The sequence below is a fragment of the Pelomonas sp. KK5 genome, assembly GCF_001984095.1.
Lineage (GTDB): Bacteria > Pseudomonadota > Gammaproteobacteria > Burkholderiales > Burkholderiaceae_C > KK5.
This window is the reverse complement of record NZ_LYVQ01000002.1, coordinates 1-53,168: the sequence shown is the minus strand read 5'-3', so window position 1 is coordinate 53,168 and position 53,168 is coordinate 1. Positions and strand designations below refer to the sequence as shown.

The 53,168-nt window shown below is 69.0% G+C and carries 56 protein-coding genes and 1 pseudogene (1 of these 57 running past the window's edge); 35 read left to right on the top strand and 22 right to left on the bottom strand.

What is annotated here, in order from left to right:
* Together B0W88_RS00640 and B0W88_RS00635 are read right to left on the bottom strand one after the other, a co-directional pair.
* Positions 1 to 551, bottom strand: the 5' portion of a protein-coding gene (locus B0W88_RS00640; RefSeq protein ID WP_083748468.1) for a GNAT family N-acetyltransferase. It extends 19 nt beyond the left edge of the window; the window shows 551 of its 570 coding nt (coding positions 1-551); it begins with the start codon at positions 549 to 551; the stop codon falls past the left edge of the window.
* A 43-nt stretch (positions 552 to 594) separates the two neighbouring features.
* On the bottom strand, positions 595 to 945 hold the full coding sequence (locus tag B0W88_RS00635) for a nucleotide pyrophosphohydrolase (protein ID WP_233151580.1): 351 nt from the start codon (positions 943 to 945) through the stop codon (positions 595 to 597).
* A 461-nt stretch (positions 946 to 1,406) separates the two neighbouring features.
* Between B0W88_RS00635 and B0W88_RS00630 the strand changes: the two genes are divergently transcribed.
* The 4 genes from B0W88_RS00630 (at position 1,407) to B0W88_RS00615 (ending at position 5,447) form a co-directional block, all read left to right on the top strand.
* Positions 1,407 to 2,531 carry an SGNH/GDSL hydrolase family protein gene (locus B0W88_RS00630; protein WP_077032698.1) on the top strand — a complete coding sequence of 375 codons (1,125 nt, stop codon included), beginning with the start codon at positions 1,407 to 1,409 and terminating at the stop codon, positions 2,529 to 2,531.
* 29 nt (positions 2,532 to 2,560) lie between these two features.
* On the top strand, positions 2,561 to 3,229 hold the full coding sequence (locus tag B0W88_RS00625) for an OmpW family protein (RefSeq protein ID WP_077032697.1): 669 nt from the start codon (positions 2,561 to 2,563) through the stop codon (positions 3,227 to 3,229).
* 129 nt (positions 3,230 to 3,358) lie between these two features.
* Entirely contained in the window at positions 3,359 to 4,687 is a 1,329-nt protein-coding gene (locus B0W88_RS00620; RefSeq protein WP_077032696.1) for a dicarboxylate/amino acid:cation symporter, read from the top strand.
* A 34-nt stretch (positions 4,688 to 4,721) separates the two neighbouring features.
* Positions 4,722 to 5,447 carry a thioredoxin family protein gene (locus B0W88_RS00615; protein ID WP_158080767.1) on the top strand — a complete coding sequence of 242 codons (726 nt, stop codon included), beginning with the start codon at positions 4,722 to 4,724 and terminating at the stop codon, positions 5,445 to 5,447.
* Positions 5,448 to 5,455: 8 nt separating this feature from the next.
* On the opposite strand, the gene queE is transcribed toward B0W88_RS00615, so the two are convergent.
* On the bottom strand, positions 5,456 to 6,091 hold the full coding sequence (gene queE / locus B0W88_RS00610) for a 7-carboxy-7-deazaguanine synthase (protein WP_077032694.1): 636 nt from the start codon (positions 6,089 to 6,091) through the stop codon (positions 5,456 to 5,458).
* Positions 6,088 to 7,200 (bottom strand): 6-carboxytetrahydropterin synthase, encoded by a 1,113-nt coding sequence (locus tag B0W88_RS00605; protein ID WP_077032693.1) that lies wholly within the window; start codon positions 7,198 to 7,200, stop codon positions 6,088 to 6,090. The genes queE and B0W88_RS00605 overlap by 4 nt, the downstream gene beginning before the upstream one ends.
* A 295-nt stretch (positions 7,201 to 7,495) precedes the next feature.
* Here B0W88_RS00605 and B0W88_RS00600 point away from each other — a divergent pair, with 295 nt between their 5' ends.
* On the top strand, positions 7,496 to 8,074 hold the full coding sequence (locus B0W88_RS00600) for an MOSC domain-containing protein (protein WP_077032692.1): 579 nt from the start codon (positions 7,496 to 7,498) through the stop codon (positions 8,072 to 8,074).
* Here the strand turns inward: B0W88_RS00600 and B0W88_RS00595 are convergent.
* Positions 8,071 to 9,147, bottom strand: a complete 1,077-nt coding sequence (locus B0W88_RS00595; protein ID WP_077032691.1) for an alkene reductase — start codon at positions 9,145 to 9,147, stop codon at positions 8,071 to 8,073. The two genes, B0W88_RS00600 and B0W88_RS00595, sit on opposite strands and share 4 nt — an antisense overlap.
* 91 nt (positions 9,148 to 9,238) lie before the next feature.
* Here B0W88_RS00595 and B0W88_RS00590 point away from each other — a divergent pair, with 91 nt between their 5' ends.
* Positions 9,239 to 10,390 carry a hypothetical protein gene (locus tag B0W88_RS00590; protein ID WP_077032690.1) on the top strand — a complete coding sequence of 384 codons (1,152 nt, stop codon included), beginning with the start codon at positions 9,239 to 9,241 and terminating at the stop codon, positions 10,388 to 10,390.
* Between the two features lie 26 nt (positions 10,391 to 10,416).
* On the top strand, positions 10,417 to 11,292 hold the full coding sequence (locus tag B0W88_RS00585) for a 23S rRNA (adenine(2030)-N(6))-methyltransferase RlmJ (RefSeq protein ID WP_077032730.1): 876 nt from the start codon (positions 10,417 to 10,419) through the stop codon (positions 11,290 to 11,292).
* A gap of 130 nt (positions 11,293 to 11,422) precedes the next feature.
* Here B0W88_RS00585 and B0W88_RS00580 read toward each other — a convergent pair whose 3' ends face one another.
* Positions 11,423 to 12,064 (bottom strand): NAD(P)-dependent oxidoreductase, encoded by a 642-nt coding sequence (locus B0W88_RS00580; RefSeq protein WP_077032729.1) that lies wholly within the window; start codon positions 12,062 to 12,064, stop codon positions 11,423 to 11,425.
* A 103-nt stretch (positions 12,065 to 12,167) separates the two neighbouring features.
* Between B0W88_RS00580 and B0W88_RS00575 the strand changes: the two genes are divergently transcribed.
* On the top strand, positions 12,168 to 13,064 hold the full coding sequence (locus B0W88_RS00575) for a LysR family transcriptional regulator (protein WP_077032689.1): 897 nt from the start codon (positions 12,168 to 12,170) through the stop codon (positions 13,062 to 13,064).
* A 17-nt stretch (positions 13,065 to 13,081) separates the two neighbouring features.
* Positions 13,082 to 13,762 (top strand): CAAX prenyl protease-related protein, encoded by a 681-nt coding sequence (locus tag B0W88_RS00570; RefSeq protein WP_077032688.1) that lies wholly within the window; start codon positions 13,082 to 13,084, stop codon positions 13,760 to 13,762.
* A gap of 259 nt (positions 13,763 to 14,021) precedes the next feature.
* Here B0W88_RS00570 and B0W88_RS00565 read toward each other — a convergent pair whose 3' ends face one another.
* Entirely contained in the window at positions 14,022 to 14,756 is a 735-nt protein-coding gene (locus B0W88_RS00565) for a helix-turn-helix transcriptional regulator (protein ID WP_077032687.1), read from the bottom strand.
* Between the two features lie 124 nt (positions 14,757 to 14,880).
* Here B0W88_RS00565 and B0W88_RS00560 point away from each other — a divergent pair, with 124 nt between their 5' ends.
* The 5 genes from B0W88_RS00560 to B0W88_RS00540 are packed head-to-tail and all read left to right on the top strand — an operon-like array spanning position 14,881 to position 19,229.
* A complete protein-coding gene (locus B0W88_RS00560; protein WP_077032686.1) occupies positions 14,881 to 15,303 on the top strand; it encodes a YiaA/YiaB family inner membrane protein in 423 nt (140 codons plus the stop codon).
* An 18-nt stretch (positions 15,304 to 15,321) separates the two neighbouring features.
* Entirely contained in the window at positions 15,322 to 15,723 is a 402-nt protein-coding gene (locus tag B0W88_RS00555) for a hypothetical protein (protein ID WP_077032685.1), read from the top strand.
* Positions 15,724 to 15,745: 22 nt separating this feature from the next.
* Positions 15,746 to 16,510: a sterol desaturase family protein gene (locus tag B0W88_RS00550; RefSeq protein WP_077032684.1), complete on the top strand. Its 765-nt coding sequence runs from the start codon at positions 15,746 to 15,748 to the stop codon at positions 16,508 to 16,510.
* Complete coding sequence (locus tag B0W88_RS00545; protein ID WP_077032683.1) at positions 16,507 to 17,295, top strand: DUF2145 domain-containing protein; 789 nt, start codon at positions 16,507 to 16,509, stop codon at positions 17,293 to 17,295. The genes B0W88_RS00550 and B0W88_RS00545 overlap by 4 nt, the downstream gene beginning before the upstream one ends.
* Before the next feature lie 32 nt (positions 17,296 to 17,327).
* Positions 17,328 to 19,229: an MFS transporter gene (locus B0W88_RS00540; protein ID WP_077032682.1), complete on the top strand. Its 1,902-nt coding sequence runs from the start codon at positions 17,328 to 17,330 to the stop codon at positions 19,227 to 19,229.
* Positions 19,230 to 19,327: 98 nt separating this feature from the next.
* On the opposite strand, the gene tgt is transcribed toward B0W88_RS00540, so the two are convergent.
* Positions 19,328 to 20,458, bottom strand: a complete 1,131-nt coding sequence (gene tgt / locus B0W88_RS00535) for a tRNA guanosine(34) transglycosylase Tgt (protein ID WP_077032728.1) — start codon at positions 20,456 to 20,458, stop codon at positions 19,328 to 19,330.
* A gap of 87 nt (positions 20,459 to 20,545) precedes the next feature.
* Here tgt and B0W88_RS00530 point away from each other — a divergent pair, with 87 nt between their 5' ends.
* Positions 20,546 to 21,169, top strand: coding sequence for a response regulator transcription factor (locus B0W88_RS00530; RefSeq protein ID WP_077032681.1), 624 nt, complete (start codon positions 20,546 to 20,548; stop codon positions 21,167 to 21,169).
* Here the strand turns inward: B0W88_RS00530 and B0W88_RS00525 are convergent.
* A complete protein-coding gene (locus tag B0W88_RS00525) occupies positions 21,138 to 22,985 on the bottom strand; it encodes a HAMP domain-containing sensor histidine kinase (RefSeq protein WP_077032680.1) in 1,848 nt (615 codons plus the stop codon). The genes B0W88_RS00530 and B0W88_RS00525 overlap by 32 nt on opposite strands.
* Positions 22,986 to 23,065: 80 nt before the next feature.
* Between B0W88_RS00525 and B0W88_RS00520 the strand changes: the two genes are divergently transcribed.
* On the top strand, positions 23,066 to 23,665 hold the full coding sequence (locus B0W88_RS00520; protein ID WP_077032679.1) for a YigZ family protein: 600 nt from the start codon (positions 23,066 to 23,068) through the stop codon (positions 23,663 to 23,665).
* On the opposite strand, the gene B0W88_RS00515 is transcribed toward B0W88_RS00520, so the two are convergent.
* The 3 genes from B0W88_RS00515 to B0W88_RS00505 form a co-directional block, all read right to left on the bottom strand.
* Positions 23,652 to 25,280, bottom strand: coding sequence for a DUF2235 domain-containing protein (locus B0W88_RS00515; protein WP_077032678.1), 1,629 nt, complete (start codon positions 25,278 to 25,280; stop codon positions 23,652 to 23,654). The genes B0W88_RS00520 and B0W88_RS00515 overlap by 14 nt on opposite strands.
* Before the next feature lie 24 nt (positions 25,281 to 25,304).
* On the bottom strand, positions 25,305 to 26,360 hold the full coding sequence (gene queA, locus B0W88_RS00510) for a tRNA preQ1(34) S-adenosylmethionine ribosyltransferase-isomerase QueA (RefSeq protein WP_077032677.1): 1,056 nt from the start codon (positions 26,358 to 26,360) through the stop codon (positions 25,305 to 25,307).
* A gap of 61 nt (positions 26,361 to 26,421) precedes the next feature.
* Positions 26,422 to 28,770 (bottom strand): YCF48-related protein, encoded by a 2,349-nt coding sequence (locus tag B0W88_RS00505; RefSeq protein WP_083748466.1) that lies wholly within the window; start codon positions 28,768 to 28,770, stop codon positions 26,422 to 26,424.
* A 149-nt stretch (positions 28,771 to 28,919) separates the two neighbouring features.
* Between B0W88_RS00505 and recG the strand changes: the two genes are divergently transcribed.
* Both recG and B0W88_RS00495 read left to right on the top strand, forming a co-directional pair.
* A complete protein-coding gene (recG, locus tag B0W88_RS00500) occupies positions 28,920 to 30,974 on the top strand; it encodes an ATP-dependent DNA helicase RecG (RefSeq protein WP_077032675.1) in 2,055 nt (684 codons plus the stop codon).
* An 86-nt stretch (positions 30,975 to 31,060) separates the two neighbouring features.
* Complete coding sequence (locus B0W88_RS00495) at positions 31,061 to 31,510, top strand: FKBP-type peptidyl-prolyl cis-trans isomerase (protein WP_233151579.1); 450 nt, start codon at positions 31,061 to 31,063, stop codon at positions 31,508 to 31,510.
* A gap of 13 nt (positions 31,511 to 31,523) precedes the next feature.
* Here the strand turns inward: B0W88_RS00495 and B0W88_RS00490 are convergent, their stop codons facing one another.
* The 4 genes from B0W88_RS00490 to panB all read right to left on the bottom strand — a co-directional run bounded on the left by B0W88_RS00490 (position 31,524) and on the right by panB (position 34,869).
* Positions 31,524 to 32,195, bottom strand: a complete 672-nt coding sequence (locus B0W88_RS00490; protein WP_077032674.1) for a peptidylprolyl isomerase — start codon at positions 32,193 to 32,195, stop codon at positions 31,524 to 31,526.
* An 86-nt stretch (positions 32,196 to 32,281) separates the two neighbouring features.
* Positions 32,282 to 33,070 carry a peptidylprolyl isomerase gene (locus tag B0W88_RS00485; RefSeq protein WP_077032673.1) on the bottom strand — a complete coding sequence of 263 codons (789 nt, stop codon included), beginning with the start codon at positions 33,068 to 33,070 and terminating at the stop codon, positions 32,282 to 32,284.
* A 109-nt stretch (positions 33,071 to 33,179) separates the two neighbouring features.
* Positions 33,180 to 34,016, bottom strand: a complete 837-nt coding sequence (panC, locus tag B0W88_RS00480; RefSeq protein WP_077032726.1) for a pantoate--beta-alanine ligase — start codon at positions 34,014 to 34,016, stop codon at positions 33,180 to 33,182.
* A 22-nt stretch (positions 34,017 to 34,038) separates the two neighbouring features.
* Entirely contained in the window at positions 34,039 to 34,869 is an 831-nt protein-coding gene (gene panB / locus B0W88_RS00475; protein ID WP_077032672.1) for a 3-methyl-2-oxobutanoate hydroxymethyltransferase, read from the bottom strand.
* 94 nt (positions 34,870 to 34,963) lie between these two features.
* Between panB and B0W88_RS00470 the strand changes: the two genes are divergently transcribed.
* Genes B0W88_RS00470 through B0W88_RS00455 form a run of 4 tightly spaced genes read left to right on the top strand, consistent with a single transcriptional unit; the run spans position 34,964 to position 37,701 of the window.
* Complete coding sequence (locus tag B0W88_RS00470; RefSeq protein WP_077032671.1) at positions 34,964 to 35,890, top strand: hydrogen peroxide-inducible genes activator; 927 nt, start codon at positions 34,964 to 34,966, stop codon at positions 35,888 to 35,890.
* 39 nt (positions 35,891 to 35,929) lie between these two features.
* Entirely contained in the window at positions 35,930 to 36,436 is a 507-nt protein-coding gene (locus B0W88_RS00465) for a Dps family protein (protein ID WP_077032725.1), read from the top strand.
* A 4-nt stretch (positions 36,437 to 36,440) separates the two neighbouring features.
* A complete protein-coding gene (locus B0W88_RS00460) occupies positions 36,441 to 37,076 on the top strand; it encodes an FABP family protein (protein ID WP_077032670.1) in 636 nt (211 codons plus the stop codon).
* Between the two features lie 4 nt (positions 37,077 to 37,080).
* Entirely contained in the window at positions 37,081 to 37,701 is a 621-nt protein-coding gene (locus B0W88_RS00455) for an AraC family transcriptional regulator (protein WP_077032669.1), read from the top strand.
* Between the two features lie 4 nt (positions 37,702 to 37,705).
* Here the strand turns inward: B0W88_RS00455 and B0W88_RS00450 are convergent, their stop codons facing one another.
* Positions 37,706 to 39,169 carry a PLP-dependent aminotransferase family protein gene (locus B0W88_RS00450; RefSeq protein ID WP_233151577.1) on the bottom strand — a complete coding sequence of 488 codons (1,464 nt, stop codon included), beginning with the start codon at positions 39,167 to 39,169 and terminating at the stop codon, positions 37,706 to 37,708.
* 151 nt (positions 39,170 to 39,320) lie between these two features.
* On the opposite strand from B0W88_RS00450, the gene B0W88_RS00445 reads away from it, so the two are divergent.
* From B0W88_RS00445 to B0W88_RS00390, 12 genes are all read left to right on the top strand, one after another.
* The gene (locus tag B0W88_RS00445) at positions 39,321 to 39,578 is read left to right on the top strand and encodes a DUF2917 domain-containing protein (protein ID WP_077032668.1); all 258 of its coding nucleotides are present in this window, start codon (positions 39,321 to 39,323) and stop codon (positions 39,576 to 39,578) included.
* A 19-nt stretch (positions 39,579 to 39,597) separates the two neighbouring features.
* Entirely contained in the window at positions 39,598 to 41,238 is a 1,641-nt protein-coding gene (locus B0W88_RS00440) for a peptide chain release factor 3 (RefSeq protein ID WP_077032667.1), read from the top strand.
* 28 nt (positions 41,239 to 41,266) lie between these two features.
* The gene (locus B0W88_RS00435; RefSeq protein WP_077032666.1) at positions 41,267 to 41,797 is read left to right on the top strand and encodes a GNAT family N-acetyltransferase; all 531 of its coding nucleotides are present in this window, start codon (positions 41,267 to 41,269) and stop codon (positions 41,795 to 41,797) included.
* Positions 41,798 to 41,832: 35 nt separating this feature from the next.
* Positions 41,833 to 42,024: a hypothetical protein gene (locus tag B0W88_RS00430; RefSeq protein ID WP_077032665.1), complete on the top strand. Its 192-nt coding sequence runs from the start codon at positions 41,833 to 41,835 to the stop codon at positions 42,022 to 42,024.
* A gap of 88 nt (positions 42,025 to 42,112) precedes the next feature.
* A complete protein-coding gene (locus B0W88_RS00425; protein WP_077032664.1) occupies positions 42,113 to 42,883 on the top strand; it encodes an ABC transporter ATP-binding protein in 771 nt (256 codons plus the stop codon).
* A gap of 1 nt (position 42,884) precedes the next feature.
* The gene (locus B0W88_RS00420; protein ID WP_077032663.1) at positions 42,885 to 43,595 is read left to right on the top strand and encodes an ABC transporter ATP-binding protein; all 711 of its coding nucleotides are present in this window, start codon (positions 42,885 to 42,887) and stop codon (positions 43,593 to 43,595) included.
* Between the two features lie 37 nt (positions 43,596 to 43,632).
* Positions 43,633 to 44,847 carry an ABC transporter substrate-binding protein gene (locus B0W88_RS00415; RefSeq protein WP_083748465.1) on the top strand — a complete coding sequence of 405 codons (1,215 nt, stop codon included), beginning with the start codon at positions 43,633 to 43,635 and terminating at the stop codon, positions 44,845 to 44,847.
* Between the two features lie 4 nt (positions 44,848 to 44,851).
* The gene (locus tag B0W88_RS00410) at positions 44,852 to 45,739 is read left to right on the top strand and encodes a branched-chain amino acid ABC transporter permease (RefSeq protein WP_077032662.1); all 888 of its coding nucleotides are present in this window, start codon (positions 44,852 to 44,854) and stop codon (positions 45,737 to 45,739) included.
* Entirely contained in the window at positions 45,739 to 46,728 is a 990-nt protein-coding gene (locus B0W88_RS00405) for a branched-chain amino acid ABC transporter permease (protein ID WP_077032661.1), read from the top strand. The genes B0W88_RS00410 and B0W88_RS00405 overlap by 1 nt, the downstream gene beginning before the upstream one ends.
* A 36-nt stretch (positions 46,729 to 46,764) precedes the next feature.
* On the top strand, positions 46,765 to 47,676 hold the full coding sequence (gene ubiA, locus B0W88_RS00400; RefSeq protein WP_077032660.1) for a 4-hydroxybenzoate octaprenyltransferase: 912 nt from the start codon (positions 46,765 to 46,767) through the stop codon (positions 47,674 to 47,676).
* A gap of 395 nt (positions 47,677 to 48,071) precedes the next feature.
* On the top strand, positions 48,072 to 48,695 hold the full coding sequence (locus B0W88_RS00395) for a helix-turn-helix transcriptional regulator (RefSeq protein ID WP_077032659.1): 624 nt from the start codon (positions 48,072 to 48,074) through the stop codon (positions 48,693 to 48,695).
* Between the two features lie 143 nt (positions 48,696 to 48,838).
* Positions 48,839 to 49,504, top strand: a complete 666-nt coding sequence (locus tag B0W88_RS00390) for a Crp/Fnr family transcriptional regulator (protein ID WP_083748464.1) — start codon at positions 48,839 to 48,841, stop codon at positions 49,502 to 49,504.
* A gap of 7 nt (positions 49,505 to 49,511) precedes the next feature.
* On the opposite strand, the gene B0W88_RS00385 is transcribed toward B0W88_RS00390, so the two are convergent.
* Complete coding sequence (locus B0W88_RS00385) at positions 49,512 to 50,432, bottom strand: M48 family metallopeptidase (protein ID WP_077032721.1); 921 nt, start codon at positions 50,430 to 50,432, stop codon at positions 49,512 to 49,514.
* 32 nt (positions 50,433 to 50,464) lie between these two features.
* On the opposite strand from B0W88_RS00385, the gene B0W88_RS00380 reads away from it, so the two are divergent.
* Positions 50,465 to 50,965 (top strand): flavin reductase family protein, encoded by a 501-nt coding sequence (locus tag B0W88_RS00380; protein WP_369973831.1) that lies wholly within the window; start codon positions 50,465 to 50,467, stop codon positions 50,963 to 50,965.
* On the opposite strand, the gene B0W88_RS00375 is transcribed toward B0W88_RS00380, so the two are convergent.
* From B0W88_RS00375 to B0W88_RS00360, 4 genes and pseudogenes are all read right to left on the bottom strand, one after another.
* On the bottom strand, positions 50,962 to 51,915 hold the full coding sequence (locus B0W88_RS00375; protein ID WP_077032719.1) for a phosphatidate cytidylyltransferase: 954 nt from the start codon (positions 51,913 to 51,915) through the stop codon (positions 50,962 to 50,964). The genes B0W88_RS00380 and B0W88_RS00375 overlap by 4 nt on opposite strands.
* Before the next feature lie 2 nt (positions 51,916 to 51,917).
* Positions 51,918 to 52,580, bottom strand: a complete 663-nt coding sequence (locus B0W88_RS00370; protein ID WP_077032658.1) for a 1-acyl-sn-glycerol-3-phosphate acyltransferase — start codon at positions 52,578 to 52,580, stop codon at positions 51,918 to 51,920.
* Positions 52,577 to 52,972 carry a hypothetical protein gene (locus B0W88_RS00365; RefSeq protein WP_077032657.1) on the bottom strand — a complete coding sequence of 132 codons (396 nt, stop codon included), beginning with the start codon at positions 52,970 to 52,972 and terminating at the stop codon, positions 52,577 to 52,579. Before B0W88_RS00365 ends, B0W88_RS00370 begins: the two co-directional genes overlap by 4 nt.
* Positions 52,965 to 53,168, bottom strand: a pseudogene (locus B0W88_RS00360) (dual specificity protein phosphatase family protein); the annotation flags it as partial. The gene B0W88_RS00365 and the pseudogene B0W88_RS00360, both read right to left, overlap by 8 nt.

Sequence of the window (53,168 nt, the reverse complement as noted above, 5' to 3'; positions counted from 1 at the left end):
AGCCGCAGTTCCTCCAGCCGCGTACCGCCGACCTCGGTGGTCTTGGCGCTGCCCAGTTCGCGCTTGAAGCCGGCCTTCTCGAAGAAGCTCAGGCCGCGGTCGTTGCGCAGGTAGGTCCACAGCGTGACCTTGGTGCAGCCCTCTTCCTGCAGCCCGTCGCGGGCGGCGTCCCACAGGGCCAGGCCCACGCCCTTGTCCCAGTGCACCGGGTTGGCGTACAGCGCCCAGATCTCGCCGGTGGTGGAGGGCGTGCCCTTGTCGCGCGAACGGTCGAAGCCGACGAAGCCCATCAGCTGGTTGTCGATGTGGGCCACGAACACCTGGGGCTCGCACAGGTCGATCGCCTCGCGCCAGAAAGCCTGGCGCTTCTGCACCGACAGCGCGTCAAGCGTCGCATCGGGCAGCAGGCCCTTGTAGGCATCCTGCCAGGCCGCGACATGGATCTCGGCGATGCCTTTGGCATCGCGCAACGTGGCGGGGCGAACCTGAATACTCATACGCGGAAACGAACTCGATCTGTCAAAACGAAAGGGCAGGATTTTCCCTGGCATTCGCCCAAGGCGGTGCCCTTGACAGCACGATTTTTTCGAGTCTCTACCCGTGCCGGCGGCCGGCGGGGTACTTCAGCGCATTCATCGCCAGCTTGCGTTCCACGGCGGCAGGCACGTCGACGCCGGCCCGGTCGGCGATCTGCATCAGGTACAGCAGCACGTCCGCGATCTCCTCGCCCAGGTGCTGGTGCCGCGGCGCATCGTCGGCAATCGCCAGCGACTGCTCCGGCGTCATCCACTGGAAGATCTCCACCAGCTCGCCCGCTTCCACCACCATCGCCATGGCCAGGTTCTTGGGCGTCAGGAAGGGCTGCCAGTCCCGCTCGGTGGCGAAGTCGCGCAGCCGCTGCTGCAGTTGTGCGATATCCAGAGTGGTGGGCGAATTCGGGTCCATCACGGCAAGTGTGGCACGCCCCCTGCCCCGGCCTGCCCGGCTTTCTTCTTATTCAATGCATTTCAATTTTATAAATTGGTAGTACTTGTAGGAGCCCGGGCCTCGCTGTGGACAAGCGGACTTTCTTCAAGCCCGACAGTCACTTGCGCCTCGCCAAAGCCTGTGGGCGCGACCCCGGATTGGATGCGGATGGCCAGACAACAAGTACCGTCCCGCCGCTCGCGCTGTGGACAAGCACCTGCTTGCTCCTTTCTTTTCCACAAGCTTGTCCAGCCGCGGCTGACTTGTCACGGCGGTGACACGTTCCGTCGCCGAGCCGCTACAAACAAGTGCAAACTAGCGGCCCTTGTGCTGCTTCGCGGGGCGAAAACGCAGACACTCGCACCATTAGCGATCGCTAGGGTTCGGGACCTCGATCGAATATTCCCTCACCCGACAGCACCCTCTCTAGGAGACATCCGATGCGTCATTTCAAATCCACGCTGCTCGCGCTGGCGACCAGCCTGGCCCTCGTCGCCTGCGGCGGCGGCAGCTCGGCCGACACCACGCCGCGCGCCCAGGTCGGCTCGGTCAAGGTCTTCGGTGACAGCCTGGCCGACTCCGGCACCTACGGCTACAAGTTCACCCTGCAGGCCAGCGACAGCCAGATCTACCCCGAGCGCATCGCCGCCGCCTACGGCAAGACCCTGTGCCCGTACTACAAGGCCACCGGCGCCAACAGCTTCGTGCTGAACCCGACCGCCGGCTGCACCAACTACGCGATCGGCGGCGGTCGCGTCAACTTCGCCAGCAATCCGGGCGACTTCCGTGACGTGACCGTGCAGCTCGCCGCGGCTGGCGCCACCGGCTTCGCCGCCACCGACCTGGCCATCATCGACGGCGGCGGCAACGACGCGGCCGACCTGATCAGCGCCTTCCTGGTCGCGGGCACCGCCACCGACCCGACTGCTGCCAACATCCGCGGCCTGCTGGCCTCGCTGGGCGTCACCCCCGCCAGCCTGGACACCGCCGGCCTGAGCACCGCCGGTGGCGCCTACATGACCAAGCTGGCCGATCGCCTCGCTGCCTCGGTCACCACCAACGTGCTGGGCAAGGGCGCGACCCAGGTCGTGATCCTGAACCTGCCGGCCATCACCAAGACGCCCAAGTTCCAGATGGTCCTGGCCAGCATCAAGGCTGCCAAGGGCGCGGACGTGGCGACCCAGCTGGAAGCGCTGTTCAACCAGTGGATCGGCGCCTACAACACCGAGCTGGCCGCCAAGTTCGCCAGCGAGCCCAAGGTCGTCGTCGTCGACTTCTACACCTCCTTCCTCGATGAAGTCGCCAGCCCGGCCCAGTTCGGCCTGACCAACGCCACGACGCCGGCCTGCCCGGCCGTCGGCGTGGGCTCGGACGGCCTGCCTACCTACGACTTCCCGCACTGCACCACCGCGTCCCTGTCGGCGAATGTCCCGACCGGCGCCAGTGGCGGTGCCAACTGGTGGCAGACCTACGCCTTCTCCGACAGCTTCCACCCGACGCTGTACGGCCACCAGCTGGTCTCCCAGCTGATCTCGAAGAGCCTGGCCATCAAGGGCTGGCTGTAAGCCGGCGGCGACATTAGGAGCAAGAACCCATGATCAAGAAGACTCTTCTCAGCCTCGCCGTCGCTGCCCTGGCTTGCGGCGCTGCCCAGGCCCAGACGGCCGGCAGCTTCATCGTGCGCCTGGGCGCCACGCAGATCACGCCGCATGTGGACAGCGGCGACCTGAGCGCGCCCAGCCTGGTCGGCACCAAGATCGATGTCCGCAAGGACACCCGCGCCACCGGCGGCATCACCTGGATGTGGACGGACAACATCTCGATCGACCTGCCGATCGGTCCGGCCTTCGAGCATGACGTGGTCGGCGCCGGCGCCATCGCCGGCACCGGCAAGCTGGGCACCGTCAAGTCCCTGCCCGTCACGCTGCTGGCGCAGTACCGCTTCGGCGAGGCCAAGAGCACCTTCCGCCCCTACGTCGGCGCCGGCTTCACCTACGCCCGCTTCTACGACAGCAAGGCCACCGCCGCGCTGTCGGGCCTGACCGGCGGCACGCCGTCCAACCCGACGACGCTCTCGATGAAGAACGCCGGCGGCGCCAGCGCCCAGCTGGGCCTGGCGGTCAACCTGGGCGGCCGCTGGAGCGCCGACGTCTCGGTGATGAAGGTCTTCATCAAGACCACCGGCCAGCTGTCGACCGGCCAGACCATCGACGCCACGCTCAATCCCACGGCCGTGCAGCTGGGTGTCGGCTACGCCTTCTGAGGCCTTCCGACTCGATCAAAGGCGCCCCGCGGGGCGCCTTTTTCATGCCGGATCTGCAATTCCACTTATGCAATTCCCCTCATCGCATTGAGCCGAAACGGGCGGGATGATGGCGGCGACCGCATAACGATGGAGACGCACGTGGCTGCTTCCAAACCCCCTCTCTACAAGTCCCTGTACGTCCAGGTCCTCGTGGCCATCGCCATCGGCGTGCTGCTGGGCCACTTCTATCCGAAGGTCGGCGCGGACATGAAGCCGCTTGGCGACGCCTTCATCAAGCTGATCAAGATGCTGATCGCGCCGATCATCTTCTGCACCGTCGTCGTCGGCATCGCCGGCATGGAGGACATGAAGAAGGTCGGCAAGACCGGCGGCCTGGCGCTGCTGTACTTCGAGATCGTCTCGACGGTGGCGCTGATCATCGGCCTGGTGATCGTCAACCTGGTGCAGCCCGGCGCCGGCATGAACATCGACCCGAGCACGCTCGACACCAAGGGCATCGCCTCGTTCACCGAGAAGGGCAAGCTGGGCACGACGGTCGACTTCCTGCTCGCCATCATCCCCAACACCTTCATCGACGCCTTCGCCAAGGGCGAGATGCTGCAGGTGCTGCTGATCGCCGTGCTGTTCGGCTTCGCGCTGCACCGCTTCGGCGGCCGCGGCACGCTGGTGTTCGACTTCATCGAGAAGAGCTCGCACGTGCTGTTCTCGATCATCGGCATGATCATGAAGCTGGCCCCGATCGGCGCCTTCGGCGCGATGGCTTTCACCATCGGCAAGTACGGCGTCGGCTCGCTGGTGCAGCTGGGCCAGCTGATGGCCTGCTTCTACATCACCTGCCTGCTGTTCATCTTCATCGTGCTGGGCACCATCGCGCGGATGACCGGCTTCTCGATCTGGAAGTTCATCAAGTACATCCGCGAGGAACTGCTGATCGTGCTGGGCACCTCGTCCTCCGAGTCGGTGCTGCCGCGCATGATGGCCAAGCTGGAGAACCTCGGCGCCAAGAAGAGCACCGTCGGTCTCGTGATCCCGACCGGCTACTCCTTCAACCTGGACGGCACCTCCATCTACCTGACGATGGCCGCCATCTTCATCGCCCAGGCCACCAACACGCCGCTGTCGCTGATGCAGGAGCTGACGCTGCTGGCGGTGCTGCTGCTGACCTCCAAGGGCGCCTCGGGCGTGACCGGCAGCGGCTTCATCGTGCTGGCCGCCTCGCTGAATGCGGTGGGCCATGTGCCGGTCGAAGGCCTGGCGCTGATCCTGGGCATCGACCGCTTCATGAGCGAGGCCCGCGCGCTAACCAACCTGGTCGGCAACGGCGTGGCCACGGTGGTGGTGGCCAAGTGGACCGGCGACCTGGACGTCGAGCGCATGAAGAGCCAGCTGGACAATCCGTCCTCGATGGAGCCGGAGCAGGTGCTGGACCAGAAGGAAGCGCACATGGCCGTGTAAGGCCGGTGCCGGTGGCGGCGACTGCACAGGCATGATGAAGACGAAGATCAAGCCTGTTGTCGCCGTCGCCCTGCTGCTGCTCAACCTGGGCCTCGCCCAGGCCGATGCAGGGAGCTGCATGGCCCGCTCCGGGCCCACCGTGCCGCCGCTGGTGGAGCTCTATACCTCCGAGGGCTGCAACTCCTGCCCGCCGGCTGACCGCTGGCTCAGCGGGCTCAAGGCCAGGCGGCCCGATGCGATCGCCGCGGCCTTCCATGTCGACTACTGGGACCGCCTCGGCTGGAAGGATCGCTTCGCCAGCCCGGCGTACACCGAGCGGCAGCAGCAGACGCAAGCCTGGTCCGGCGCACGCTTCGCCTACACACCGCAGATCATCGTCAATGGGCGCGACTGGCATGGCGGCAGCGAACTACCTGCCCCCTCGCCAGCCGGTGTCGCCCTCGTCCTGCAGCGCCACGATGGCGACAAGGTGAGCGTCGATCTCCGCCCGCTGAGCGGCTCGCCCGCCAAGGTCCAGCTCTGGTGGGCCGCCGTCGAGGACGGGCACCAATCGCAGGTCAAGGCCGGCGAGAACCAGGGTTCGCTGCTCAGGCACGACGACGTGGTGCGCGACTACGCGCGGCTCCCGGCGGGCGGGCCGGAGCAGTCCTGGCAGGTGAAGCTCGCGCCGGCCGAGGCCGGTCATGCGCGGCGACTGGTGGTCGTGGCGGTCGACCCCTCGAACGGCCGCGTGCTGCAGGCCGTCGAACTTGGCTGTTAGCCCCGTCCTCAGTCGATGCCGATGACCTTGTGCATCTGCACCGAGAGGCGCCACTGCGGATGCTCCATGCAGTAGGCCACCGCCTCCTTCGTGTGCTGCGCCTTCAGGATGCTGTCCATCGGCTGCAGGAAGAAGTGATCGAACGCCAGCCCGGCGAAGCGCTCCGGCCGGGCCAGCGGCTGCGGCCAGACCAGCTTCAGCTCGTTGCCCTTCGTCAGCACGATCTCGCTGTCCGCCTTGGGGCTGACGCAGATCCAGTCCAGGCCTTCGGGCGCCGGCTGGGTGCCATTGGTCTCCACGGCGATCTCGAAGCCGCGGGCGTGCAGCGCGTCGATCAGGGGCTTGTCCAACTGCAGCAAGGGCTCGCCGCCGGTGCAGACGACATAGGGCTTGCCGCCCGGGCCGGCCGGCCACTTTGATGCGATCGCCTCGGCCAGCGCCTCGGCCGTGGCGAACTTGCCGCCACCCTGCCCGTCGGTCCCGACGAAGTCCGTATCGCAGAAAGTGCAGACGGCTGAAGCGCGATCCTCCTCGCGCCCGTTCCACAGATTGCAGCCGGCGAAGCGGCAGAAGACCGAAGCCCGGCCTGCCTGCGCCCCCTCGCCCTGCAAGGTATAGAACATTTCCTTGACTGCGTAGCTCATACCGGAATCAGCTCCTCCGAAGCGGCCAGGCTGACGATGGACCCGCAGCCCCGCGTCTCGTACATGTCCACCCGGTCGATCTGCGGCAGCACCGCGCGGCCCTTGGCCAGCACCCAGCCGGCCAGGCTCGCCGTGTCGCCGTCGGGCAGGTCGGCGATCTCGTACAGCGGCCGGTGGTCGATGGCCTTGAAGATCGGATCGAACAGCGTCTTCACGTCACCGAAGTCCACCGTCCAGCCGTGCACCGCGTCCAGCGGCGCGTTCAGGTGCAGGCGCAGCGTGTAGGTGTGGCCGTGGATGCCGCGCAGCGGGCTGCCCTCAGGCGCGCGCTTCAGTTGGATCGCACTGTCCAGCGTCATTTCCTTCCAGATCCGGTAGCTGGCGCCGTCGAAGTTGGCGCCGCAGGAGCCGGTCTCGTACACGGTGATCCAGGACAGGGCCGGCAGCTGGGGCTTCAGCCGCTCCCACAGCCAGGAGGAGATGATCTCGCTGGTCGGGTTGGCCAGGCCCTCGATGCCGTTCAGGCACTGGTAGTTCAGCATCATGTGGAACGGCGCCCACATCTCGTCCAGGTGGTCGTAGTCCACCGCCATCGCCTCGCCATCGCCCAGGCCCTGGCGGGCATGGATGATCACCTCGAAGCCATGGCCGTGCATGCGGCCGCACTTGTGGCCGGCCGGCACGTTCGGCAGCTGGTGCGCCGCCTGGAAGCGGTAGCGACGCCAGACATGGGCCACGCCCTCGGCATCGAGATCCACGCCCTCATGGCCGGTGCTCTGGATGCCCACCTGCTGGATGCCGGGGACGCCCAGCTCCGATTCCAGACGGTGCCGGATCCAGCGGGCGAGGTTCTCGTCGGTCGGCTCGGGCAGGGTCTCGTTCAGCAGCGCGTAGTCCAGCGGCGCCACGGCCTTCTCCAGCCGGGTGCGCAGTTCCTCGACTTCTCCACCCGGGAACGGCGCCCAGCCGGCCGGCAGCGCGGCCCGCACGGTGGCGAAATAGCTGTGCCCGTGCAGGCGGTGGCTGCGGTGCGCGGCGGGCAGCGAGGGGATCCGGCAGGCGGATTCAAAGCCGCAGGACGCGCTGTGGATCGTCGTCTGGGAATTCATCGGAAACAGGGGAGGGTCGAACACGCCAGTGTGACATGGCCTCGCTTGGCAATGCCACCCGCGGGTCTTGTTCTCTTTTCTCCTTATCTTCCTTATATCTTTAGTAGTTGTAATAGGACGCGGCCGGTTTCTGTGGGCAAGCTGGTTTTTCCCAGGCCTGACAGGCACTTGGCTCGCGGCCAAGGCTGTGGATCGGCCGCCGGCAAGACCGGGAGCCGGAATGAACAAGTCGCAGGGGCCGCGCCGGCGTGTGGACAATCGGGCGCTTGTTCGAGAACTGTCCACAGCCTTGTCCATGCCGCAGCTCCTCAGCCTCAATACCGCCCGCATCGCCCCGCTGCCCACCGACCAGGGCACGGTGCCCAGTGGCATCCGCAAGCAGCCGCGCGAGGGCGCCGTCGCGGTCATGCCGATCGGCCTGGAGGGCGACGAGCAGGCCGACCCCAGCGTCCACGGCGGCCTGGCCAAGGCGGTCTACGCCTACCCGTCCGAGCACTACGGCTTCTGGCAGACGGTGCGTGCCCAGTCCGGCGCCGCCGACTGGGGCCAGGTCTTGCCCGCGGGCAGCCTGGGCGAGAACCTGACCCTGTCCGGCCTGCTGGAGATCGATGCCTGGATCGGCGACCGGCTGCGCTTCGAGAACGGCTGCGAGCTGGCCGTCAGCGAGCCGCGCTATCCCTGCTTCAAGTTCAACGCGGTGATGGGCTTCAAGCAGGCCGCCAAGCTGATGATGCAGAGCGGCTGGTGCGGCTTCTACCTGAGCGTGATCCGTCCCGGGACGCTCAGCGCCGGCGAGCGCTTCGAAGTGATCCCGGGCCCGCGCGAGGTGGGCATCCGGGAACTCTTCAAGGCGAAGACGGCGGGCAAGTCTTAGGCGGCCAACGCGGGATAGTCCACGTAGCCCTTGGCGTCGCCACCGTACAGCGTGGCCTGGTCCAGCGCCTGCAGCGGCGCGTTGAGCTTGAGCCGGCGCACCAGGTCCGGGTTGGCGATGTAGGCGCGGCCGAAGGCCACCATGTCCGCCTGGCCATCCGCCACGGCGCCGATCGCCATCTCGCGGGTGTAGCCGTTGTTGGCGATGTACGGGCCGGCGAAGGCACGCCGCAGCGCCTGGTAGTCGAACGGGGCCACGTCGCGCGGGCCGCCGGTCTGGCCTTCGACCACATGCAGGAAGGCCAGCTTCAGCGGGGCCAGCTGGCGTGCCACGTGTTCGAACAGTGCCTGCGCGTTGCTGTCCTGGCCGATGTCGTTGGACGGCGTGACCGGCGACAGGCGCAGGCCCGTGCGGCCGGCGCCGATCTCGGCAGCGACGGCGGTCATCACCTCGACCAGCAGGCGCGCGCGGTTCTCGATCGAGCCGCCATAGGCGTCGGTGCGGTCGTTGATGCTGTCGCGCAGGAACTGGTCGAGCAGGTAGCCGTTGGCGCTGTGCACCTCGACGGCATCGAAGCCGGCTTCCATCGCGCAGCGCGCCGCGTGCACGTAGGAGGCGACCACGCCCGGCAGTTCCTCGGTCTTCAGCGCGCGCGGGGCGGAGACGTCGACGAAGCCCTCGGCGGTGAAGGTCTTGCCGGCGGCCGGCTTGTCGCTGGACGACAGCGGCGCCGCGCGATCCGGCTGGAAGCTCACGTGCGAGATGCGGCCCACGTGCCACAGCTGCACGGCGATCTTGCCGCCTTCGGCGTGGACGGCGTCAGTGACCCGCTTCCAGGCGGCGATCTGCTCGGGCGTGTGGATGCCCGGGGTGTCCAGATAGCCCTGGCCGTCGGCGGTGATCTGCGTGCCCTCGCTGACGATCAGGCCGGCGCTGGCGCGCTGGCGGTAGTACTCGACGGCGATGTCGCCCGGCAGCAGGCCGCGCGAGCGGCTGCGCGTCAACGGGGCCATGACGATGCGGTTGGCCAGCTGCAGGTCGCCGATGCGGATGGGGTCGAACAGTTGGGGCATGGTGGTTCTTGTATCGTGGGCACGAATGAGAGGGAGGTCGCGATCGTAAGGTGACGCGACGGACCGATTGATCCGAGGGGGCTCTGCAGGAATGGACGATTTCGGGTATGCACGCCGGCTGCTGCTGCTGGGCGCCGCCACTGTCGCAACCGGCGCGCGAGCGCAGCCGGTGCTGCGCGTGGGGCCGGGCCGCGCGATCAAGACCCTGGCCGCCGCGGCGCGGCTGGCGCGGGACGGCGCGGTGGTGCAGGTCGATGCTGGCGACTACCTGGCCGACGTGGCCAGCTGGACCCAGCAAGACCTGACCCTGCGGGCCGTGGGCGGCCGGGTGACGATGATCGCTGCCGGCGCCTCCGCCCAGGGCAAGGGCATCTTCGTCTGCGCCGGCGAGCGCATGCGCATCGAGGGTTTCGACTTCGTCGGCGCCCGCGTTCCCGATGCCAACGGCGCCGGCATCCGCCTGGAGAAGGGTTCGCTGACCCTGGTCGACTGCGGCTTCCGCGACAACGAGAGCGGCCTGCTGACCTCCAACGATCCGAACACCCGGCTGATGATCGAGAACTGCGACTTCGGCCCCATCGTGCGAGGCGAAGGCCAGACCCATAACCTCTATGTCGGACGGATCGCCCTGCTCAAGGTCACCGGCAGCTATTTCCACCACGGCCGCCTGGGCCACCTGCTGAAGAGCCGCGCCGCGGTCAACCACATCTTCTGCAACCGCCTCACCGACGAGATCGGCGGCGAGGCCAGCTACGAGCTGGAGTTCCCCAACGGCGGCCAGGCCCTGGTCGTAGGCAACCTGATCCAGCAGAGCAGCACCACGCAGAACAAGGTCATCGTCTCCTACGGCGCCGAGGGCTTCGCCTGGCCGCTGCAGGAGCTGCAACTGGTCAACAACACGATCATCGACCAGTTGCCCCACGGTGGCACCTACCTGCGCGTGGCGGCCGGCCAGGCGCGGGTGCGGCTGGCCAACAACCTGCTGGCCGGCAACCCGTACTTCGCTGCCAGCGGCGACTGGGAGCAGCAGGCCAATCATGTGGTCGACTGGGACGCCTTCATGCTGGCCGTGCGTGGCGACTGGCGGCTCCGTCCGGATTCGCCGTTACGGGGCAAGGCGGTCGATGGCGGGACGGCCAGCGATGGCACGTCCCTTCGGCAAGTGCGGCAGTACGTCCATCCGCACGGCAGCGCGGCCCTGCGCGGCCCGGCGGCCGATCCCGGGGCTTTCCAGGCGGGATGAACGAGGCGAGCGGCGACAATACCGCCATGCTCGCCTACCGCCACGCCTTCCATGCCGGCAACCATGCCGATGTCCTCAAGCACCTGGTGCTGACCCGCGTGCTGCGCTATATGGGCGAGAAGGACAAGCCGTACACGCTGGTGGACACCCACGCCGGCGCCGGCGGCTATTCGATCGAAAGCCGCTATGCGCAGAAGAAGGGCGAGTATTCGCTGGGCGTGGCGCGCCTGTGGGATCACACCAGCGAACTGCCCGCGCCGCTGGCCGACTACATGGATCAGGTCAAGCTGTTCAATCCCGATGGCCAGCTGCGCCAGTACCCCGGCTCGCCGGCCCTGGCCAACCTGCTGATGCGCGACACCGACCGGCTGCGCGTCTACGAGCTGCACCAGACCGACTACCGCATCCTCTCCACCTACCTGGAGCCGCGGCCCAATACGCAGGTGTCCGACACCGACGGCTTCACCTCGCTGCGCGCGGAATTGCCGCCGCCGGGTTCCGCGCGCCGCGCGGTGGTGCTGATGGACCCGTCCTACGAGCTGAAGACCGATTACGCCAAGGTCGTCACCGCGCTGCGCGAAGGCCTGCAGCGCATGGCCGAGGTGGTGTTCGTGATCTGGTATCCGCAGCTGCAGCTGCTCGAATCGGCCCAGCTGGTGCAGCGCCTGAAAGCCGCCTGCGACGCCGAGAAGTTCGGCGCCAAGAAGGGCTGGCTGCATGTGCGGCTGACCGTCAAGCAGCAGGACAACGACCGCGGCGTTGGCATGCTGGGCAGCGGCATGTTCATCGCCAACCCGCCCTTCGTGCTGCAGGAGGAACTGGCCGAATGCATGCCGGTGCTGGTGGACCGCCTCGGCCAGTACGACGGCGCGAATTTCGTGCTGGAGCAAAGAGCGGTCTGATTGGAATTCAGGGCCGAGCGCCGGGCCGCTCCCAAGCCGGCCCACATGGCGATGTGCTTGCGGCTCGATGCCGCAAGTATTGCCGTCCCCTCGGGGGACCGACCAGCGTACTCGCTGGGCGAGGGGCTCCTCAGTACCCCACAGTGAAGCGGCGGCGGATGTGCTGCGGCTTCTCGATCTCGTCGGCGATGGCGACCGCCAGGTCAGCCACCGAGACGTGGGCGGGACCGTTGGCATCCATCACCGGCGTGTCCAGCTCGACGCGGTAGCGCCCGGTGCGCTCGCCCGGCTCCAGGTGCACCGCCGGCGAGAGGAAGGTCCAGTCCAGGCTGGTCTCCTGCTGGATCAGCTTCAGCGCCTCGCGGGCGGCCAGCGCGCCGGTCTTCCACTGGGCCGGGAACTCGGGCGTGTCCACCAGCTGCAGGCCCGGCGCCGCATAGAGGCTGCCCGCGCCGCCGACGACCAGCAGGCGCTTGACGCCCGCCGCCTTCACGCCGTCGAAGGTCGCCCGCGTGCCCTTCAGGAAGTTGTCGTACAGGGCCGGGTCGGACCAGCCGGGGTTGAAGGCGCTGACGACGGCGTCGCTGCCGCGCACCGCCTCGGCGACTTGTGCCCCATCGAGCACGTCCGCCTTCGCGACGGTCAAGCCGCCGCGGGCCGGCAGCTTGGCCGGATCGCGCGCCAGTGCGACGACCGCATGGCCGCGCGCCAGCAATTCCTCCAGCACGGCGCTGCCGACGAAGCCGGTCGGGCCGATCAATGCAATCTTCATCATGGTGAACATCCTGGGTTCGTTGTCGATGGGATTGACTGTAGTAACTTCATAATCAGGCGGTAAGTCCTTGCTTCAGGCACTCACTGTTTAGATCAACTTCATGCTCGACCAGCTCAAGCGCATGGCCGTCCTGGCCACCGTCGTCGACCAGGGCAGCTTCGCCGCCGCGGCGCGGCAGCTGCGCACGACCACCTCGGCCGTCAGCCAGCAGATCCGGGCGCTGGAGCGAGACATGGGTGTCACGCTGCTTCACCGCTCGACCCGCAAGCTGAGCTTGACGCCCGCCGGCGAGCGCTTCCACGAAGGCTGCGCCGCGATGCTGGCCGCCGCGCGTGGCGCCCAGCAGCAGCTGCAGCAACTGCGTGACGCGCCCGAGGGCGAGCTGCGCGTGGCCGCGCCGGTCGGCTTCGCCCGCCAGATCGGGCCGGCGCTGGCGCCGCTGCTGCAGGCCCATCCGAAGCTCTCGCTGCACCTGGAGGTGGAGGACGGCTTCACCGACCTGGTCGCCCACCGCATCGACCTGGCCGTGCGCTTCGGCCGCCTGCCGGACAGCAGCTGGGTCGCGCAGCGCCTGGGCGAGAAGGCGATGCAGCTGTACGGCGCGCCCGCCTACCTGGCGCGCCGCGGCGTGCCGGCCGGCCTGGCCGATCTGGCCATGCACGACTGGCTGCTGCTGAGGCCGGACACAGGAGGCGCCCACACGCTGATCCTGCATAACGCCGAGAACGAGCGGTACAGCCTCGACCTCCGGCCCCGTGCCAGCAGCAACAACCAGCTGACCCTGCAGCAGCTGTGCGAGGCCGGGATGGGCCTGGCGCTGCTGAGTCCCGACGACCTCGAACCGCTGCCGACGGGCCGCCTGGTGCCTCTGCTGCCCGGCTGGCGCCTGCCCGCGCTGCCGGTCTATGCGCTGACACCGCAGCGCGATGCCCAGCCGGCCAAGGTGCGCCACGCGATCGAGGCGCTGAGCGCACGTCTTTCCGACGCACAGGTTTGATAGGCTCGGCGCCCATCATGCCCGCTGCCCGCTTCCTCAGCCCCGCCGCCCAGGCCCGCTGCCTGCCCTTCGCCGCCTTCATGGCCCTGCTGGCGCTGCGCGGCTGGCTGCCCGAGGGGCCGGACTTCGACACCCGCTGGATCTATGCGCTGAGCGTGCTGGTCGTCGGCGCCATGCTGTTCAGCTACCGGCGCGAGTACGGCGAACTGGCCCGCCAGACCCTGCCCGCCGGCCGTGAGTGGCTGGAGAGCATCGGCGCGGGGATCCTGGTCTTCCTGCTGTGGATCCACCTGGATGCGCCGATCCTGCAGCTCACCGAGCCCACCGCCACCTTCCTGCCGATCGCCCGCGACGGCACGCTGATCTGGCCGCTGGTGGTCCTGCGCTGGATCGGCGCGGCGCTGATCGTGCCGGTGATGGAGGAACTGTTCTGGCGCTCCTTCCTGATGCGCTGGATCGAGCAGCCGCAGTTCGAGCGGGTGGACCCGCAGCGGGTCGGCGTGAAGGCGATCGTGCTGTCCACCTTCGTCTTCACGCTGGCTCACACACTGTGGCTGGCCGCCGTGATCGCCGGCCTGGCCTATGCGTGGCTGTACCGTCGAAGCGGGAAGTTATGGACCGCGGTCATCGCCCATGCGGTGACCAACGGGCTGCTGGGCATCTGGGTCGTGCGGACCGGGCAGTGGCAGTTCTGGTGAGGGCGGCTGGCGTGTCGGGTCGAGCACCGGGCCGCCCCCGCTGGGCCGGGGGCTCCAATTCAGTTTTCCATGGCGTTACACGCCACCCGCGGGCTATGAAACCCGAACGTTGGCGCGCGTAGTCGCGCACACCAGCCGGCCGTTCGCCCTGAGGTATCGGAGGGCCCAGGCGAATCGTCCGGAGAGTCGGACCCAGGGCTTCGATACCTCAGCCCGAACGGACACTGGGCCGACGCTGGGGGAGAAAGCCGGCTTCACTTCAGCGTTGGAGGTGGCGAAAGCGCTCGAACAGCCAGGAGCGCATCGCCAGGACGAGCGTGTAGCCGTCCTTCTCGTCCTCGGGCAGCTTCTGGTCGTGCAGGTGCTGGCGGGCGAAGTCCTCCGCCACGCGGCGCAGCTTCTCCACCAGCTCGCGCGCCATCGGCCGGCCCAGCTGCCCGTGCACCAGCATCAGCAGCTCTCCGTCGCCGTCGAAGCCGTCGGCGAAGTAGTCCGGCACCACGTCCTCGCGGAAGAAGTTCATCACCGGCCCCTGCGGCCGCCAGCGGAAGGTCTTGGACAGCTGCAGCTTGTAGCGGTTGCCCGGCCGCAGCTCGATGATGCCCAGCCGGTCCAGCCGGGCCAGCAGCGCGATGCCCTCGGCCTCGGTGACGCGGTAGGCCGCCACGATCTGTTCCAGGCTCCACTGGCTCAGGCAGCAGATCGCCAGCAGCAGCAGCTTGGGCTCCGCCACGACGGCGCGCTCCTGCTCCAGCGTCAGCTCGTGCAGCGCGCCGGGCGGGCTGGCCAGGCGTGCGGCCAGGTCGGCGAAGTCGCAGTGCAGCGCGCGGCAGATCTCGTCCAGCCGCGACAGCGGCATCTCGCCGCCGCTGGCGAACATCCGCTTGACGCTGGACTCCGACAAATCCAGCTGCCGCGCCAGGTCGGCATAGCTGATGCCGGCCGTCTTCAACTCGGTCTTGATCAGCTCGATCAGGGTCTGGGTGCTCGCCATGGCCGCTACGGTAGCGCGAAACGACACCGCGGCGCTCGCCGCACGCTACCGCCGCAGGCAAACGCGGACAAGCGGGAGGGCGCTGCGGATCATCGCGCCACCTCAACCACCGACGGAGCTTTCCGTGGACTCTGCCCCCAGTTGCATGCGCCGTGACACCTCTGCCTGGCGCGCCCAGGTCTGGATCTCGTTCGGCCTCTCGGTCGCCATCTGCGGCATCGGCCTGGCCTGGCTGCCCGGCACCGACCTGGACCGCGCCTTCATGGTGATGGGCTATGTGTTCTGCATGACGACGGCCTTCGCGCTGTCCAAGGCCGTGCGCGACGCGGCCGCCGGCCTCGCCGACGCGCCCTTGTATCGCCTGGTCGTCTGGGGCGGGTTCGGCCTGGCCATGGGCCTGACCGCCTGGGGCCTGGTGCGCATGGAGATCCAGCCGGTGTGGAAGAGCTACCTCGGCGTCGGCTGGCTGTACCTGATCACCAATGTGTTCACGCTGGCCAAGATGCTGCGCGATGCGCACGAGGCCGACCTGATCGAACGCCGCTGAACGAACGGAGAGCCTCTCATGAATGCCAAAGCCAATGCCCTTGTTCTGCTGACCGCCCTGGCCAACCTGCCGGCCTCGGCCCACCCCGACGGGGGATCGACCGCCCTGAGCCAGATCTCGGTGCTGCCGGTCGCGATTTCCGTAGCCGGCCCGGCCCTGCTGGTCTCCGGCGCCGCCACGCTGGTGATCGTCTCGGTCACCGCCGTGGCCGACGGCAGCGTCTGGGTGCTGGAGCGCGCCTCCGACGGCGCTCGCTTCAGCGTCACCGTGGCCGGCACTGCGTCGGCGGCCGTCGGCACCGTCTGCGTCGTCAGCGTGATCGCCACCGGCACGCTGATCTCCGCCGCCGGCCAGGCCGTCGCCTTCATCCCGAACGAGATCGGCAAGTCGCTGCTCTACAACGAGCGGCTGACCCGCTGAGCGAACCGAGGAGACCGACGACATGCTGCTGAACCCGCTTGTCGAGCAGGCCCTGCCTGCCTCGCTGATCGTGCTGGCCACGCTGGTGTTCTTCACCGTCGAGCGCCTGCGCCCGGGCCGCGAGCTGCCCCATGTGCGCGGCTGGCACCTGCGCGCCGTGCTGATGAACCTGATGCAGCTGGCGCTGATCGGCGCCGGCGGCCTGGTCTGGAACCGCTACTTCCGCGAGCACGCGCTGCTCTCGCTGGGCCACTGGTCAAGCCCGATGCTGGAGGGCGCGTTCTACTGGTTCGTGGGCACCTTCGTCTTCTACTGGTGGCACCGCCTGCGCCATGCGAACGGCTGGTGGCTGGCGCTGCACCAGGTCCATCACAGCCCCAGCCGCATCGAGCTGCTGACCTCCTTCTACAAGCACCCGCTGGAGATCGCCGCCGACTCGATGCTCGCCGGCTTCCTGATCTACTGCGTCTTCGGCGGCTCGGCGCTGGCCGGCGCCTGGACCTCGCTGTTCGGCGCGGTCGGCGAGTACTTCTATCACTCCAACATCCGCACGCCGAAATGGCTGGGCTATGTCATCCAGCGACCCGAGCACCATTCGATCCACCACCAGCTGGGCGTGCATCGCTACAACTTCGGCGACCTCACGATCTGGGACCGGCTGTTCGGCACCTTCAGGGAGGCCGATGTCTTTGCCGAGCGCTGCGGCTTTCCGGGCGACAACGAGGCCCGCATGGCGGAGATGCTGTGCTTCAAGGATGTGTACGCTTCACCGGGAGCTGCACGATGAAACGCCATCTGCAAGCCTGGTGGCTGGTGCTGGCCCTGATCGGCACGACGGCCCAAGCCGGCCAGACCTGCCGCGCCGAAGCCCCCACCGTCAGCGAGATCGAACGCGGCATGGCGATGGCCCAGGCCACCGCGGCGAAACTCGATGCCAGCGGCGCCGACGTGCTGCTGCTGGCCCGCGCCGGCCAGAACCTGGACAAGTACGGCCTGCGCTGGTCCCACCTCGGCTTCGCCTATCGCGATACCGAGGGCCGCTGGCGCGTGCTGCACAAGCTCAACGACTGCGGCACCGACCATTCGTCGATCTTCCGCCAGGGCCTGGGCGAGTTCTTCATGGACAAGCCCTGGCGCTACCAGGCCGCGTACGAGCCGCTGGCGCCCACCCTGCAGAAGGCGCTGCTGCCGTTGCTGCGCGGCGAGCAGGGGGCTGCGCTGATGACGATGGACGAGCCGCGCTACAACATGGTGGCCTATGCCTGGGGCACCCGCTTCCAGCAGAGCAACCAGTGGGCGCTGGAGACCCTGGCGATGGTGGCCGGCGGTCCGGGGGACCGCGCCGGCGCCCAGCGCTGGCTGCAGGCCCAGGGCTACCAGCCGACGGTGCTGCACCTGTCGGCGCTGGAGCGGCTCGGCGCGGAGACCACGCGGGCCAACGTCTCCTTCAACGACCATCCGAACGGCGAGCGCTTCTCGGGCCGCATCGCCACCGTCACCGCGGATTCGATCTTCGCCTGGCTGCCGCGTGCGGGCCTCGCCGGCGAGATGGCGACGGTGTCATCCAGGTGATCCAGAATCCCGCCAAGGAGAGACACAAGACCATGAACACGCAAGACCCGCACGGCAGCCAGTTCCAGCTGCTCGGCCAGCGCCGCTTCGCGCCCTTCTTCTGGACCCAGTTCCTTGGCGCCGGCAACGACAACCTGTTCAAGTTCGCCTTCACGGTGATGGTGACCTACCAGCTCAGCGTCAGCTGGCTGCAGCCGCAGCAGGCGGGCCTGGTGATCGGTGCGCTGTTCATCCTGCCCTTCGTGCTGTTCTCGGCCACCAGCGGCCAGCTGGCCGACAAGCTGGACAAGACCCGGCTGATCCAGTTCGTCAAGAGCTTCGAGATCGCGGTGATGCTGCTGGCCGGCTGGGGTTTCCTCAGCGCCAACGTGCCGGTGCTGCTGGGCTGCGTGTTCCTGATGGGCCTGCACTCGACGCTGTTCGGTCCGGTCAAGTTCGCCTACCTGCCCCAGGTGCTGAACGAGCGCGAGCTGACCGGCGGCAACGGCATGGTCGAGATGGGCACCTTCGTGTCGATCCTGCTGGGCAATGTGGTGGGCGGCCTGCTGATCGCGATCCCCGTCGAGGGAGCGCGTTATGCGGCGGTGGCCTGCGTCGGCGTTGCGATCCTCGGGCGCCTGGTCGCGCAGGCGATCCCGCGCCTGCCGGCCACCGACCCGGGGCTGAAGATCAACTGGAACCCGGTCAGCGAGACCTGGCGCAACCTGAAGCTGGCGCACGGCCAGCTGGCGGTGTTCCGCTCGCTGCTGGGCATCTCGTGGATGTGGTTCTTCGGCGCCGTGTTCCTCGCCAACTTCCCGGCCTTCGCCAAGGAGGTGCTGCATGGGGACGAGCAGGTCGCCTCGCTGCTGCTCGTGGTGTTCTCGATCGGCATCGGCACCGGCTCGCTGATGTGCGAGGTGCTGTCCAAGCGGCATGTGGAGATCGGCCTGGTGCCGCTCGGTGCGATCGGCATGAGCGTCTTCGCGATCGACCTGTTCTTCGCCTCGCGCGGCCTGCCGGCCACGCCGCAGATGGGCCTGCATGCCTTCCTCGCCACGTCGGCGCACTGGCGCGTGCTGGCCGACCTGTGCCTGCTGGCCGGCTTCGCGGGGCTGTACAGCGTGCCGATGTACGCGCTGATCCAGATCCGCTCGCAGCCCACGCACCGGGCGCGCATCATCGCGGCCAACAACATCCTCAACGCGCTGTTCATGATCGCCAGCTCGGTGCTGGCCGGCGCGCTGCTGGGCGCGGGCCTGACGATCCCGCAGCTCTTCCTGGTGGTGGGCATCGCCAACGCGGTGGTGGCCGGCTACATCTTCCTGATCGTGCCGGAATACCTGCTGCGCTTCGTGGCGCTGATCATGTCGCGCATCATGTACCGCTTCCGCGTGCAGGGCGACGAGCACATCCCGCTCAGCGGCCCGGCGCTGCTGGTGTGCAACCACGTCAGCTTCGTGGACGCGATCCTGATCATGGCCGCCAGCCCGCGCCCCATCGTGTTCCTGATGGACCACCGCATCTTCCGCACGCCGGTGCTCGGCTGGCTGTTCAAGCTCGGCAAGGCGATCCCGATCGCGCCACAGAAGGAAGACCCGGCCGTCTACGAGGCCGCCTTCGAGCGCGCCCGCGCGGTGCTGGCCGACGGCGAGCTGCTGGGCATCTTCCCCGAGGGCGGCATCACCCGCGACGGCGAGCTGCAGCCCTTCAAGGGGGGCGTGATGAAGATCCTCGAGGGCCACGCGGACGTGCCGGTGGTCCCGCTGGCGCTGCAGAACCTGTGGGGCTCCTACTTCTCGCGCGTCGAGGATGGCACGGCGATGGTGAGACCCTTCCGCCGCGGCCTGAAGAGCCGCGTCGCGTTGCTCGCCGGTGCGCCGATGCACAACGGCGAGGTCAGCCCCGAGACGCTGCGCGAGCGCGTGCAGGGCCTGCTGCGACAGAAGGTCTAGAGGCCATGCTGCTCGCCTGGCACCGTTCGCCCTGAGCCTATCGAAGGGCTCTTGCCGACGACCTGGGCTTCGACAGGCTCAGCCCGAACGGCCGCTCCCTAGAGGCCGCGCGCCCGGTCCTCGGCGAACTGCTTGCGGAAGGCCTCGAAGCGGCCTTCGTCCAGCGACTCGCGCACTTCCTTCATCAGGTTCAGGTAGTAGTGCAGGTTGTGGATGCTGGTCAGCATCGGGCCCAGCATCTCGCCGCAGCGGTCCAGGTGATGCAGGTAGGCGCGGCTGAAGTTGCGGCAGCAGTAGCAGCTGCAGGTCTCGTCGACCGGCCGCTCGTCGGTCTTGTAGCGGGCATTGCGCAGGCGCAGGTCGCCGAAGCGGGTGAACAGGTGGCCGTTGCGCGCATTGCGGGTGGGCATCACGCAGTCGAACATGTCCACGCCCTGGCTCACGCCCTCGACCAGGTCTTCCGGCGTGCCCACGCCCATCAGGTAGCGCGGCTTGTCGGCGGGCAGCTGGTGGCCGATGTGGGCCAGCACGCGCTGCATGTCTTCCTTGGGCTCGCCCACCGACAGGCCGCCGATCGCATAGCCCGGCAGGTCCAGTGCGGCGAGGCCGTTCAGCGAGTGGTCGCGCAGGTTCTCGAACATGCCGCCCTGCACGATGCCGAACAGCGCGTTCGGGTTCTCCAGCTTCGCGAACTCGTCCTGGCAGCGTTTGGCCCAGCGCAGGCTCATCTCCATGGACTTGCGCGCCTCGGCCTCGGTGGTGATGTGGCCCTTGGTCTCGTAGGGCGTGCATTCGTCGAACTGCATGACGATGTCGCTGTTGAGCACCGTCTGGATCTGCATCGAGATCTCGGGTGTGAGGAAGAGCTTGTCGCCGTTGACCGGCGAGGCGAACTTGACGCCCTCCTCGCTGATCTTGCGCATGTCGCCCAGCGACCAGACCTGGAAGCCGCCGCTGTCGGTGAGGATGGGCTTGTTCCAGCTCTCGAACTTATGCAGCCCGCCGAACTGCTTCATGATGTCCAGGCCCGGCCGCATCCACAGGTGGAAGGTGTTGCCCAGGATGATCTGCGCGCCCATCTCCTCGAGCGAGGCGGGCATCACGCCCTTGACGGTACCGTAGGTGCCGACCGGCATGAAGATCGGCGTCTGCACCACGCCGTGGTTGAGGGTCAGCGTGCCGCGGCGGGCCCGGCCTTCGGTCTTGAGGAGTTCGAACTTGAGGGTCATGATGGCCGCGATTGTCGCAGGCATGCGGGTTCGATGTGCTTCTTACCCGAGGCCGCACCGACCCTAACGCCCATAATCGACGGCACCATGCCCCGCCCGCGCAAAGCCCTGCTCGTCGACGATCACGCGCTGTTCCGCGAGGGCCTGGCCTTGCTGCTGGCCCAGTCCTTCGAGGGTGTGGAGTGCGTGCAGGCGGCCAGCATCGGCGAGGCGCTGGCGCTGGCGGAGCAGCATCAAGACCTGACACTGACGCTGCTGGACCTGGGCCTGCCCGACAGCGACGGCGGCCTGCCCGGCCTGCGCCGCCTGCAGCAGGCGCTGCCGGGGCCGGCGCTGGTGGTGCTGTCGGCCGACGACGCACCGCAGACGGTGCTGGAGACGATCCGCGCCGGCGCCCAGGGCTTCATCCCCAAGAGCGCCCGCCCGGCCCAGCTGCGCGAGGCGTTGGCCCACGTGCTGTCCGGCGGCATCTACCTGCCGCCGCAGGCGATGGCCGGCGTGGCGGCCAACGAGCCGGTGGAGCTGTCCGACCGGCAGCTGGACGTGCTGCGCCTGCTGATCCAGGGCCGCCCCAACAAGCTGATCTGCCGCGAGCTGGGCCTGTCGGAATCGACCGTCAAGACCCACCTGGCCGCGGTGTTCCGCAAGCTGGACGTCAACACGCGCACGCAGGCGGTGGTCAAGGCGGCCGCTCTGGGTCTGAGACTCTGAGAAGCTCGATCCAGAAGCAGCTGCCCCGCCCTGGCTTCGAGGCCACGCCCAGCGTGTGGCCCAGCGCAGCCGCGCCGCGCCGCACGATGGCCAGGCCCAGGCCGGCGCCGCCCCCGTTGCGGTCCGCGGGCGGGCTGCTGACGAAGTCCTGGAAGATGTGCAGGCGGTGCTCCGGCGCGATGCCGCGGCCGCTGTCCCACACCTGCAGCAGCAGCCGGTCCTTCCCGCGCCGGCGCACGGCGACCAGTACCCCGCCGCGCTCGGTGTAGCGCAGCGCATTGGCCACCAGGTTGCGCAGCATCTGCTCCAGCAGCAGCGGCTCGCTGAGCGCCACCGCCAGCGTGGGCCGGAAGCGCAGCCGCAGGCCGCGCGCCTCGGCCTGGGCGTGCTCGTGCAGCGCGATCGCGTCGAAGAGCTGCTGCAGCGGGACCGGCTGCAGCGTGGGCGGCGGCGCGGTGTCCAGCCGCGACAGGTCCAGCAGGCCGCGCAGCAGCTCGTCCAGGCCACTCAGCGCGCGTGCGGCCTTGGCCAGCATGGCCTGGGCCGGCGGCTGGCTGTGGCGCAGCTCCTCGGCGGCCAGGTTCACCATCAGCGCGACGGCGGCCACCGGCTGGCGCAGGTCGTGGCTGGCCACGGCCAGGAAGCGCGACTTGGCCGCATTGGCCTCGGCCAGCTCGGCGGTGCGCACGGCCACCCGGTGTTCCAGCTGCTGGCCTAGTTCCTCGCTGCGCGTGAGGCCCTGCACCAGCCGGTCCAGCAGCATCGCGCCGTAGCTCAGCAGCACGAAGGGCAGCACGAAGGGCACCCAGTAGAAATCGGTGATCGGCAGCCAGCCGTGCAGGTATCTGTAGTCGTGGGCGCCGGCGGCGGCCAGCAGCGAGGCGCCGGACAGCAGCAGCAGCAGGGCCAGGCCGCGCGGCTGCTGGCGCAGCAGCGGCCAGAGGACGATCGCTACGCCGGCGCACATCAGCATCAGCAGCGGATACACCAGCAGGCGCAGCTGGGCCAGCGCGTCGAAGGCCAGCCAGGCCAGCGCGCCCGAGAGGGGCAGCAGCACCAGCGCCCCGGCATACAGGCGCTGCACGCGCGGCCAGGGCCGGCCCGACAGGGCCACCGCGAACAGGCCCAGCAGGCACACCGTGACCGCCTGGGCGCAGAAGTACAGCCACTCGCTGAGCGGCCCGGGCAGCGGGGACACGGTGACGAAGTAGTCGTGGTTGCGCAGCGAGGCCACCAGCCACATCAGCCCGAACAGGCCGGTGGCCCGTTCCTGCGGCCGGCGCAGCCACACCATGAGCATCAGGCAGGCCAATGCGCCGCCGCCGATGTTCAGCGCCTGCGGCAGCTCGGTGTCCCAGGCGCGGTCGCGCCGCCAGCCGGGCAGCAGCAGCTCCTGCGGCCCGAGCAGCACCGGCGACAGCCCGCCGCGCGGGCCGAAGCTCAGCTCCAGTCGCAGCTCGTTGCGCCCGGCCTGCAGCAGCGCGGGCGCGATCGTCAGGAAAAAGGGCAGCGTGCGCAGCCGGCCCTGGCCGTCGGTGCCCTGCTCATGGACCAGCCGGCCATTCAGGTAGATGCGGTGGGCGCTGCTGAGCCGGTCGATGCGCAGCGCCCAGGCCTGGGTGGCGGGCGGGGCGGCCAGCGTGAAGTCGAGCCGGTAGACGCCGCGGGCGCCGAAGCCGGTGGGCCAGGTGTGGGGCAGCGCGACCCGGACCGGGCCGGCCGGTGCCGCCGTCAGTTCGGCCTGCTGGAGCGTCAGGGCCGCTGAAATAACGCTGTATGTGAGCAGCATCAGCGCGGCCAGCAACGCCCGCAGCATCGATCCCGTTCCTCGCACGACGCCCTGCCTTCTTCTTTGGTTTTCTTCCCCGACGACCTGCTTCAAGTCTAATCAGGGCCATGTCTTCACCGAGCAGCCTGGCCCGCCCCGTCGGCATCGAACTGACGATCCGCAAGAGCCGTTTCATCAGTTGTGTGGAACCGATGGCCGATCGCGCCGGTGCCCAGGCCCGCGTGGCCGCCTTGCGCGCCGAACACCCGGGCGCGGCCCATGTGTGCTGGGCCCTGCTGGCCGGTGGGCAGTCGGCCGCCAACGACGACGGCGAGCCGGGCGGCACCGCCGGGCGGCCGATGCTGGAGGTGCTGCGCCACCAGGGGCTGGAAGGGGTGCTGGCGACGGTGGTGCGCTACTGGGGTGGCGTCAAGCTGGGCGCCGGCGGCCTGGTGCGGGCCTATACCGACGCGGTGGCCCAGGCCCTGCTGAAGGCCGAGAAGGTGCCGCTGCTGCGGATGCAGCCGCTGCGCTGCACCCTGCCCTATGCGCTGGAGGGCCTGCTGCGCCGGGAGCTGGAGCGGGCCGAGGGCGCCCGGCTGGTGGAGGTCCGCCACGGCGCGCAGGTGGAGGCGCTGATGGCCCTGCCCGAGCCGCTGGTGGCCGCGTTCGTGGCCCGGCTGGACGAGGCCGGCCAGGGCCGTGTCGGTTGGCTTAGCCCGGCCTGAAGCGCTTCACCCACGGCATCGCGATCCAAAGCCGCAGCGGCAGCCAGAACAGCGCGCAGCCGGCCAGCGCCAGCAGCTTCAGGTGCGAGGCCACGGCCACCAGGCACAGCGCGGCGTGGCCGGCCAGCGGCGCATCGACGCCGTGCAGCGCCAGCGCGAGCAGGGTCAGGCCGTCTTCCAGCACGTCGGCGGCCACGGCCGCCAGCGGCAGCATGCCCAGCACATGCCACCAGGGCCTGCCCTGGCCGGGCCGCCGCGGGCCCGCCAGCCAGGCGAAGCCGCGCGAGGCGATGCGCGCCAGCAGGTAGCCCCAGGCGCCGATGAAGGCGAAGTCCCAGAACATCGACCAGCCGACACCCGCGTGCTGCAGCAGCGCGGGGTCGCCGTGCAGCTGCTGCAGCACCAGGGGCGGCAGGCCGCCGTCCTGCAGCACCACGGCGTCGGAGAGGGCCAGGAACAGGCCGCCCAGCAGCAGCGCCGCCAGCAGGCTCCAGGGCGAGCGCGGCCTGTGCCAGACCCGGGCCTGCACCGGCCCGCTGTGGGCGGCCGGGATCACCTCGATCGGCTGGCAGCCGGCGCCGACGCTGGTGCGCGGCCGCATGTCGCGCAGGCACATGCCGGCCAGCGCCCACCAGGGCGTGTCGTAGAGCGGATCGTGGGCCAGCCGCTGGTGATGCACCGGCGGCGCCCAGGGCGGGATGTCGCGCATCACCGGGATCAGCTCGTCGACCATCCAGCTCATCGCCTGGTCCGCCAGGCCGGCGCGCCCGACGTCGTAGCCGCCGCCGGCGTCGCAATGCACGCCGTGGAACCAGCGCTGCTTCAGCGTGCGGCCGTCCTCGTCGACGTCGCCCGGCTCCTCGTACAGGCGCGGCAGGAAGGCGTAGCGGTGCTCGTCCAGCGCCAGCGCGTGGCGCACGTGGCGCATGCGCTTGTCGCGGAAGGTGGCGGTGCTCGGGTTGGTCTGCGACAGCGGCCCCGGCAGGCCCACCGACTCGACCGTGTCCCACACGCCGACCCAGTGCACCCAGGCGCGCCGGTCCTGGCAGAACTGCTCGCGCACCTGGGCGGCCAGGGTGTCGCGGTCGGCCCCGCCGCTCATGCCCAGCCGCTGGTGCAGCCGCGCGCCGAGGCTCGGCTTGCGGGCCTTCTGGCGCGGCGGCTGCGAGAAGTAGATGCTGACCAGGGTCGGGATCAGCGCCTCGTACTGCGGCTCCAGCAGGCCGAACAGGTTGACCATGCCGGCCACCGCGCGGGCGGTGAAGGCGCCGCGCGAGAAGCCGAAGCAGTAGATCTCGTCCTGATGCCCCTGCCAGTTGCGCATCAGGAACAGGTAGCCCTCGCCGACGTTGTCGTACACGCCGCGCCCCGAGGCCAGCCCGGCGACCCGCTCGCCGATGCGCTCCGCCCAGTCCCACAGGCCGGTGGGCGGCATGCTGTCGGGCGAGCCGACGCCGGGGTCGTAGTACAGCAGGCGCCGCGGCGAGCGATGCTCGCTCAGGTGGCGGTGCAGGCGCAGCACGTTGGTGTCGTGCGTCTGCGCGGTCAGCGTGTTGTTGGTGCCGTCGAAGCACAGCACCAGCTGCTGCGCGATCGGGCTGGTCGTCTCGTCCATCGGGCCCCTCCTGGGGCCGCAGTATCAGTCTTGGCGTGCGAGAAGCATGGCGTCGCCATAGCTGAAGAAACGATAGCGCTCGCCGATCGCATGGCGGTACAGCGCCATGATGTGCTCGTAGCCGGCGAAGGCGCTGACGAGCATCATCAGCGTGCTCTTGGGCAGGTGGAAATTGGTCACCAGCCGGTCGACGACGCGGAAGCGGAAGCCCGGCGTGATGAAGATGTCGGTCTCGCGGGCGCCGGCGGTCAGCGTGCCGGTCTCGCGGGCGGCGGACTCCAGCGCGCGCAACGTCGTCGTGCCGACGGCGACCACCTTGCCGCCGGCCGCCTTCGTACGCTCGATGGCGGCCACCGTTTCCGGCGAGACCTGGAACCACTCGCTGTGCATCTTGTGTTCGGCGATCTGTTCGACCCGCACCGGCTGGAAGGTGCCGGCGCCGACGTGCAGCGTCACGTGCGCCGTGCCCACGCCGCGCCCGGCCAGGCGCGCGAGCAGCGCCTCGTCGAAATGCAGCGCCGCGGTCGGCGCCGCCACCGCGCCGGGTTCGCGGGCGAAGACGGTCTGATAACGCCGCACATCATCGGCATCGTCGGCATGCTCGATATAGGGCGGCAGCGGCACATGGCCGTGCTGCTCCAGCAGCGCGAAGGGCTCGCCCGAGAGGCGCAGGTGGAACAGGCCGTTGTCAGGCCCGCAGCGGCCCAGCACCTCGGCGTCGAAGGCGCCGTCGGCGAAGTGGACCAGGCTGCCCGGCTTGGGCGACTTGCTCGCGCGCAGATGGGCCCAGACCTCCCGCGTGCCCGGCAGCACCCGCTCCACCAGCGCCTCCACCGCGCCGCCGCTGGCCTTGGCACCGTACAGCCGGGCCTTGATCACCTTGGTGTCGTTGAACACCAGCAGGTCGCCCGGGGCGAGCAACTCGGGCAGGTCGCGGAACACGCGGTCGACGGGGCTGGCACCGCGGCCGTCCAGCAGGCGCGAGCCGCTGCGTTCGGCGGCGGGATGCTGGGCGATCAGTTCGGGAGGCAGCTCGAAGTCGAAATCGGCGACCGTGAAGGCGATGGGGCGTGGGCTCATGGGGGCGGCATTTTCCCATGAGCCCCTTCCGCCGCCGCAGGGACGGGCCCCGTACCGGCCCTCAGTTGCCGCCGGTGCCGGTCACCAGCAGCGCGCCATCGCTGCCGAGCGTCCAGCCGGTCTTGCTGTCCACGAACTGCACCTGCTGCAGCGACGAACTGCTGCCGCTGGCCTGGCGAACCCAGGTCTTCCCGCCATCACTGGTCGCGACAATGGCGCCGCCGTAGCCGACGACCCAGCCGTGCTGGGCGTCGAGGAACTGCATCGCCGCCGGCGCGAAGGGGGAGACCGGCAGGGAGACCCGCTGCCACGTGGTGCCGCCATCGACGGACTTCTGCATGTCGCCGTTCGACCCAAGGGCCCAGGCGGTCTTGGCGTCAATGTATTGCGCCGCGTAGAACGTGGTGGTACTGCCGGTGTAGCGCGGCGTCCAGGTCTGTCCGCCATCGCTGGTCTCGGCGATGCCATTGCTGCCGTAGGCGAGGCCGTGGGTGGCGCTCTGGAAAGCGACCTTGGTGGTGCCCATGGGCAGCGCAGCGTCCAGGTCGATCCAGCTCACGCCGCCGTCCGCCGTCTTGCTCAGCTTGCTGCCGTTCACCGCGAAGCCGGTGCGCTCGTCGAGGAACTGGAAGTTGGCGCTGTAGAAGTTCGAGTTCAGGCCGGTGAGCCACGTGTCGCCGCCATCGGTGGTGCGGTAGAGGCGCCCGTCGCCGAGGTAGAGCCAGCCGATCTTGGCCGTGTTGAAGACGATGCGGGTCGTACCGTAGTAGTTGCTGTACAGGCCGCTCTGCTTGACGGCCCAGCTGCGGCCTCCGTCGCTGGATGCGAGCAGATGGCCCGAGCGATCGATAGCCACCGCTCGCTGGGTATCCAGGGCCCAGAAGGCGCCCAGCTGGCTGTCCGATGGCACGCTGCTGGCGCCGAGCGTCTGCGTCCATGTCTGCCCGTAGTCGGCACTGCGGTAGATCGAGCCATCGGCATAGCTCAACTGAATGGCGCCGGCCGCGTTGAGCCATTGGACCCGTTGCGGCGTGTTGTAGCTCGCATAGCCGTTGGACGAGCCTGGGGCGACCAGGGTCGTCCAGGTCTGCCCGCCGTCGCGGCTCAGTGTGTAAGCGCCGTAGTAGCTGTAGGCCATCACCAGCGAGTTCGTCAGCGGGTAGAAGGTCACGCCATAGAAGTAGGAATATGGGAAGCCGGTCGGCATGACCACCGCGCTCCAGCTGCCGCCGACGTCGGTGCTGCGGTAGAGCGTGTTGTTGCTGAGGGCCAGCAGCAGGCCCGGCATGGCGGAGACGAAACTGAGCGAACTTCCGCCGCCATTCGCCGGGAGGCCCAGCATCGCCGGCGTGTCCCAGGTGAGGCCACCGTCCTGGGTGCGCCAGTAGGCGTAGTCGTTGACCCAGTTGCCGTTGACATAGCCCTGGCTGGCGCGAACCACCAGCAGGTGCTGGTCGTCCATGCGCTGCAGCTGGTAGTTGCTGTAGTAGTAGCTGGCGTTGCTGGCCGGACGGGCGTCAAGGACGATGGACTTGCTGGCGCCGAAGTCGACGGACCTGCTCAGCACGCCGTCGCTGAGCGACCACTGCGTGCGGGTCGCCGAATCGACGGTCGGCGTGAAGTTTGGCGTCTGCCAGGTGAGCCCGGCATCGGTGGAGCTGACGAGCTGTCCGGACCCGGCCTTGACGAACAGGGTCCTGGCGTCCAGGACTTGCAGGCTGGCGTTCAACACGTTGCCTGGCAGCTCGCTGACGGCCCAGGTCGTCCCGCCATCGGTGGTGTGCAGCAGCGCGCCATAGTCGCCCTGGATCCAGCCGTTGCTGGCGTCGGCGAAGCGCACGCTGCGCAGGGCGATGTCCACGCCCGAGCTCTGTGGCGTCCAGTGGGCGCCGCCATCGGCAGTCTTCAGGATCGTGCCATTCGCGCCGACGGACCAGCCAGTGCTGCCGTCGACGAAGAAGCTGTCATAGCGCTGGTTCCCGGAGGGCGAGGGCTGCTCCCAGCACCAGCCGGACTGCGTCGCGCCGCTGCACGCAAGACCCGACACCAGTGCCTTGTTTGCCACGCTGAGGCTATAGCGCACCTCGCCGCTGATGCCGGCCTCGTTGGTCACGCGCAGCGTCACCGTGTAGTCGCCACCCTGGGCGTAGCTGTGGCTGGGCGCGGCCTCGGTGCTGCTGCTGCCGTCGCCGAAGTCCCAGCTGTACTTGAGGCCGCTCAGCGCAGAGGCATTGCTGCTGAACGGCGTGGTGCCGGCCACTTCGGCGCTGGCCGGGGCGCTGACGGCCAGGCTAGCCGGGATCGCGGTCGGCGCCGGGCTGTCGCTGCCGCCGCCACAGGCGCTCAGCGCCGCCGCGGCCAGCAAGCCGATGGCGTGGCTGCGTCCGAACGATTCGAACAATCGATGCATGCTTCTTTTCCTCTCCCTGGATGCCTGATTGAGCCCATCCCGTCGATCGCTCCGATCGCGGGCCCGCGATTGTCATGCGCAAAAGGGTCAGGTCTTGCGATCCGGCGGGCATTGGTTTTGGGGACTATTGACAAGGCAGAATCGCGCCCATGCCTGATGTTTCATCCAGTCCTGCGAAAGCCAAGTCTGCCCCGCAGAAGACGATGGAGAAGCTCGGCCTGCTGCGCGACATCGACCTCGCGCTGCACCTGCCGTTGCGCTACGAGGACGAGACCCGCATCACGCCGATCGGCCTGGCGAGGGAGGGTCAGGTCGTGCAGTGCGAGGGCGAGGTGGTCGAGTGCCGCATCGAGCTGCGTGGGCGCCGGCAGCTGATCGTGCGCATCGAGGACGAGAGTGGCGAGCTGCTGCTGCGCTTCCTGCACTTCTATCCCTCGCACCAGAAGTCCATGGCGGTGGGCCAGCGCCTGCGCGTGCGCGGCGAGCTGCGCGGCGGCTTCTTCGGCCGCGAGATGGTCCACCCGGCGTTCAAGGTGGTGAACGAGGACACGCCGCTGGCCGACTCGCTGACGCCTGTCTACCCCGCCAGCGCCAGCCTGCCCCAGGTCTACCTGCGCAAGGCGGTGGCCTCGGGACTGAAGCGGGCGGCGCTGGAGGAGGTGCTGCCGCCCGGCGTCGTGCCGGCGGACCTGCCGACGCTGCGCGAGGCGCTGGACTTCCTGCACCACCCGCCGCCCGAAGCCAGCCTGGCCACGCTGGAGGACCACAGCCATCCGGCCTGGCAGCGGCTCAAGTTCGAGGAGCTGCTGGCCCAGCAGATCAGCCAGCTGCAGGCCCAGCGCGAACGCGCGCGGCTGAAGGCGCCCGCGCTGACGGCGCGGCGCGGCGGCCTGCATGAGCAGCTGCTGGCGGCCTTGCCCTTCGGCCTGACCGGCGCCCAGCAGCGCGTGGGCGAGGAGATCGCGCAGGACCTGGCGCGCCCGCAGCCGATGCACCGGCTGCTGCAGGGCGACGTCGGCGCCGGCAAGACGGTGGTGGCGGCGCTGGCCGCGGCGGTGGCCATCGACGCCGGCTGGCAGTGCGCGCTGATGGCGCCCACCGAGATCCTGGCCGAGCAGCACTTCCGCAAGCTGGTCGGCTGGCTGGAGCCGCTGGGCCTGAAGGTGGCCTGGCTGACCGGCAGCGTCAAGGGCAAGGCGCGGCAGAGGATGCTGGACGCGGCGGCCGACGGCTCCGCGCAACTGGTCATCGGCACCCATGCGGTGATCGAGGACAAGGTGAAGTTCGCGAAGCTGGGCCTGGCGATCATCGACGAGCAGCACCGCTTCGGCGTGGCGCAGCGGCTGGCGCTGCGCAAGAAGCTGGCGTCCATGGCCTTGGAGCCGCACATGCTGATGATGAGCGCCACGCCGATTCCGCGCACGCTGGCGATGACCTACTTCGCGGATCTCGACGTGAGCACGATCGACGAGCTGCCGCCCGGCCGCACGCCGATCGTCACCAAGGTCTTCGCCGACGGCCGCCGCGACAACGTCATCGAGCGCATCCGCGACGAGGTCGAGACCCGGGCCGCCCAGGCCTACTGGGTCTGCCCGCTGATCGAGGAAAGCGAGGCGCTGGACCTGAAGAACGCCATCGAGACCCATGCCGAGCTGAGCATCGCCCTGCCCGGCCGCGCGGTGGGCCTGCTGCATGGCCGCATGAAGCCGGCCGAGAAGGCCGCGGTGATGGCCGAGTTCAGCGCCGGCCGCATGAGCGTGCTGGTGGCGACGACGGTGATCGAGGTCGGCGTGGACGTGCCCAACGCCAGCCTGATGGTGATCGAGCATGCCGAGCGCTTCGGCCTGTCGCAGCTGCACCAGCTGCGCGGCCGGGTCGGGCGCGGCGCAGTGGCCAGCGTCTGCGTGCTGCTCTACACCGGCCCGCTGTCGCAGACCGGCAAGGAGCGGCTCAAGGCCATGGCCGAGACCAACGACGGCTTCGAGATCGCTCGGCGCGACCTCGACATCCGCGGCCCCGGCGAGTTCATGGGCTCGCGCCAGAGCGGCGCCGAGCTGCTGCGCTTCGCGGACCTGCAGGAGGACGCGCCGCTGCTGCAGGCCGCCCGCCAGCTGGCGCCCGCGCTGCTGGACCGGCATGCTGATGCGGCGCGCCGGCATGTCGAGCGCTGGCTGGGAACGAAGGCGGAATTCCTCAAGGCTTGAGCGGGTGCCGCGCCCCTACACTGCGACGCTTCTCTCATCAACCCTGCGGCCGATGCGGCCGCATCCTGCTGAACATGAAGTTCTCGATGATGACATCCCGTCGCCACCTCCTGGCCGCCGTCGGCCTCGCTTCCCTGCTGGCCGCCTGCGGCGGCGGCGGTTCGAGTGACGCGCCCTGGGCCGAGGTCTCCGGCTCTACCGCCGTCACCGCGCTGAAGGTCACCGACACCACGGTCGGCACCGGCGCCACCGCCGCCTCTGGCAATGCGGTCAGCGTCAAGTACACCGTCTGGCTGTACGACGTGCGCGTGGCGAACACGCAGAAGGGCACGCAGATCGACACCGGCACCTTCCCCTTCACGCTCGGCAAGGGTCAGTCGATCGCCGGCTTCGACCAGGGCGTCACCGGCATGAAGGTGGGCGGCAAGCGCACGGTCGTCGTGCCCGCGTCGCTGGCCTATGGCGCCGCCGGCCAGGGCGCGGTGCCGCCGAATGCGGCGCTGGTGTTCGACCTGGAGCTGCTGTCGGTCAGCTGAGACTGGTCGTTACTCAGTCGACCTGCGTGACGGCAGTGACCGTCACGTCGGTCACCGGCCAGTCCGGGTAGCCGTTGGAAGCGTGCGTGGTGGTGGCCTGCGCCGCGATGGCGTTGATGACGCCCAGGCTCGCGTTATCCATCACCATGCCGAAGACGGCATAGCCGGCGTTGTCGGTGGCCGGGTAGTCCAGCGTCGAGGCGTTGTTGACCAGGTTCACGTAGAACTGGCTGGTGGCGCTGTTCGGGTCGCTGGTGCGGGCCATGCCGATCGTGCCGGCCGTGTTGCTGAGGCCGTTGCGACTTTCCAGCGTGATCGGCGAGGTGGTGGCGATGGCGGTGGCCGTGCCGCCCGCATCGGTGAAGCCGCCGCCCTGCACGACGAAGCCCGCGACCACGCGGTGGAACACCGTGTTCACGTAGGCGCCGCTTTTCACGTAGGCCAGGAAGTTGGCGGTGGACAGCGGCGCATGCGTGCCGTCCAGGCCGATGTTGATCGTGCCCAGCGTGGTGGTGATGGTGACGTGGTGCGTCACCGTCATCGTCACCGAGCCCGGGGTCAGGGCGCCGCCGTAGCTGGGCGTGCTGCTGGAGGCGGTGCTGCTGCTGCCGCCGCCGCAGGCGGACAAGGCCAGGACGGTGGCGCACAGCAGGGCCTTGAGCGAATTCTTGAAGGGCGTCGTCATGGGTCGCGGAGTATGCCGACCCACAGCCCTCGTCAGCGGAAGGTGCGCGAGGTTTTACCTTCTGAAAACCTTGGCAACGAAGGTGTTCAAAGCAGCGATACGACGCTGATGGCGGTGATGGTCACGTCACGCAGGGGCTGCTGTGAATCGTTGGTACGGATCTGCGCAATCGCATCGACGGTGGCCATGCTGTCAGCGTCAAGCACGGTGCCGAACACCGCGTAACCGGGCTGGCTGTCGGAGACATAGTCAAAGTAGCTAGCGTTGACGTTGCTTCGATTGATATAGAACTGACTGGTGGCACTGTTGGCCTCAGTCGTCCTCGCCATGCCCAGCGTGCCGCGAGTGTTGGCCAACCCATTCCTGCTTTCGAGCGCGATCGGATCCTTCGTCGCTACAGCGGTCAACGTGCCGTTGGCGTCGGTGAAACCGCCGCCCTGCACGATGCTGAACTGCTCTACCTGCACCAGCGATCCGTTCACGACGCCGACCTCGTAGCTGGTCGGCACGACTCGATGGAAGATCGTGTTGAGATACGTCCCAGCATTCAGATAGGCTAGGAAGTTCTCTGTGGAAAGCGGAGCATGGGTGTGATCCAGGCCGAGGTTGATCGTCTTCGTGACCATCGGTAAGGCGTCGTAGCCAGCCTGGTCCAGCGTCGACGGGTTCGTCACGCCGGTCAGGTCCGGCATGCTGACCGTCATCGTCACCTTGTGCGTCACCGTCATCGGCACCGTGCCGGGCGTGCGGTCGTTGTAGGTGGCTGACGTCGTGTCGCCGCCCCCGCCGCAGGCGCTCAGCAGCGGCGTGGCCGCGGCGGCCAGGGCAGCCATGCCGAAGGTGCGACGGGAGAGCTGGGAGAGGGTCGATTTCATGGCGATGAAGTACAGCGTTGGCGGCAGGCTGGCCGTGATCCGGCGGAGTATGGCCCAAGAGCCGGCAGCACCCGCCCCCGTGGCTGGGCGAAGCGTTCGTGAGGAATGCTCAGACTTCCAGGTTGTCGATCAGCCGCGTCTTGCCCAGCCGCGCGGCGGCCAGCGCCACCAGCGGCTCGCCCTCGGCCTGCGGCGCGCCCAGGTCGTGCCGGCGGCGCAGGCAGACATAGTCCGGCGCCCAGCCGTGGGCCTGCAGATGGCTCGTCGCCTCGGCCTCCAGCGCGGCCAGGTCGCGGCGGCCTGACTGCCAGCCGGCGATCAGCGCCTTCAGCGTGCGGCTCAGCCGCAGCGCCTCTTCCTTCTCCTCGGCGCTCAGGTAGCCGTTGCGCGAGGACAGGGCCAGGCCCTCGTCGCTGCGCGCGGTCTCGCCGGCCTGGATCTCGATGGGCAGGGCCATCTGCGCCACCATGCGGCGGATCACCATCAGCTGCTGGTAGTCCTTCTTGCCGAATACCGCGACGCTGGGCTGGACGATGTTGAACAGCTTGTGCACGACAGTGGCCACGCCGGTGAAGAAGCCCGGGCGGAAGTGGCCTTCGAGGATGTCGGCCAGCGCCGCCGGCGGCGTCACCTTGTAGCCCTGCGGCTCGGGGTAGAGCTCCTGCTCGGACGGGGCGAAGACGAAGTCGCAGCTTGCCGCCTCGAGCAGTTCCGCATCGCGTGCCAGCGTGCGCGGGTACTGGTCGAAGTCCTCGTTCGGTGCGAACTGCAGACGGTTGACGAAGATGCTGGCGATCACCGCGCCCTGCGGGCCGACCGCCTCGCGCGCCTGGCGCACCAGCGCCAAGTGGCCGTCATGCAGATTGCCCATGGTCGGCACGAAGCCGCGCGCCGCCTGCCCGGCCAGCGCCTGGCGCAATTCACCGATCGTGTGAATAACCTTCATCTTCAACGTACTGCTCTATGACTCACTTGAACCCGTGGATCGCATCGTCCGGGAAGGCGCCGCTGCGCACGTCCTGCACATAGCGCTGCACGGCCTGCTGGATGGAGGCCGAGCCTTCCATGAAGTTGCGCACGAAGCGCGGGCTGCGGCCGTGGCTGATGCCCAGCATGTCGTGCAGCACCAGCACCTGGCCCGAGCAGCCGACGCCGGCGCCGATGCCGATCACCGGGATGCTCAGCGCCTCGGTCACCTCGCGGGCGACGGCCGAGGGCACCATCTCCAGCACCAGCATCTGCGCGCCGGCCTCCTGCAGCTCCAGTGCATGGCGCTTCAGCAGCGCGGCACCGGAGTCGCCGCGGCCCTGCACCTTGAAGCCGCCCAGCGAGACGACCGTCTGCGGCGTGAAGCCCAGGTGGCCGCAGACCGGGATGCCGCGCTCGGTGATGAAGCGCACCGTCTCGTTGGTCCAGCCGCCGCCTTCGAGCTTGACCATGTGGGCGCCGAGCTTGAACAGCTGCGCGGCGTTGCGCCAGGCCTCTTCCTTGGAGAGGTGGTAGCTGTCGAAGGGCAGGTCGGCGACGATCCAGGCGTTCCTGTTGCCGCGGGCCACCGAGCGCGTGTGGTACAGCATCGAGTCCATGGACACGGCCACCGTCGACTCCGCGCCGTGCAGCACATTGCCCAGCGAATCGCCGATCAGCATCACGTCCACGCCGGCCTCGTCCTGCAGGTGGGCGAAGGTGGCGTCGTAGCAGGTCAGCATGACGATCTTCTCGCCCTTGGCATGCATGTCCAGCAGGCGGGGCAGGTTGATCGGCTTGCGTTGTTCAGTGCTCGTCATGACGGGTCCCATCGGTTGCGGGCCGCAGTGTAGCGGCGGCCTCCGGTTTGCGCGGGGCGCAGCCGGGAAGGTACGCTCGCGGCCGAGGAGAGGCAAATCCAGCATCATGACCCTGACCGAATTGCGCTATGTCGTCGCCGTCGCCCGCGAGCGCCACTTCGGTCGCGCCGCCGAAGCCTGCTTCGTCTCGCAGCCGACGCTGAGCGTGGCCATCAAGAAGCTCGAGGAGGAGCTGGACGTCAAGATCTTCGAGCGCGGCGCCACCGAGGTCTCGGTGACCCCGCTGGGCGAGGACATCGTGCGCCAGGCGCAGGCGGTGATCGAGCAGGCCAGCGCGATCAAGGAGATCGCCAAGCGCGGCAAGGATCCGCTGGCCGGCGCGCTGAAGCTGGGCATCATCTACACGATCGGGCCCTACCTGCTGCCGGGCCTGGTGCGTGGGCTGATCGAGCGCCATCCGCAGATGCCGCTGATCCTGCAGGAGAACTTCACCGTCAAGCTGCTGGAGATGCTGCGCACCGGCGAGCTGGACTGCGCCATCATGGCCGAGCCTTTCCCCGACGCCGGCCTGGCCGCGGCGCCGCTGTACGACGAGCCTTTCATGATCGCGGTGCCCACCGCCCACGAGTTCGCCAAGCGCGAGCAGGTCAGCGCCGAGGAGCTGAAGAGCCAGACCATGCTGCTGCTGGGGACGGGCCACTGCTTCCGCGACCACGTGCTGGAGGTCTGCCCCGAGTTCGCCCGCTTCTCCAGCGACGCCGAGGGCATCCGCAAGAGCTTTGAGGGCTCCTCGCTGGAGACGATCAAGCACATGGTGGCCTCCGGCATGGGCATCACGGTCGTGCCGCAGCTCTCGGTGCCGCAGGAGCCCCAGCCGCACCTGCGCTTCGTGCCCTTCGCGCCGCCGATCCCGCAGCGCCGCGTGGTGCTGGTGTGGCGCCGCACCTTCACGCGCTACGAGGCGATCGCCGCCTTGCGCAATGCCATCCACGACTGCAAGCTGCCGGGCGTGACGTGGTTGAATTCGGATTGATTGATTGACCGCAGTTTCATCGACAAGGAAGGACCGTTCATGGCCAAGACGAAGAAGACCGCCGCCGCTGCATCGAGCATCAACATCGGCATCAGCGACAAGGACCGCGGCGCCATCGCCGGCGGCCTGTCCCGGCTGCTCGCGGACACCTACACGCTGTACCTGACCACGCACAACTTCCACTGGAACGTCACCGGCCCGATGTTCAACTCGCTGCACGCGATGTTCATGGCCCAGTACACCGAGCTGTGGAACGCGGTGGACCCGATCGCCGAGCGCATCCGCGCGCTGGGCCATGCGGCGCCCGGCTCCTACGGCCAGTTCTCCAAGCTCTCCAGCCTGCCGGACGCGCCGGCCACGCCGCCCAAGGCGATGGAGATGGTGGCCATCCTGGTGGCCGGCCACGAAGGCGCCGCCCGCACCGCGCGCGGCCTGTTCGAGCTGGTGGACAAGGCCAGCGACGAGCCGACCGCCGACCTGCTCACGCAACGCCTGACGGTGCACGAGCAGGCCGCCTGGATGCTGCGCTCCCTGCTTGACGAGTGAAGCGATGACCCGCGACATCTACACCGAGCCCTCGCCGGTCGACGTCGACACGCTGGCCAACCTCGGCCCGCTGCGGCCGCTGGCCGGCGTCTGGCAGGGCTCGCGCGGCCTGGACGTGAAGCCCAAGGCCGAGGGGCCGAAGAAGCAGGCCTATGTCGAGCGTATCGAGCTGCAGCCGATCGACCCGGTCACCAACGGCCCGCAGCTGCTCTACGGCCTGCGCTACTACACCCACATCACCAAGCCCGACAACGTGAAGACCTATCACGAGCAGGTCGGCTACTGGCTGTGGGAGCCGGCGACCGGCACGGTGATGCACACGCTGACGATCCCGCGCGGCCAGGTGGCGATGGCCGCCGGCAGCGCCTCGCCCGACGCCACCGAGTTCACGCTGAAGGCCACGCAAGGCCTGGAGACCTGGGGCATCTGCTCCGCGCCCTTCCTGCAGGAGGCCTTCCGCACCACGGACTTCATCATCAAGGTCGCCATCAATGCCGATGGGACATGGAGTTATGAGGAAGACACCGTGCTGCAGATCCTCGGGCAGGAGGAGCCGTTTCACCATACGGACCGCAACCTGCTGAACGTCAAGCTGGCGGAGCCCACGCCGAACCCGCTGGCGCGCGGCTTGCCACGCTAAGGCCATGACCTCGATCGCCATCCTCAGCTTCGACGGCTTCAACGAGCTGGACAGCTTCATCGCGCTGGGCCTGCTGAACCGGCTGCGCCCGCGCGGCTTCAATGCCGAGCTGGCCGGCCCGGGCAGCCACGTCACCTCGATGAACGGGGTGACGGTGCAGCTGCAGCGGCCGCTGGAATGGGCCAACGAGGCCGATGTGGTGCTGTTCGGCTCGGGCATCTACACCCGCGCCATCGCGCAGAACTCGGCCCTGCTGGACCGGCTGCAGCTGGACCCGCTGCGCCAGCTGATCGGCTCGCAGTGTTCCGGCGCGCTGCTGATGGCGCGGCTGGGCCTGCTGGGCGACATGCCCGCCTGCACCGACACGACGACCAAGCCCTGGCTGGTCGAGACCGGCACCGTGGTGCTGGACCACGAGCCCTTCCATGCGCGCGGCCCGGTGGCCACGGCCGGCGGCTGCCTGGCCTCCCAGTACCTGGCCACCTGGGTGATGGTGCTGAAGGCCGGCGAGGAGGCCGCCCGCGAGGCGCTGAGCTATGCAGCACCGGTGGGCGAGAAGGCGGAGTACGTGGAGCGCCTGCTGGCACGCGTGCGCCCCTTCGTGCCGGGCGCCGCGTCGACGTAACGCCTTACTTCAGCAGCGCGCAGGCCAGTTCGCCGACGCGCTTCAGCGCTGCCGGGTGCCCTTCGCCCCAGTCCGCGCCGATGCCGATGCGCAGGCAGCCCTTGTAGCGGGCGTGGGCGCTGAACAGGCTGCCCGGCGCCACCAGGATGCCCTCGGCCTGCGCCGCCTGCTGCAGCACTTGCGCGTCCGCGCCGCGCGGCAGTTCCACCCACAGCAGCAGCCCGCCCGGCGGATCGCTGACGCGCGTGCCGGCCGGGAAGTGCTCGGCGATCAGGCCGCGCGCCAGCTCCAGCCGCGCCGCCGCCACATTGCGCAGCTGGCGCATCGCCGCCGTGTGGCCGGCCTGGGATAGCAGGTCCGCCAGTGCCAGCTCCACCACCGCCGTCTGCGCGCCCTGCACGCTCTTGAGCCGGCGCAGCGCCTCGGTCCAGCGGCCCGCCTCCACCCAGCCCAGGCGCAGGCCCGGCGCCACCGACTTGGTGAAGGAGTCGCACAGCATCACATGGCCGCTGGTATCGAAGCTCTTCACCGCGCGGCGGAACTCCTCGTGGAAGACCAGGTCGCTGTAGACCGCGTCCTCGATCACCGCGATGTCGTGCCGCGTGGCCATCTGGGCCAGGCGCCGGCGCTCGGCGATCGGCATGCAGGAGCCCAGCGGGTTGGACAGCGTGGGCACCACCAGCACGGCCTTCACCGGCTGCGTGTCCAGCGCGAGCTGCAGCGCGTCGAGCGAGAGGCCGTGGCGCGGATGGGTGGGGATCTCCAGCGCGCGCAGGTGCAGGCTCTGCAGCAGCTCGAGGAAGGAGTAGTGGGTCGGCGACTCGATGGCGACGATGTCGCCCGGCTGCGTGGCGGCGCGCAGGCACAGGCTGATCGCCTCCATGCAGCCGGCGGTCAGCGTGATCCGCTCGGGGTCGAGGCTGCAGCCGCGGTGCAGCGCGTGGCGGGCCAGCGCCCGGCGCGCCTCGGGGTGGCCGTCGGGCTCGGGGTAGTGGCACAGCAGCTCGCGGTGGCGCTGCACGGTGCGCACCAGCGTGCGGCGCACGCGGTCGGTGTCCAGCATCGAGGCGCCGGGCGTGCCGCTGCTGAAGCTGATCACCGCAGCGTCGCTCTCGGGCGGCTGGGCCAGCAGGCGGCGCCCCAGCACGTCGACCGTGACCCGGTTGGCGCGGCGGATGGCGCGGGCGATCGTCGGCTCGGGCAGCGTGCGGGCCGCGGCCGGGCGCGCGGCGACGAAGAAGCCCGAGCGGGGCCGCGCCTCGATCAGCCGCGCATCCTCCAGCCAGTGGTAGGCCTGCACCGCGGTGCTGATCGCCACGCCGTGCTGGCGCGCCGTCTCGCGCACCGAGGGCAGGCGCTGGCCGCGCGCGAGGCTGCCGTGGCGGATCGCCTCGGCCAGGCCGTGGGCGATGCGCAGGTAGAGGGCGCCGTCGCTGTCCGCCGCGACCGGGCTGTACTGCATGTCCATGGCCCATTCTGTATTGGCTGTGCATAGGCAAACCAGTACAGATGCAGGCAAGCACGGCCGGTACAGCCGCGGCGCGACGGCGTCTGTGCGGTCCGCGTTCGCTGTCCCTTGTGCCTGTTGCCGCGCGGTAGGGCGCCGGATAGTCATCGCCATGAACACCGCAAGCATCGACGCACAAGAGCTGGCCCTGCCGCGCCGGGGCCCCGTGCAGCACCTGGACTGCGAGGCCGGCGCCGCGGCCGAGCTGCTGGTCCTCGAAGGCCGCGTCTGGCTGACCCGCGAGGGCTGGCTGGACGACCACTTCCTCGCCGCCGGCGAGCGCTGGACCGTCGCCGGCCCGGCGCGCCTGCACGTCAGCGCCGATGGCGGCGACGCGGCCCTGCTCGCGCTGAGGCGCCGTTCGGGCTGACCCGCGATAATCGCGGGCTATGTCCACCGACCTCCCGACCCGCATCCAGACGGAAGTGCGCCGCCGCCGCACCTTCGCGATCATTTCCCACCCCGACGCGGGCAAGACCACGCTGACCGAGAAGCTGCTGCTGTTCTCGGGCGCGATCCAGATCGCCGGCTCGGTGAAGGCGCGCAAGGCCACGCGCCATGCCACCTCCGACTGGATGGAGATCGAGAAGCAGCGCGGCATCTCGGTGGCGTCGTCCGTCATGCAGATGGAATACCGCGAGTGCGTGATCAACCTGCTGGACACGCCGGGCCACCAGGACTTCTCCGAGGACACCTACCGCGTGCTGACGGCGGTGGACGCCGCGCTGATGGTGATCGACGCGGCCAACGGCGTGGAGCCGCAGACCCGCCGCCTGCTGCAGGTCTGCCGGGCGCGAAACACGCCCATCGTCACCTTCGTCAACAAGATGGACCGCGAGGTGCAGGACCCGCTGGCGCTGATGGACGAGATCGAGCGCGAGCTGGGCATGACGGTCGTGCCCTTCACCTGGCCGGTCGGCATGGGCAAGGCCTTCCGCGGCGTGATGGACCTGCGCCAGGAGCGCATGCGCGTGTTCGCCCCGGGCGAGGACCGCGCGGCCGGTGAAGAGGAAGTGCTGCAGGGCCTGGACAACCCCGCCTATGCCGAGCGCTTCGGCATGCAGTACGAGCAGGCGCAGGGCGAGATCGAGCTGGTGCGCGAGGCCGCGCCCGCCTTCGACCTGGAAGAGTTCCTGGCCGGTCGCCAGACGCCGATGTTCTTCGGCTCGGCGGTCAACAACTTCGGCGTCCAGGAGATCCTGGACGCGCTGGTCGAACTGGCCCCGGCGCCGAGCGAGCGCGCCGCGATGCAGCGCGTCGTCAAGCCCGAGGAGCCCAAGTTCAGCGGCGTGGTCTTCAAGATCCAGGCGAACATGGACCCCTCGCACCGCGACCGCATTGCTTTCCTGCGCGTGGCCTCGGGCCATTTCGAGCGCGGCATGCGGCTGAAGGTGGTCCGCTCGGGGAAGGAGTTACGTCCCAACACCGTGGTGAGCTTCCTGTCCCAGCGCCGCGAGCTGCTGGACGAGGCCTTCGGCGGCGACATCATCGGCATTCCGAACCACGGCGTCCTGCAGCTGGGCGACACGATCACCGAGGGCGAGGCGCTGCAGTTCACCGGCCTGCCCTTCTTCGCGCCGGAAATGTTCCGCTCCGTCGAAGTGGCCGACCCGCTGAAGACCAAGCAGCTGCGCGAGGGCCTGCGCCAGCTCGGCGAGGAAGGCGCGATCCAGGTCTTCCGCCCCGAGGCCGGCAGCGTGCTGCTGCTGGGCGCGGTGGGCCAGCTGCAGTTCGAGGTGGTGGCGCATCGCCTGGAGCATGAGTACGGCTGCAAGGCCCGCGTCATGCCGGCCCGCTACAACGTGGCCCGCTGGGTCACCTGCGACGAAGCCGACGGCGGCGAGAAGGAGCTGCGCCGCTTCATCGACCACAACGCCCACCGCGTCGCCTGGGACGCGGTCAACGCGCCCACCGTGCTGCTGGAATACGCCGGCGAGCTGCGCGCGATGCAGGAGAACTGGCCGAAGATCCGCTTCCACGCGCTGCGGGAGCACGCGGGGCTGGTGTTCCAGCAGCGGCTGGACGGTTGACCGAGCACGCGGGCATAGACTGGATGGCATGACCATCCTCACCACCGCCCGCCTGCGCCTGGAACCGATCACCGACGCCCACTTCGAGGGCCTGCACGCGCTCAACAGTGACGCTGAAGTGATGCGTTACGTCACCGGCAGGCCCGACACGCCCGAGGACACCTGGGAGGCGATCGAGCGGACGAAGGCCCGCTGGGCCGAGTGGGGCTATTCCTGGTGGGCCTTCATCGAGATCGAGACGGGCGAACTGGTCGGCGCCGGCTGCGTCCAGCATCTCGGCCGCGACAAGGCCAACCCGCACGAGACCGGCTGGCGCCTGCGCCGCGACCGCTGGGGCCGCGGCTATGCGATCGAGGCGGCGCGCGAGATGGCCCGCTTCGCCTTCGAGGATCTGCGGGCACCGGAACTGTGCGCCGTCTGCATGCCCGAGAACGTCGCGTCTTCGCGCGTGATGGAGCGGCTGGGCATGAGCTATCGCGGCTCGGGTCACTGGTATGACATGGAGATGTCGGTGTATGGCATGAGCCACGCCGAATGGCTTGGCACGCGGCCTGCTTGAGCCTTAGTATCGATCTCATAGAGGAGGATTCCGCCATGCAGACGCTCGACGAAATGCTCTCGCTGAACCTGTTGACCCCCGACCAGCATGCCGAGATCCATGCCTGGGCGCGGCGGGCCAAGACGCCCGAGAAGATCATGGAAATGCCGCCGCAGCTGTGGCGGGCGCTGGAGCTGGCCAGCGTGCTGATGGACTTCGAGGCGCCGGGGGGCGCGTCAGGCCATTGAAACTGAGGGTTAGCCCCGAAGGGTTCGGGTAAGTTTTCGCCACTACATTGGGCGCCTGCCACTCTGTTCCCGGAGCGAAAACCTGGCGATGAGCGACCTGATCCTCGAGACGCGCGGACTGACCAAGGACTTCAAGGGCTTCACCGCCGTGGACAACGTGGACCTGCGCGTGCAGCGCGGCCACATCCACGCCCTGATCGGCCCCAACGGCGCCGGCAAGACCACCTGCTTCAACCTGCTGACGAAGTTCCTGACGCCCACGCGCGGCAGCATCGTCTTCGACGGCAGCGACATCACCGCCGAGAAGCCGGCGCAGATTGCCCGGCGCGGCGTGATCCGCTCCTTCCAGATCTCGGCCGTGTTTCCGCACCTGACCGTGCTGGAGAACGTGCGCATCGGCCTGCAGCGCTTCACCGGCACCAGCTTCCACTTCTGGAAGGGCCTGACCGGCCTGCGCCAGCTGGATGCGAAAGTCCTGGCCCTGCTGGAGCTGGTGGACCTGCGCGAGATGGCCGCGCTGAAGGCCGGCGAGCTGCCCTACGGCCGCAAGCGCGCGCTGGAGATCGCCACCACGATGGCGATGGAGCCGCAGCTGATGCTGCTGGACGAACCCACCCAGGGCATGGGCCACGAGGATGTGGACCGCGTCACCGCGCTGATCAAGCGGGTGGCCGAGGGCCGCACGGTGCTGATGGTGGAGCACAACATGAAGGTCGTCTCCCGCATCGCCGACCGCATCACCGTGCTGGCGCGCGGCGCGGTGCTGGCCGAAGGGGACTACGCGGAAGTGTCGAGGCACCCGGCGGTGCTGGAAGCCTATATGGGCAGCGAAGCCAGCGACCTGCAGGGAGCCCATTGAGATGACGGCAGCCCTGGAAATCAAGGATCTCCACGCCTGGTACGGCGAAAGCCACATCCTCCACGGCATCAACCTCAGCGTCCCGCAGGGCCAGGTCTTGACCCTGCTGGGCCGCAACGGCGCCGGTCGCACGACCACGCTGCGCGCCATCATGGGCCTGACCGGCGCCCGCAAGGGCTCGATCAAGGTCCACGGCACCGAGACCATCGGCCTGGCCACGCACCGCATCGCCCACCTGGGCCTGGGCTACTGCCCGGAGGAGCGCGGCATCTTCGCCTCGCTGTCCACCGAGGAGAACCTGCGCCTGCCGCCGCCGCTGTCCAAGGGCCGCGCGAAGGCGATGAGCGAGGCCGAGATCTACGCGATGTTCCCCAACCTGGCCGAGCGCCGCCACAGCCCCGGCACGCGGCTCTCCGGCGGCGAGCAGCAGATGCTGGCCGTGGCCCGCATCCTGCGCACCAAGGCCGACATCCTGCTGCTGGACGAGATCTCCGAGGGCCTGGCCCCGGTGATCGTGCAGGCGCTGGCGCGGATGATCCGCACGCTGAAATCGCAGGGCTTCACCATCGTGATGGTGGAGCAGAACTTCCGTTTTGCCGCCCCGCTGGCCGACCACTTCATCGTGATCGAGCATGGCGAGGTGGTCGAGTCCTTCACCGCTGCCGAGCTGCCCGCCAAGCAGGCCGTGCTCGACGAGTTGCTCAGCGTCTGAACAAACCAAGTTCCCGATACCAACAAGGAGACCCATCATGACGACGACCCACAAGCTCAAGCGTGTTGCCCTGGCCGGCGCCCTGGCCTGCACCGGCCTGGCCGCCCAGGCCCAGATCTCCGGCGACGTGGTCAAGATCGGCATCATCACCGACATGTCCAGCGTCTACGCGGACATCGACGGCGCCGGTGGCGTCGAGGCGATCAAGATGGCCATCGCCGACATGAAGGGCATGGCGGCCGGCAAGAAGGTCGAGCTGATCTTCGCCGACCACCAGAACAAGCCCGATGTCGCCGCCTCCAAGGCCCGCGAGTGGATGGACACGCAGGGCCTGGACATGCTGATCGGCGGCACCAACTCCGGCACCAACCTGGCCATGGCCAAGGTCGCGGCCGAGAAGAAGAAGCCCTTCATCTCGATCGGCGCCGGTTCCTCGCGCCTGACCAACGAGGACTGCACGCCCTACACGATCCACTATGCCTACGACACCGTGGCCCTGGCCAACGGCACCGGCGCGGCGGTGACCAAGGCGGGAGGCAAGACCTGGTACTTCCTGACGGCCGACTACGCCTTCGGCGCCTCGCTGCAGGCCGACACCACGGCCGTGGTCGCCAAGAGCGGCGGCCAGGTGCTGGGCAGCGTCAAGCATCCGCTGAACGCCAGCGACTTCTCCTCCTTCCTGCTGCAGGCCCAGTCCAGCAAGGCGCAGATCCTCGGCCTGGCCAATGCCGGCGGCGACACGATCAACACGATCAAGGCGGCCAACGAGTTCGGCATCACCAAGACGATGAAGCTGGCCGGCCTGCTGATGTTCATCAACGACGTGCACTCGCTGGGCCTGAAGGCCACGCAGGGCATGTACCTGACCGACAGCTGGTACTGGAACGAGAGCCCCGAGGCCCGCGCCTGGAGCCGCCGCTTCTTCGAGAAGATGAAGCGCATGCCCTCCTCGCTGCAGGCCGCCGACTACTCCGCCACGATGCACTACCTGAAGGCCGTCGAGGCGCTCAAGAGCGACGACGCCGACAAGGTGATGGCCAAGATGAAGGAGATGCCGATCAACGACTTCTACACCAAGGGCACGATCCGCAAGGAAGACGGCCGCGGCATGCACGACATGTTCCTGATGCAGGTGAAGACGACGGCGGAATCCACCGAGCCCTGGGACTACTACAAGGTGGTGGCGCGCATCCCGGCGGAAGAGGCCTACACGAAGCTCGCGGACAGCAAGTGCCCGATGGTCAAGAAGTGATGCCGTGACTGAGATCTTCGGCATCCCCCTCTCCGCCTTCCTGAGCCAGCTGCTGCTGGGCTTGGTCAACGGCTCGTTCTACGCGATGCTGTCGCTGGGCCTGGCGGTGATCTTCGGCATGCTCAACATCATCAACTTCGCGCATGGCGCGCTGTACATGATGGGGGCCTTCATCGCCTGGATGGGCGGCGAGTACCTGGGCCTGTCCTACTGGTGGATGCTGATCCTGGCGCCGCTGGCGGTGGGCCTGGTCGGCGTGGTCATCGAGCGGCTGCTGCTGCAGTGGCTGTACAAGCTCGACCACCTCTACGGCCTGCTGCTCACCTTCGGCATCACGCTGGTCACCGAGGGCATCTTCCGCTCGTTCTACGGCGTGTCGGGCCAGCAGTATTCGGTGCCGGAACAGCTGCAGGGCGCCACCAACCTCGGCTTCATGATCCTGCCGAACTACCGGGCCTGGGTGGTGGTGGCGTCCATCGTCGTCTGCCTGGCGGTGTGGGCGCTGATCGAGAAGACCTCGCTGGGCGCCACGCTGCGCGCCGGCACCGAGAACCCCAAGCTCGTGCAGGCCTTCGGCATCAACGTGCCCCGCATGGTGACGCTGACCTACGCCGGCGGCGTGGCGCTGGCGGCCTATGCCGGCGTGCTGGCCGCGCCGGTGCTGCAGGTGAGCCCGCTGATGGGCTCCAACCTGATCATCGTCGTGTTCGCAGTGGTGGTGATCGGCGGCATGGGCTCCATCCTCGGCTCGATCCTCACCGGCCTGGGGCTGGGCGTCATCGAAGGACTGACCAAGGTCTTCTATCCCGAGGCGTCCAACACCGTGGTGTTCGTCGTCATGGCCATCGTGCTGCTGGTGCGCCCCGCCGGCCTCTTCGGCAAAGAGAAGTGATGAACATCAAGGACAAACGACTGCTGGGCTACATCGCCCTGTTCGCCGGCATCGCGCTGCTGCCGGCGCTGGGCGTGTATCCCTTCTTCGTGATGAAGGTGATCTGCTATGCGATGTTCGCCTGCGCCTTCAACCTGCTGATCGGCTTCACCGGCCTGCTGAGCTTCGGCCATGCGGCCTTCCTCGGCACCGCGGCCTACTGCGCCGGCCATGCGCTGAAGGTCTGGGGCCTGCCGCCGCTGCTGGGCCTGCTGGTGGGCGTGGGCGCGGCGGCGCTGATGGGGCTGGTGTTCGGCATCCTGGCGATCCGGCGCTCGGGCATCTACTTCTCGATGATCACGCTGGCGCTGTCGCAGATGCTGTTCTTCGTCTTCCTGCAGGCGCCCTTCACCGGCGGCGAGGACGGCCTGCAATCGGTGCCGCGCGGCCATCTGCTGGGGCTGAACCTGGAGAACGACCTCTCGCTGTACTACGTCGTGCTGGCCATCTTCGCCGCGCAGTTCTGGCTGATCTACCGCACGGTGAACTCGCCCTTCGGCCAGGTGCTCACGTCGATCCGCGAGAACGAGGCCCGCGCCACCTCGCTGGGCTACGACGTGGACCGCTTCAAGCTGCTGGCCTTCGTGCTCTCGGCCGCGCTGGCCGGCCTGGCCGGCGCCACCAAGACCTGGGTGCTGGGCTTCGCCACGCTGACCGACGCGATCTGGACGACCTCCGGCGCCGTCATCCTGATGACCCTGGTCGGCGGCATGGGCACGCTGGTCGGTCCGATCGTCGGCGCGCTGGTGATCATCGCGCTGGAGAACAAGATCGGCGACCTGGGCAAGGCCCTGGCCGGCCTGACCGGCATCGAGTGGTTCAACGGCCTGGGTGAATCGGTGAGCCTGGTGACCGGGCTGATCTTCATCACCTGCGTGCTGGCCTTCCGGCGCGGGCTGGTGGGCGAGGCGCTGGCGCTGAAGGACCGGCTGGCCGCGCCGCGGCGCTGACCAGGCAGGCGCGGGCCGCGGCGCGACAATTGCGCCATGAATGACGTCGCCAGCCCCGCCCCTTCCCGCCTGCAGCTGTACCTCGACCTGATCCGCTGGGATCGCCCGGCCGGCTGGCTGTTGCTGCTGTGGCCGACGCTGTCGGCGCTGTGGATCGCGGCGGACGGCTTTCCCGGCTGGCACCTGCTGGCGGTCTTCATCGCCGGCACGGTGCTGATGCGCAGCGCCGGCTGCTGCGTCAACGACGTGGCCGACCGCGAGTTCGACCGCCACGTCAAGCGCACCGCGAAGCGGCCCGTCACCTCGGGCGCCGTCTCCGTCAAGGAGGCGTTGCTCTTCGGCGCGGTGCTGGCGCTGGCCGCCTTCCTGCTGGTGCTGACGACCAATGCGCCGACCATCCTGATGTCCTTCGCCGCGCTGGCCGTGGCCCTCGTCTATCCGTATGCGAAGCGGGTCGTCTCGATGCCGCAGGCGGTGCTGGGCGTGGCCTTCAGCTTCGGCATCCCGATGGCCTTCTCGGCCGCGCTGGGCGGCAATGAATGGAGCTGGTCGGGCGTCTACAACGCCGCGCCGTGGACCGCCTGGGCGCTGCTCGTCTCCAACCTGTTCTGGGTGCTGGCCTACGACACCGAGTACGCGATGGTGGACCGCGACGACGACATCCGCATCGGCATCAAGACCTCCGCGCTGACGCTGGGCCGCTTCGACGTGGCCGGCGTGATGGCCTTCTATGCGATCCACCTGGCCAGCTGGACCTGGCTGGGCCTGCGCTTCGGCCTGGGCCGCGTCTTCCTGCTGGGCATAGCCGCCGCCGCGGCGCAGGTGCTGTGGCACTTCACGCTGATCCGCGACCGCAGCCGCGAGGGCTGCTTCAAGGCCTTCCGCCAGAACCACTGGGTGGGCTTTGCCGTCTTTGCCGGCACGGTGGCGGATTTGGCGCTGCGTTAAGGTAACGCGTTAGCTTGACGGCGTCGCGCCGGGGGCCACGGCAGTGCCGGAATGCCACGGTCGAGAAAAATTCTGGCCGGAAAGTAGTCTTCGCCGTCGCAAAGTGCTAATTTCTGAACATTAAGTTGCGGATTCGGGCACGTGAATTCTTCACAAATGCACGGCCGACAATTCACGCAACCTAGGGGGGATCAGCGCCTAATCTTGGCCCGTCGTGCGGTCGTCCTGGCCTGTCTTTGCCTGGGAGCTCGAAGATGTGGACTGCGAAACCAGATCCCCTGGATGCCACTGCCGCCGCTCTGGCGGTCACGCTGGCCCAGGGACGCGGCGAGAGTGCCGCCCTACCTGCCCTACCGGCTTTACCCGCCCCGATCGCGCCAGCCCCTGCCGTCGTCATGCGGCCGCGGGCCGAGCGGCGCCAGGCCAGTTCGCTCAGCAGCCACTGGATGAGCCTGGTGCTCGAGGAGCTGGACTACGGCGTGCTGCTGCTTACCGCCGACGGCCGCGTGCTCCACTGCAACCTGGCCGCGCGGCGCAATCTCGACGGTGACCACCCGCTGGAGCTGGTCGACAACCAGGTCCGCGTGCGCGACCCGAAGGATGCCCAGGCCATGGCCGACGCGCTGCAGGGCGCGCAGCGAGACGGCCTGCGCTGCCTGCTGCGCCTCGGCGAGGGCGCGGCCAAGGCGAACGTGGTCGTGGTGCCGCTGAACCGCGACGTGGCCCAGGCGGCGGTGCTGCTGGTGCTGGAGCGCCGCCAGCTCTGCGGCGAGCTGGCCGCCCAGTGGTTCGCGCTGCGCTACGGCCTGACCCCCACCGAGACCGAGGTGCTGAAGGCGCTCTCGGCCGGCGCGCGGCCCGGCGATGTGGCGGCCCAGCAGGGCGTGGCCATCTCTACCGTGCGCACGCAGATCCAGAGCATCCGCGCCAAGTCCGGCGCCGACAGCATCGGCGAGCTGCTGCGCCAGCTGGCCATGCTGCCGCCGCTGATGTCGGCGCTGCGGATGGAGCTGAACTAGCGCGTGACCGCTCCGCCAGGCGCCCATCCCGGGGGCGCCATCCGTCCGTGGGCGGAAGATTTCACGGCGCCTGCCATCGGGCGGCCCCCGTGCTCCCGTAACATCGCCTCTTGCCTGCGGCCAGTGCCGCCAGAGCAGGAACGATGGACATTCACGCGAACAGCAGCAGCAGCATCAACAACGGCCTGGCGGGCGAGCCCGGCCTCGACGAGCTCCCGCCCAGCCTGCAGGCGCTGGCGGCTGGCGGCATCGCGCGCAGCTACCGGCGCGGCACGGTGCTGATCGAGGAAGGCTCGCAGGGCGACAGCCTCTACCTGATCCTCTCGGGCAGCCTGCGCGCCTACTCCTGCGACAACCGCGGCCGCGAGATCACCTACGGCGTCTACGGCCCCGGCGAATACGTCGGCGAGATGAGCCTGGACGGCGGCCCGCGCTCGGCCAGCGTGATCACCGAGTCCGCCGCGCGCTGCGTGATCATCACCCGCTCCAGCCTGCTGGCCCATATCGCCGCCCATCCGGAATTCGCGCTGGAGCTGCTGACCAAGGTCATCCGCCGCGCCCGCTCGGCCACGCTCTCGACCAAGCAGCTGGCGCTCAACGACGTCTACGGCCGGCTCAAGACCCTGCTGCAGCAGGAGACCCAGATCGGCGAGGAACTGGCGCTGACGCACCAGGCGATGGCCCAGCGCCTGGGCTGCTCGCGCGAGATGGTGTCCAAGCTGATCAAGGATCTGGAAGCCGGCGCCTACCTGCTGCGGGTCACCAACGGCCGCTACCGCCGCCTGCGCGACCTGCCCGCGCGCTGGTAATCGCCGATCAGCCCGCCCGCTGCTTCAGCGGCGGCGCGATCTCGAAGCGCTGGGCGGGCTTCTCCGCCCGCTCGTACAGCGGCATCACCTTCGGCAGATTGGCCTGCAGGTCGCGGATGCGCGTCGGCCCGGCCGGGTGGGTGGACAGCCACTGCGGCGGCGCACCCTTGGCGGCGGCGCCCATCTTCTGCCACAGCGTGACCGAGGCGCGCGGGTCGTAGCCGGCGCGGGACGCGAGTTCCATGCCCACCAGGTCGGCCTCGCTCTCGTCCTCGCGGGAGAAGGTCAGCGTCATCAATTGCCCGCCCATGCGCAGCACCGCGTCGCCGACATTGCCCAGCCCCAGCAAGGCCGAAAGCCCGCTGACCACCAGCGAGGTGCCGGCGTTCTTGCCCATGCGTTCGCGGGCATGCTCGCGCAGCGCGTGCGCCACCTCGTGGCCCATCACCATCGCCACCTCGTCGTCGCTGAGCTTGAGCTTCTCGAGGATGCCGTAGAAGAAGGCGATCTTGCCGCCGGGCATGCAGAAGGCGTTCAGCTGCTGGTCGGCCACCAGGTTGACCTCCCAGCGCCACTGCTTGGCGCGGGCATTCCAGGCCGGGGCCTGGACGATGATGCGCTTGGCGATCTCGCGCAGCCGCACCAGCTGCGGCTGGTTGGGCGGGGCCAGGGCGCGCTTGGCGGCCGCCTGCTGCATCAGCTGCGCGTACTGCTGCGCGCCGGCCTGCTCCACCTGCGCGGCCGGTACGAGCCGGGCGAACTTGCTGGTCTCGCCGACGTCCACGCCCTCGCGCGGGGGCGGCTGTTGCGCGACGGCCGGCAGCGCGGCGCCCAGCAGCAGCGCGCTGAACAGGCGCCGGCCGTGGCAGCTGCAGCCGCCCACGGGCGCATCGACGGGGATTTCCGGGAATTCGAAGTCCGAAGCCATGAAGGGCATTGTCCGGCATGACAATGGCGGCCATGTCCTCGTCCCCCAACGCCGCCTTCGACAAGCAGCAGTTCCGCGCCGCCCTCGGCATGTTCGCCACCGGCGTGACCATCATCACCGCCCGCGCGCCCGACGGCTCCCTCGTCGGCCTCACCGCGAACTCGTTCAACTCCGTCTCGCTGGAGCCGCCGCTGGTGCTCTGGAGCCTGGGCCGCCAGGCCGGCTCGATGCCGATCTTCAGCCGCGGCTCGCACTACGCGATCAACATCCTCGCCGCCTCGCAGATGGAGCTGGCCAAGCGCTTCGCGATGCGCGACGTGGACCGCTTCGCCGGCGTGGCCTGGCGCGAGGGCGCCGGCGGCGCGCCGGTGCTGGAGGGGGCGGTCGCCACCTTCGAATGCGCCAACCGCAGCCGCTACGAGGAAGGCGACCACGTGATCTTCGTCGGCGAGGTCGAGTGCTGCTCGGCCCAGCCGGGCGTGCCGCCGCTGATCTTCCACGGTGGCCGCTACTTCACCGAGCTACCTCTTTAAGGCTCCCACCAGTAGCGCAGCGCGTGGAAGTAGATCGGCGCCGCGAAGATCACCGAGTCGAGCCGGTCCAGCATGCCGCCGTGGCCCTCGATCATGTGGCCCCAGTCCTTGACGCCGCGGTCGCGCTTGATCGCCGACATCACGAGCCCGCCGAAGAAGCCCATCAGGCACAGGGCCAGGGCAATCAGCGCGGCCTGCCAGGGATTGAAGGGCGTGGCCCAGTAGAGCGAGGCGCCCAGGGCGGTGGCGCTGGCCACGCCGCCGATCAGGCCCTCCCAGGTCTTGCTGGGCGACAGTTCCGGCGCCACCTTGCGCCGGCCGCAGAGCTTGCCCCAGACGTACTGCAGCACGTCGCTGCCCTGCACCACGATCACCAGGAAGCCGATCAGCAGCAGCCTGCGGTCGCCATAGCCGGGGATGTTCAGCGTCAGCAGCGCGGGCACGTGGCTGATGCAGAACACGCAGACCATCAGCCCCCATTGCAGCTTGGTCGTGCGCTCCAGGAAGCGCTTGGTGTCGCCGCCGAAGGTGGCCAGGATCGGCAGCACCAGGAAGGCGTAGACCGGGATGAAGATCGAATAGAGCCCGTACCACTCGATCCAGACGAGGAAATACTGCAGCGGCAGCACCAGGTAGAAGGCCGCGGCCAGCGCGACATGATCGCCGCGCCGCGTGTAGGCCAGGCTCAGGAACTCGCGCAGCGCGTAGAACGAGATCAGGTAGAAGAGGACGATCACGCCCGCCTTGCCGAACACGAAGGCCAGCCCGATCACCGCCACCATCACCCACCAGGCCTTGACGCGGGCGTTCAGGTTGTCGATCACCGAATGCGGCCGGTCGGGCGCGAAGCGCCACTTCAGCAGCGCACCGATCGCCGAGGCCAGGATCAGCACGCCGGCCACGCCGCCGAACAGCGCCAGCGTGGTGTCCTGCGTGCTCGCGTCGGCCATGCTCATGGTGCTGTCGCTCCTTCCGGCAGGCGGTCGTATTCGGGGCGCAGGTCCAGCATCGCCTGGCGCGCGCGGGCGATGAAAGCCGCCTTGTCCTCGCCGGCGGCCAGCACCAGCGGCGCGCCGAAGCGCACGCTGCAGGCCAGCGGCACCGGCAGCAGCATGCCCTTGGGCAGCACCCGCTTCAGGTTCTCGATCCACACCGGCACCAGGCGCAGTTCCGGGCAGCTGCGGGCGATGTGGAAGAGCCCGCTCTTCAGTGGCAGCAAGGGCTCCTCGCCGGTGTTGCGGGTGCCCTCGGGGAACATGATCAGCGAGTCGCCGGCCTGCAGCGCGGCGGTCATCAAGGCCACGGGATCGCCGCCACCGTCGCGGCGGATCATCAGCGCGTTGAACACGTCGTGGCCGATGAAGCTGCGCAGCGGCGAGGCCTCCCAGTAGTCCTGGCCAGCCACCGGCCGGGTCAGCGAGCGCAGGTCCGGCGGCAGCGCGGCCCACAGCAGCACGAAGTCGCCATGGCTGCTGTGGTTGGCGAAGTACAGCGTCTGCCCGGCCGTGGGGCCGTTGCGCAGCCAGACGGCGTTGACGCCGGTGAGCAGCTTGGCGAACAGCACGATCGCGCGGCCGGCCAGCGTGGCGGCCAGTGGTTTGAGGAAAGCGTTCATCGGATCCATCCTCCCGCCAGGGCGGCGAGCAGTTGCAGCGCGACGACGACGGCATGCAGCTTCAGCAGCCGGCGCGTGCCGGCGATGCGTTCGTCCAGGCTGCGCGTGAGCGGCGCCGGCTTGCGCAGGCCGAGCGCGTCCAGTGCGTCATCGAGCAGTGGCAGCGAGACGATGCGGCCATCGGCCAGCGCCTCGAACAGCCGGCGATCCAGCGCGATGCGGTACGCGAAGTAGCGCTCGCCCAGGCCCAGCAGGAGCACCGGCGCCATGGCCTTGCCGAACATCAGCAGCAGCGCTGCGCCATCCAGCAGGAGGCTCAGCGCGGAGAGCACCGCCGAGGCCTGCAGCAGCGCCGCCAGCGCCGCGCAGCGGGCGCGCTCCCGTTCATCCATGTCGCCGCTCCAGCGCCGCCAACCAGGCCTCGCGCAGCACGATCTGCGGCCGCGCTCGCCTCACCGCGGCCAGCGCCGCCTCACCGGCCGCCCCGTCGCGCATCAGCCCCGCCGTCACCACCGCCGCGCTGCGCGAGAAACCCAGCGCGCAGCAGACCCACACCGCCCCTCCTGCCTCGCGCTGCCGCGCCAGCAG

What these genes read in the sequence shown, in the direction of transcription:
- B0W88_RS00635 (WP_233151580.1), bottom strand. Translation starts at nt 945, where the DNA reads ATGGACCCGAATTCGCCCACCACTCTGGATATCGCACAACTGCAGCAG.
- B0W88_RS00630 (WP_077032698.1), top strand. Translation starts at nt 1,407, where the DNA reads ATGCGTCATTTCAAATCCACGCTGCTCGCGCTGGCGACCAGCCTGGCC.
- B0W88_RS00625 (WP_077032697.1), top strand. Translation starts at nt 2,561, where the DNA reads ATGATCAAGAAGACTCTTCTCAGCCTCGCCGTCGCTGCCCTGGCTTGC.
- B0W88_RS00620 (WP_077032696.1), top strand. Translation starts at nt 3,359, where the DNA reads ATGGAGACGCACGTGGCTGCTTCCAAACCCCCTCTCTACAAGTCCCTG.
- B0W88_RS00615 (WP_158080767.1), top strand. Translation starts at nt 4,722, where the DNA reads ATGAAGACGAAGATCAAGCCTGTTGTCGCCGTCGCCCTGCTGCTGCTC.
- queE (WP_077032694.1), bottom strand. Translation starts at nt 6,091, where the DNA reads ATGAGCTACGCAGTCAAGGAAATGTTCTATACCTTGCAGGGCGAGGGG.
- B0W88_RS00605 (WP_077032693.1), bottom strand. Translation starts at nt 7,200, where the DNA reads ATGAATTCCCAGACGACGATCCACAGCGCGTCCTGCGGCTTTGAATCC.
- B0W88_RS00600 (WP_077032692.1), top strand. Translation starts at nt 7,496, where the DNA reads ATGCCGCAGCTCCTCAGCCTCAATACCGCCCGCATCGCCCCGCTGCCC.
- B0W88_RS00595 (WP_077032691.1), bottom strand. Translation starts at nt 9,147, where the DNA reads ATGCCCCAACTGTTCGACCCCATCCGCATCGGCGACCTGCAGCTGGCC.
- B0W88_RS00590 (WP_077032690.1), top strand. Translation starts at nt 9,239, where the DNA reads ATGGACGATTTCGGGTATGCACGCCGGCTGCTGCTGCTGGGCGCCGCC.
- B0W88_RS00585 (WP_077032730.1), top strand. Translation starts at nt 10,417, where the DNA reads ATGCTCGCCTACCGCCACGCCTTCCATGCCGGCAACCATGCCGATGTC.
- B0W88_RS00580 (WP_077032729.1), bottom strand. Translation starts at nt 12,064, where the DNA reads ATGAAGATTGCATTGATCGGCCCGACCGGCTTCGTCGGCAGCGCCGTG.
- B0W88_RS00575 (WP_077032689.1), top strand. Translation starts at nt 12,168, where the DNA reads ATGCTCGACCAGCTCAAGCGCATGGCCGTCCTGGCCACCGTCGTCGAC.
- B0W88_RS00570 (WP_077032688.1), top strand. Translation starts at nt 13,082, where the DNA reads ATGCCCGCTGCCCGCTTCCTCAGCCCCGCCGCCCAGGCCCGCTGCCTG.
- B0W88_RS00565 (WP_077032687.1), bottom strand. Translation starts at nt 14,756, where the DNA reads ATGGCGAGCACCCAGACCCTGATCGAGCTGATCAAGACCGAGTTGAAG.
- B0W88_RS00555 (WP_077032685.1), top strand. Translation starts at nt 15,322, where the DNA reads ATGAATGCCAAAGCCAATGCCCTTGTTCTGCTGACCGCCCTGGCCAAC.
- B0W88_RS00550 (WP_077032684.1), top strand. Translation starts at nt 15,746, where the DNA reads ATGCTGCTGAACCCGCTTGTCGAGCAGGCCCTGCCTGCCTCGCTGATC.
- B0W88_RS00545 (WP_077032683.1), top strand. Translation starts at nt 16,507, where the DNA reads ATGAAACGCCATCTGCAAGCCTGGTGGCTGGTGCTGGCCCTGATCGGC.
- B0W88_RS00540 (WP_077032682.1), top strand. Translation starts at nt 17,328, where the DNA reads ATGAACACGCAAGACCCGCACGGCAGCCAGTTCCAGCTGCTCGGCCAG.
- tgt (WP_077032728.1), bottom strand. Translation starts at nt 20,458, where the DNA reads ATGACCCTCAAGTTCGAACTCCTCAAGACCGAAGGCCGGGCCCGCCGC.
- B0W88_RS00530 (WP_077032681.1), top strand. Translation starts at nt 20,546, where the DNA reads ATGCCCCGCCCGCGCAAAGCCCTGCTCGTCGACGATCACGCGCTGTTC.
- B0W88_RS00525 (WP_077032680.1), bottom strand. Translation starts at nt 22,985, where the DNA reads ATGCTGCGGGCGTTGCTGGCCGCGCTGATGCTGCTCACATACAGCGTT.
- B0W88_RS00520 (WP_077032679.1), top strand. Translation starts at nt 23,066, where the DNA reads ATGTCTTCACCGAGCAGCCTGGCCCGCCCCGTCGGCATCGAACTGACG.
- B0W88_RS00515 (WP_077032678.1), bottom strand. Translation starts at nt 25,280, where the DNA reads ATGGACGAGACGACCAGCCCGATCGCGCAGCAGCTGGTGCTGTGCTTC.
- queA (WP_077032677.1), bottom strand. Translation starts at nt 26,360, where the DNA reads ATGAGCCCACGCCCCATCGCCTTCACGGTCGCCGATTTCGACTTCGAG.
- B0W88_RS00505 (WP_083748466.1), bottom strand. Translation starts at nt 28,770, where the DNA reads ATGCATCGATTGTTCGAATCGTTCGGACGCAGCCACGCCATCGGCTTG.
- recG (WP_077032675.1), top strand. Translation starts at nt 28,920, where the DNA reads ATGCCTGATGTTTCATCCAGTCCTGCGAAAGCCAAGTCTGCCCCGCAG.
- B0W88_RS00495 (WP_233151579.1), top strand. Translation starts at nt 31,061, where the DNA reads ATGATGACATCCCGTCGCCACCTCCTGGCCGCCGTCGGCCTCGCTTCC.
- B0W88_RS00490 (WP_077032674.1), bottom strand. Translation starts at nt 32,195, where the DNA reads ATGACGACGCCCTTCAAGAATTCGCTCAAGGCCCTGCTGTGCGCCACC.
- B0W88_RS00485 (WP_077032673.1), bottom strand. Translation starts at nt 33,070, where the DNA reads ATGAAATCGACCCTCTCCCAGCTCTCCCGTCGCACCTTCGGCATGGCT.
- panC (WP_077032726.1), bottom strand. Translation starts at nt 34,016, where the DNA reads ATGAAGGTTATTCACACGATCGGTGAATTGCGCCAGGCGCTGGCCGGG.
- panB (WP_077032672.1), bottom strand. Translation starts at nt 34,869, where the DNA reads ATGGGACCCGTCATGACGAGCACTGAACAACGCAAGCCGATCAACCTG.
- B0W88_RS00470 (WP_077032671.1), top strand. Translation starts at nt 34,964, where the DNA reads ATGACCCTGACCGAATTGCGCTATGTCGTCGCCGTCGCCCGCGAGCGC.
- B0W88_RS00465 (WP_077032725.1), top strand. Translation starts at nt 35,930, where the DNA reads ATGGCCAAGACGAAGAAGACCGCCGCCGCTGCATCGAGCATCAACATC.
- B0W88_RS00460 (WP_077032670.1), top strand. Translation starts at nt 36,441, where the DNA reads ATGACCCGCGACATCTACACCGAGCCCTCGCCGGTCGACGTCGACACG.
- B0W88_RS00455 (WP_077032669.1), top strand. Translation starts at nt 37,081, where the DNA reads ATGACCTCGATCGCCATCCTCAGCTTCGACGGCTTCAACGAGCTGGAC.
- B0W88_RS00450 (WP_233151577.1), bottom strand. Translation starts at nt 39,169, where the DNA reads ATGGACATGCAGTACAGCCCGGTCGCGGCGGACAGCGACGGCGCCCTC.
- B0W88_RS00445 (WP_077032668.1), top strand. Translation starts at nt 39,321, where the DNA reads ATGAACACCGCAAGCATCGACGCACAAGAGCTGGCCCTGCCGCGCCGG.
- B0W88_RS00440 (WP_077032667.1), top strand. Translation starts at nt 39,598, where the DNA reads ATGTCCACCGACCTCCCGACCCGCATCCAGACGGAAGTGCGCCGCCGC.
- B0W88_RS00435 (WP_077032666.1), top strand. Translation starts at nt 41,267, where the DNA reads ATGACCATCCTCACCACCGCCCGCCTGCGCCTGGAACCGATCACCGAC.
- B0W88_RS00430 (WP_077032665.1), top strand. Translation starts at nt 41,833, where the DNA reads ATGCAGACGCTCGACGAAATGCTCTCGCTGAACCTGTTGACCCCCGAC.
- B0W88_RS00425 (WP_077032664.1), top strand. Translation starts at nt 42,113, where the DNA reads ATGAGCGACCTGATCCTCGAGACGCGCGGACTGACCAAGGACTTCAAG.
- B0W88_RS00420 (WP_077032663.1), top strand. Translation starts at nt 42,885, where the DNA reads ATGACGGCAGCCCTGGAAATCAAGGATCTCCACGCCTGGTACGGCGAA.
- B0W88_RS00415 (WP_083748465.1), top strand. Translation starts at nt 43,633, where the DNA reads ATGACGACGACCCACAAGCTCAAGCGTGTTGCCCTGGCCGGCGCCCTG.
- B0W88_RS00405 (WP_077032661.1), top strand. Translation starts at nt 45,739, where the DNA reads ATGAACATCAAGGACAAACGACTGCTGGGCTACATCGCCCTGTTCGCC.
- ubiA (WP_077032660.1), top strand. Translation starts at nt 46,765, where the DNA reads ATGAATGACGTCGCCAGCCCCGCCCCTTCCCGCCTGCAGCTGTACCTC.
- B0W88_RS00395 (WP_077032659.1), top strand. Translation starts at nt 48,072, where the DNA reads ATGCGGCCGCGGGCCGAGCGGCGCCAGGCCAGTTCGCTCAGCAGCCAC.
- B0W88_RS00390 (WP_083748464.1), top strand. Translation starts at nt 48,839, where the DNA reads ATGGACATTCACGCGAACAGCAGCAGCAGCATCAACAACGGCCTGGCG.
- B0W88_RS00385 (WP_077032721.1), bottom strand. Translation starts at nt 50,432, where the DNA reads ATGGCTTCGGACTTCGAATTCCCGGAAATCCCCGTCGATGCGCCCGTG.
- B0W88_RS00380 (WP_369973831.1), top strand. Translation starts at nt 50,465, where the DNA reads ATGTCCTCGTCCCCCAACGCCGCCTTCGACAAGCAGCAGTTCCGCGCC.
- B0W88_RS00375 (WP_077032719.1), bottom strand. Translation starts at nt 51,915, where the DNA reads ATGGCCGACGCGAGCACGCAGGACACCACGCTGGCGCTGTTCGGCGGC.
- B0W88_RS00370 (WP_077032658.1), bottom strand. Translation starts at nt 52,580, where the DNA reads ATGAACGCTTTCCTCAAACCACTGGCCGCCACGCTGGCCGGCCGCGCG.
- B0W88_RS00365 (WP_077032657.1), bottom strand. Translation starts at nt 52,972, where the DNA reads ATGGATGAACGGGAGCGCGCCCGCTGCGCGGCGCTGGCGGCGCTGCTG.